This is a genomic window from Pseudomonas sp. UTLPPB19802 (assembly GCF_059730225.1).
In genome coordinates this window covers 342,680-397,373 of sequence record NZ_AP048545.1, presented here as the reverse complement: position 1 = coordinate 397,373, position 54,694 = coordinate 342,680, and the positions used below count along the sequence as shown (strand labels likewise).

The 54,694-nt window shown below is 62.3% G+C and carries 49 protein-coding genes and 2 tRNA genes (1 of these 51 only partly in view); 23 read left to right on the top strand and 28 right to left on the bottom strand.

Annotation, left to right across the window (positions count from 1 at the left end; genetic code table 11):
* Nucleotides 1-128: 128 nt before the first annotated feature.
* Entirely contained in the window at nt 129-2,819 is a 2,691-nt protein-coding gene (locus tag AC6I6U_RS01750) for a toprim domain-containing protein (RefSeq protein ID WP_497880370.1), read from the bottom strand.
* Between the two features lie 9 nt (nt 2,820-2,828).
* Nucleotides 2,829-3,047, bottom strand: a complete 219-nt coding sequence (locus AC6I6U_RS01745) for a hypothetical protein (protein WP_497880369.1) — start codon at nt 3,045-3,047, stop codon at nt 2,829-2,831.
* 108 nt (nt 3,048-3,155) lie between these two features.
* Between AC6I6U_RS01745 and AC6I6U_RS01740 the strand changes: the two genes are divergently transcribed.
* Genes AC6I6U_RS01740 through AC6I6U_RS01730 form a run of 3 tightly spaced genes read left to right on the top strand, consistent with a single transcriptional unit; the run spans nt 3,156 to nt 4,995 of the window.
* Nucleotides 3,156-3,395: a helix-turn-helix domain-containing protein gene (locus tag AC6I6U_RS01740; protein ID WP_497880368.1), complete on the top strand. Its 240-nt coding sequence runs from the start codon at nt 3,156-3,158 to the stop codon at nt 3,393-3,395.
* A gap of 3 nt (nt 3,396-3,398) precedes the next feature.
* Nucleotides 3,399-4,451 (top strand): phage integrase, encoded by a 1,053-nt coding sequence (locus AC6I6U_RS01735; RefSeq protein WP_497880367.1) that lies wholly within the window; start codon nt 3,399-3,401, stop codon nt 4,449-4,451.
* A complete protein-coding gene (locus tag AC6I6U_RS01730; RefSeq protein WP_497880366.1) occupies nt 4,444-4,995 on the top strand; it encodes a hypothetical protein in 552 nt (183 codons plus the stop codon). The genes AC6I6U_RS01735 and AC6I6U_RS01730 overlap by 8 nt, the downstream gene beginning before the upstream one ends.
* A 103-nt stretch (nt 4,996-5,098) precedes the next feature.
* On the opposite strand, the gene AC6I6U_RS01725 is transcribed toward AC6I6U_RS01730, so the two are convergent.
* Nucleotides 5,099-5,174: transfer RNA gene (locus tag AC6I6U_RS01725), tRNA-Thr, on the bottom strand.
* Between the two features lie 95 nt (nt 5,175-5,269).
* The gene (gene pdxR, locus AC6I6U_RS01720) at nt 5,270-6,673 is read right to left on the bottom strand and encodes a MocR-like pyridoxine biosynthesis transcription factor PdxR (protein WP_497880365.1); all 1,404 of its coding nucleotides are present in this window, start codon (nt 6,671-6,673) and stop codon (nt 5,270-5,272) included.
* A 158-nt stretch (nt 6,674-6,831) separates the two neighbouring features.
* Here pdxR and AC6I6U_RS01715 point away from each other — a divergent pair, with 158 nt between their 5' ends.
* Genes AC6I6U_RS01715 through AC6I6U_RS01705 form a run of 3 tightly spaced genes read left to right on the top strand, consistent with a single transcriptional unit; the run spans nt 6,832 to nt 8,343 of the window.
* The gene (locus AC6I6U_RS01715; protein WP_497880364.1) at nt 6,832-7,308 is read left to right on the top strand and encodes a carboxymuconolactone decarboxylase family protein; all 477 of its coding nucleotides are present in this window, start codon (nt 6,832-6,834) and stop codon (nt 7,306-7,308) included.
* Nucleotides 7,298-7,744 (top strand): GNAT family N-acetyltransferase, encoded by a 447-nt coding sequence (locus tag AC6I6U_RS01710; RefSeq protein ID WP_497880363.1) that lies wholly within the window; start codon nt 7,298-7,300, stop codon nt 7,742-7,744. The genes AC6I6U_RS01715 and AC6I6U_RS01710 overlap by 11 nt, the downstream gene beginning before the upstream one ends.
* Complete coding sequence (locus AC6I6U_RS01705) at nt 7,741-8,343, top strand: FMN-dependent NADH-azoreductase (RefSeq protein WP_497880362.1); 603 nt, start codon at nt 7,741-7,743, stop codon at nt 8,341-8,343. Before AC6I6U_RS01710 ends, AC6I6U_RS01705 begins: the two co-directional genes overlap by 4 nt.
* A 313-nt stretch (nt 8,344-8,656) precedes the next feature.
* Here AC6I6U_RS01705 and AC6I6U_RS01700 read toward each other — a convergent pair whose 3' ends face one another.
* From AC6I6U_RS01700 to AC6I6U_RS01680, 5 genes are all read right to left on the bottom strand, one after another.
* Entirely contained in the window at nt 8,657-9,868 is a 1,212-nt protein-coding gene (locus AC6I6U_RS01700) for a methyltransferase (protein ID WP_497880361.1), read from the bottom strand.
* Nucleotides 9,869-9,955: 87 nt separating this feature from the next.
* Nucleotides 9,956-10,645, bottom strand: coding sequence for an ABC transporter permease (locus tag AC6I6U_RS01695; RefSeq protein ID WP_497880360.1), 690 nt, complete (start codon nt 10,643-10,645; stop codon nt 9,956-9,958).
* A complete protein-coding gene (locus AC6I6U_RS01690; protein WP_497880359.1) occupies nt 10,646-11,338 on the bottom strand; it encodes an ABC transporter permease in 693 nt (230 codons plus the stop codon). It abuts the gene before it with no gap.
* 81 nt (nt 11,339-11,419) lie between these two features.
* On the bottom strand, nt 11,420-12,175 hold the full coding sequence (locus AC6I6U_RS01685; protein WP_497880358.1) for an ABC transporter substrate-binding protein: 756 nt from the start codon (nt 12,173-12,175) through the stop codon (nt 11,420-11,422).
* A gap of 13 nt (nt 12,176-12,188) precedes the next feature.
* Nucleotides 12,189-12,962 carry an ABC transporter ATP-binding protein gene (locus AC6I6U_RS01680; protein ID WP_497880357.1) on the bottom strand — a complete coding sequence of 258 codons (774 nt, stop codon included), beginning with the start codon at nt 12,960-12,962 and terminating at the stop codon, nt 12,189-12,191.
* 533 nt (nt 12,963-13,495) lie between these two features.
* On the opposite strand from AC6I6U_RS01680, the gene gabP reads away from it, so the two are divergent.
* Complete coding sequence (gene gabP, locus AC6I6U_RS01675) at nt 13,496-14,887, top strand: GABA permease (protein ID WP_497880356.1); 1,392 nt, start codon at nt 13,496-13,498, stop codon at nt 14,885-14,887.
* Nucleotides 14,888-14,976: 89 nt separating this feature from the next.
* On the opposite strand, the gene AC6I6U_RS01670 is transcribed toward gabP, so the two are convergent.
* The 7 genes from AC6I6U_RS01670 to AC6I6U_RS01640 form a co-directional block, all read right to left on the bottom strand.
* A complete protein-coding gene (locus AC6I6U_RS01670; protein ID WP_497880355.1) occupies nt 14,977-15,384 on the bottom strand; it encodes a hypothetical protein in 408 nt (135 codons plus the stop codon).
* A gap of 89 nt (nt 15,385-15,473) precedes the next feature.
* Complete coding sequence (locus tag AC6I6U_RS01665) at nt 15,474-16,532, bottom strand: PDDEXK nuclease domain-containing protein (RefSeq protein ID WP_497880354.1); 1,059 nt, start codon at nt 16,530-16,532, stop codon at nt 15,474-15,476.
* Between the two features lie 104 nt (nt 16,533-16,636).
* On the bottom strand, nt 16,637-17,596 hold the full coding sequence (locus AC6I6U_RS01660) for an alpha/beta hydrolase family protein (protein WP_497880353.1): 960 nt from the start codon (nt 17,594-17,596) through the stop codon (nt 16,637-16,639).
* Nucleotides 17,597-17,749: 153 nt separating this feature from the next.
* A tRNA-Phe gene (locus AC6I6U_RS01655) sits at nt 17,750-17,825 on the bottom strand.
* A gap of 103 nt (nt 17,826-17,928) precedes the next feature.
* On the bottom strand, nt 17,929-18,201 hold the full coding sequence (locus AC6I6U_RS01650) for an oxidative damage protection protein (protein ID WP_497880352.1): 273 nt from the start codon (nt 18,199-18,201) through the stop codon (nt 17,929-17,931).
* Nucleotides 18,198-19,265 (bottom strand): A/G-specific adenine glycosylase, encoded by a 1,068-nt coding sequence (gene mutY / locus AC6I6U_RS01645; RefSeq protein WP_497880351.1) that lies wholly within the window; start codon nt 19,263-19,265, stop codon nt 18,198-18,200. The genes AC6I6U_RS01650 and mutY overlap by 4 nt, the downstream gene beginning before the upstream one ends.
* Entirely contained in the window at nt 19,262-21,484 is a 2,223-nt protein-coding gene (locus AC6I6U_RS01640; RefSeq protein WP_497880350.1) for an AsmA family protein, read from the bottom strand. The genes mutY and AC6I6U_RS01640 overlap by 4 nt, the downstream gene beginning before the upstream one ends.
* Nucleotides 21,485-21,867: 383 nt before the next feature.
* On the opposite strand from AC6I6U_RS01640, the gene AC6I6U_RS01635 reads away from it, so the two are divergent.
* The 7 genes from AC6I6U_RS01635 (at nt 21,868) to AC6I6U_RS01605 (ending at nt 27,561) form a co-directional block, all read left to right on the top strand.
* Nucleotides 21,868-23,529 carry an OFA family MFS transporter gene (locus tag AC6I6U_RS01635; protein WP_497880349.1) on the top strand — a complete coding sequence of 554 codons (1,662 nt, stop codon included), beginning with the start codon at nt 21,868-21,870 and terminating at the stop codon, nt 23,527-23,529.
* 154 nt (nt 23,530-23,683) lie between these two features.
* A complete protein-coding gene (gene hisB / locus AC6I6U_RS01630) occupies nt 23,684-24,277 on the top strand; it encodes an imidazoleglycerol-phosphate dehydratase HisB (RefSeq protein WP_010453482.1) in 594 nt (197 codons plus the stop codon).
* Complete coding sequence (gene hisH, locus AC6I6U_RS01625) at nt 24,277-24,915, top strand: imidazole glycerol phosphate synthase subunit HisH (protein WP_497880348.1); 639 nt, start codon at nt 24,277-24,279, stop codon at nt 24,913-24,915. Before hisB ends, hisH begins: the two co-directional genes overlap by 1 nt.
* Nucleotides 24,915-25,175 (top strand): DUF2164 domain-containing protein, encoded by a 261-nt coding sequence (locus AC6I6U_RS01620; RefSeq protein WP_497880347.1) that lies wholly within the window; start codon nt 24,915-24,917, stop codon nt 25,173-25,175. The genes hisH and AC6I6U_RS01620 overlap by 1 nt, the downstream gene beginning before the upstream one ends.
* 41 nt (nt 25,176-25,216) lie before the next feature.
* Complete coding sequence (hisA, locus tag AC6I6U_RS01615; protein ID WP_497880346.1) at nt 25,217-25,954, top strand: 1-(5-phosphoribosyl)-5-[(5-phosphoribosylamino)methylideneamino]imidazole-4-carboxamide isomerase; 738 nt, start codon at nt 25,217-25,219, stop codon at nt 25,952-25,954.
* 9 nt (nt 25,955-25,963) lie between these two features.
* Nucleotides 25,964-26,734, top strand: a complete 771-nt coding sequence (hisF, locus tag AC6I6U_RS01610; protein ID WP_497880345.1) for an imidazole glycerol phosphate synthase subunit HisF — start codon at nt 25,964-25,966, stop codon at nt 26,732-26,734.
* 71 nt (nt 26,735-26,805) lie between these two features.
* The gene (locus AC6I6U_RS01605; protein ID WP_497880344.1) at nt 26,806-27,561 is read left to right on the top strand and encodes a substrate-binding periplasmic protein; all 756 of its coding nucleotides are present in this window, start codon (nt 26,806-26,808) and stop codon (nt 27,559-27,561) included.
* 300 nt (nt 27,562-27,861) lie between these two features.
* On the opposite strand, the gene AC6I6U_RS01600 is transcribed toward AC6I6U_RS01605, so the two are convergent.
* From AC6I6U_RS01600 to gpmI, 4 genes are all read right to left on the bottom strand, one after another.
* Nucleotides 27,862-28,641: a divergent polysaccharide deacetylase family protein gene (locus tag AC6I6U_RS01600; RefSeq protein ID WP_497880343.1), complete on the bottom strand. Its 780-nt coding sequence runs from the start codon at nt 28,639-28,641 to the stop codon at nt 27,862-27,864.
* Between the two features lies 1 nt (nt 28,642).
* Nucleotides 28,643-29,965 carry a S41 family peptidase gene (locus AC6I6U_RS01595; protein ID WP_497880342.1) on the bottom strand — a complete coding sequence of 441 codons (1,323 nt, stop codon included), beginning with the start codon at nt 29,963-29,965 and terminating at the stop codon, nt 28,643-28,645.
* A gap of 31 nt (nt 29,966-29,996) precedes the next feature.
* Nucleotides 29,997-31,292, bottom strand: a complete 1,296-nt coding sequence (locus AC6I6U_RS01590) for a murein hydrolase activator EnvC family protein (protein ID WP_497880341.1) — start codon at nt 31,290-31,292, stop codon at nt 29,997-29,999.
* Nucleotides 31,293-31,431: 139 nt separating this feature from the next.
* The gene (gpmI, locus tag AC6I6U_RS01585) at nt 31,432-32,967 is read right to left on the bottom strand and encodes a 2,3-bisphosphoglycerate-independent phosphoglycerate mutase (protein ID WP_497880340.1); all 1,536 of its coding nucleotides are present in this window, start codon (nt 32,965-32,967) and stop codon (nt 31,432-31,434) included.
* Between the two features lie 148 nt (nt 32,968-33,115).
* On the opposite strand from gpmI, the gene AC6I6U_RS01580 reads away from it, so the two are divergent.
* From AC6I6U_RS01580 to secB, 3 genes are read left to right on the top strand one after another with little or no spacing between them, the layout of a single operon-like run.
* The gene (locus AC6I6U_RS01580) at nt 33,116-33,529 is read left to right on the top strand and encodes a rhodanese-like domain-containing protein (protein ID WP_497880339.1); all 414 of its coding nucleotides are present in this window, start codon (nt 33,116-33,118) and stop codon (nt 33,527-33,529) included.
* Nucleotide 33,530: 1 nt separating this feature from the next.
* On the top strand, nt 33,531-33,785 hold the full coding sequence (gene grxC, locus AC6I6U_RS01575; protein WP_497880338.1) for a glutaredoxin 3: 255 nt from the start codon (nt 33,531-33,533) through the stop codon (nt 33,783-33,785).
* Between the two features lie 41 nt (nt 33,786-33,826).
* Nucleotides 33,827-34,306 (top strand): protein-export chaperone SecB, encoded by a 480-nt coding sequence (secB, locus tag AC6I6U_RS01570; protein WP_497880337.1) that lies wholly within the window; start codon nt 33,827-33,829, stop codon nt 34,304-34,306.
* 71 nt (nt 34,307-34,377) lie between these two features.
* Here the strand turns inward: secB and AC6I6U_RS01565 are convergent, their stop codons facing one another.
* Nucleotides 34,378-34,842 carry a tRNA (cytidine(34)-2'-O)-methyltransferase gene (locus AC6I6U_RS01565; protein ID WP_497880336.1) on the bottom strand — a complete coding sequence of 155 codons (465 nt, stop codon included), beginning with the start codon at nt 34,840-34,842 and terminating at the stop codon, nt 34,378-34,380.
* Here AC6I6U_RS01565 and AC6I6U_RS01560 point away from each other — a divergent pair.
* Nucleotides 34,841-35,281 carry a hypothetical protein gene (locus AC6I6U_RS01560; RefSeq protein WP_497880335.1) on the top strand — a complete coding sequence of 147 codons (441 nt, stop codon included), beginning with the start codon at nt 34,841-34,843 and terminating at the stop codon, nt 35,279-35,281. The two genes, AC6I6U_RS01565 and AC6I6U_RS01560, sit on opposite strands and share 2 nt — an antisense overlap.
* A 645-nt stretch (nt 35,282-35,926) precedes the next feature.
* On the opposite strand, the gene ntrC is transcribed toward AC6I6U_RS01560, so the two are convergent.
* The 6 genes from ntrC to glnA form a co-directional block, all read right to left on the bottom strand.
* Nucleotides 35,927-37,363, bottom strand: coding sequence for a nitrogen regulation protein NR(I) (gene ntrC, locus AC6I6U_RS01555; protein WP_054057998.1), 1,437 nt, complete (start codon nt 37,361-37,363; stop codon nt 35,927-35,929).
* Entirely contained in the window at nt 37,360-38,445 is a 1,086-nt protein-coding gene (gene glnL, locus AC6I6U_RS01550) for a nitrogen regulation protein NR(II) (protein ID WP_497880334.1), read from the bottom strand. Before glnL ends, ntrC begins: the two co-directional genes overlap by 4 nt.
* 247 nt (nt 38,446-38,692) lie before the next feature.
* Nucleotides 38,693-39,331, bottom strand: coding sequence for a DUF4124 domain-containing protein (locus AC6I6U_RS01545; RefSeq protein WP_497880333.1), 639 nt, complete (start codon nt 39,329-39,331; stop codon nt 38,693-38,695).
* Nucleotides 39,332-39,338: 7 nt separating this feature from the next.
* Entirely contained in the window at nt 39,339-39,866 is a 528-nt protein-coding gene (locus AC6I6U_RS01540) for a DUF4124 domain-containing protein (RefSeq protein ID WP_497880332.1), read from the bottom strand.
* Nucleotides 39,867-39,931: 65 nt separating this feature from the next.
* Nucleotides 39,932-40,492, bottom strand: a complete 561-nt coding sequence (locus tag AC6I6U_RS01535; protein WP_497880331.1) for a chorismate mutase — start codon at nt 40,490-40,492, stop codon at nt 39,932-39,934.
* 186 nt (nt 40,493-40,678) lie between these two features.
* Nucleotides 40,679-42,085, bottom strand: coding sequence for a type I glutamate--ammonia ligase (gene glnA / locus AC6I6U_RS01530; protein WP_497880330.1), 1,407 nt, complete (start codon nt 42,083-42,085; stop codon nt 40,679-40,681).
* Nucleotides 42,086-42,416: 331 nt separating this feature from the next.
* Here glnA and thiI point away from each other — a divergent pair, with 331 nt between their 5' ends.
* Together thiI and typA are read left to right on the top strand one after the other, a co-directional pair.
* Nucleotides 42,417-43,871 carry a tRNA uracil 4-sulfurtransferase ThiI gene (gene thiI / locus AC6I6U_RS01525; RefSeq protein ID WP_497880329.1) on the top strand — a complete coding sequence of 485 codons (1,455 nt, stop codon included), beginning with the start codon at nt 42,417-42,419 and terminating at the stop codon, nt 43,869-43,871.
* 139 nt (nt 43,872-44,010) lie between these two features.
* Entirely contained in the window at nt 44,011-45,831 is a 1,821-nt protein-coding gene (gene typA, locus AC6I6U_RS01520; protein WP_497880328.1) for a translational GTPase TypA, read from the top strand.
* 678 nt (nt 45,832-46,509) lie between these two features.
* On the opposite strand, the gene AC6I6U_RS01515 is transcribed toward typA, so the two are convergent.
* A complete protein-coding gene (locus AC6I6U_RS01515; RefSeq protein ID WP_497880327.1) occupies nt 46,510-46,944 on the bottom strand; it encodes a YkgJ family cysteine cluster protein in 435 nt (144 codons plus the stop codon).
* A 263-nt stretch (nt 46,945-47,207) separates the two neighbouring features.
* Here AC6I6U_RS01515 and AC6I6U_RS01510 point away from each other — a divergent pair, with 263 nt between their 5' ends.
* From AC6I6U_RS01510 to AC6I6U_RS01500, 3 genes are all read left to right on the top strand, one after another.
* Nucleotides 47,208-49,658: a glycogen/starch/alpha-glucan phosphorylase gene (locus AC6I6U_RS01510; protein WP_497880326.1), complete on the top strand. Its 2,451-nt coding sequence runs from the start codon at nt 47,208-47,210 to the stop codon at nt 49,656-49,658.
* Nucleotides 49,659-49,893: 235 nt separating this feature from the next.
* Entirely contained in the window at nt 49,894-53,505 is a 3,612-nt protein-coding gene (locus AC6I6U_RS01505) for a DUF2339 domain-containing protein (RefSeq protein WP_497880325.1), read from the top strand.
* Nucleotides 53,502-54,694, top strand: partial view of a DUF3999 domain-containing protein gene (locus AC6I6U_RS01500; RefSeq protein ID WP_497880324.1) — the 5' portion only. It continues 172 nt past the right edge of the window; only the first 1,193 of its 1,365 coding nucleotides appear in the window; it begins with the start codon at nt 53,502-53,504; its stop codon lies off the right edge, out of view. The genes AC6I6U_RS01505 and AC6I6U_RS01500 overlap by 4 nt, the downstream gene beginning before the upstream one ends.

Sequence of the window (54,694 nt, the reverse complement as noted above, 5' to 3'; positions counted from 1 at the left end):
AACTGCCTGTATTCATTGACCTATTCCTATTCCTTCCAGATATTCCAGATGCTTTAGGGGACTACTCAGAAAACGCAGGTCCCTCCGCCTAGTGCCGCTCCCGATCGCTCATCCCCGTGCTGACGGGCTTATCCATGCTTTTTGAATATCCAGCAGTTCAACGATCGCTGCTCGATGCGGGAGTGGTACTTACGTGTCTCCAGGAAGGTGTGGGTCTTGCTGGTTTTCAGCGCTTTCTGCAGGAGGATCGTCGGCAGCAATTCAAGGCCTGCAGCACGACTAGCGGTCTGGAAGTGCTGGATGTTGATCGCGATCAGGCCTTTGTCCGAGCTGTGGTTGAGGGTTTCCCGGGTTTCCAGGCGTGGGCCGGAACCTTCGTCGATCGTCACCACTTGTTCGTTCAGGTAGTGATAGGCCTGCCAGAACAGAGCAGCGGTCTTGCTTTCGGCAGAGAGTGTTTGCTGTCGATCGAGTGCGCGGGCTTCCAGGTGCTTGGCCAGGCTTTCAATGTCTCGGTCCGACCAGTCCGGGAACAGTGACTGGGTGGCCATGGCAGCAGCTAGGATCTGTGCATGTACCTGGACGATACGTGCATGGCTTACGCCGCCGAGGGCCAAGAACCGGCGCTCGCAGTCGCGGTACACATCGAAGTACTTCTGCAGCCAGGTGCTTTCCTGGCATAGCACTGTTGCCAGGTAACCGGACAGTTGCTCGACGGGCATAGCCTTGAGGCGGTCGGCAACCTCCTTCAATTCTGCGGTGTGGTGGTCGCATGTCATGTGGAAGTACCCGATACGGGTAATGATCGCCTCCGATCCCTCCACCATGGTGTTCTGTGAAATGCAGATCGATCCGCGAAAGATCAGCGCGTCAGTGTCGCTGTTGCCCGTTTTCACACCGGTCACGCGAAGCTTGGCATTGATGTCGAACAGGGACTTAATCTCGTCCCAGTTGTACTGGATGATCACCGTTCGCCCCATGGCGTCTGTGGTTTCCTTATCGGATTCCATCAGGACTACCGGCAGGTTGCTTACTGCAGAGAGCGAGCGCAGCAGGCCGATTGCTGACGCGCCAGATCCGCTGGGTTTGATCCCTTCTTCATTCTTTCGGCCAACCAAACGCCACAGAAAGCGAATCAGCGTCGACTTGCCCGCGCCAGCGGCACCGGTCAGTTCGAGGAATGCCCACCCTTGTTGTACGGCGCGGATCTGCTCTGCGAACAGGGAGCCCGTCCACCACGCCAGGCTGGCCAGGCCGTTGAGGCCAAACACGGACTTGAAGTCATTGAACCAGGACGGGTCGAATGATTGGCCGCGGTGCATCGGGTAGCTGCGGGCAGACGTCTTCAGACCTTGCCCCTTGATGTCGAGGAAGCCGTGGTCGTTTACTTGCATGGCCTTGCCTTTGTAGAAGCCAAAGCCGGGGTAGCAGTAGGCACCGGTCACCTCGTCGTACCCGACAAAGGGCAGCGTGCGAACTACGTTGGGGTCACGCAGCCATTCGCTCTTGAGCATGCCTAGGACCTTCTCCCCGCCTTCGAACATGCCGCCAGGTGTCCTCTCCAAGAGGGCCTTGGCGAAGCCTCGGGGCTCAGTGATAGCGCTCGGTGGCAATGGCTCTCTGCAGTTCAAGCGGCGATTCGGAAAGTCGAACTTGAAGAAGTAGCGCTGTTCGCCACTGATCGCATCGCGCTCCAGGTACTCGAAACGGGGCACACAGTTGGCCACCTGGCTGATGGTCGTGTGCTTCGTGAATTCGGTGCGGTATCCGGTGGGTTCTTCCCCTGGTTTACGTGGCATGTCATCTAGGTCCTTCTGCAGCTCGGACGTGTTCACCCGGGCCGAAAAAAGGCATTGACCAAACTCCACCAGGAAGAAGGGGCGCGGGCGGCGGGTATAGAGCAAGTAGGCTTTATGGATGGCCGAACGGGCGCAAAACAGTTGGCCCTGGTACAGCGCGTCCTGGATGAACACGTCATCCAGTTGGCCATCGCGGTAGACGTCATCCCAATCGCGGCTGCCGGAGAGCGCCACCTGGCAGCTTTCCTTCATCGTCGTCAGCCGATCTCGGTACTTCGGGATCACGTCATGGCCAGCGCGATCATCATCAAGGGCGATAACCCAACGGACGCCTTTACCCTGTTCGGCCTCGATGATCTGCCAGGGGAAGTTGTTGCAGCTGATCGCGGCGATCGCCTTGTAGCCGGCGAGCCAGAGTGCAATCGCGTGGAAGATCCCTTCGACAACGAACACCAGGTCGTCTTTCTGGTAGGCCTGGCCCTTTGGTTCCCAGCCGTGGCCCTTGTATTTCATTCCTTTGCGGATGCCGGCCTTGTCACCGTCGTTTGCGGCCACGGCAGTTGCATCAATGATTCGTTCCCAATAGCCGTCACACAGCGGGAAGCGCACGGTTGCTGCGTAGGAGCCATCAGCCATCTGTCGACGGGCCTGATCGTACCAGCCGGCGATTCGTTTGATTTCGAACCCACGGGTGCGCTGCAGATATGCATCGGCTGTCGCGTTGGGGTTGTCCACGGTCGACGGGAAGCGGTCGCTCAGGTTTTCGAATAGGTAGCGATACCGCTCCCGAGTCTTTTCCTCGTAGCCGCACTGGTTGAGGCGGTTGCACTTGATCTGGAACGGTTTGAGCTTGCTGACGTAGATCGTCCGCTCACCGCAACCAGGGCAAATCCCTTTGTTGAAGTACTCCTGAGACTCGTCCTTGGATTGGAACCCCAGTTCCTTGTCGTGCTGCAGCTCGGGAACCACGTCATCCAGATAGATGCGGTCGAACTGCTCCGGGGTGAATCGTGCGTTCATGCGAGCCCCTTACCGCTTGCCATCCAGACGGATGCGTTCCGCTTGGTCGGCAGCCTCCATAGTCATGTGAACCATGTTGATCAGTACGGCTGCCTTCGATCCCTCACGCTTCGGGCGGATGATGTAATTGCCTGATTTGATCTCGTTTTCCACAGCGCTTGCTGACTGACCAGAACGGCGTGTGAACTCCGCGATGGTCATGTATGGCGTGTCGATCGCAATCTGCATTCTGTTAACCTCTGCATCGGATATTTGGGGATATTTGGGCCAAAAGTACCCATATGGAACCTAGATTAAGTACCCATATGGAACCATGTCAAGAGGGAGATGCAGTTAATGGAGCTTGCGGAGAAGCTGAAGGCGATCAGGATCAAGGAAGGCCTGACACAGTCTGAGCTGTGTGAAGCCACGGGCATCAGCCTGAGCAGCTACAAGAAATACGAGCTGGCATTGCGTATCGAGGTCAGTTCGGTCGCGCTCCTGAAAATCACCAATCACGAGCGATTCAAGAAATACACGCTGTGGTTGATGACCGGCGAGGAAGCCCCAGCTTGCGGTCAAGTGAGCCCGGTGTGACCTATGTCGATCAAGAAACTGCCCACCGGTGAATGGCTACTGGATTGTCGGCCTGAAGGGCGCGATGGACCTCGTGTTCGTCGCAAGCTGAAGTCCAAGAACGAAGCGATGCATGCAGAGCGTCTGCTGATGGGGGACGGTGCTCGAGGCGAGTTCGAGAAAAAGCCCAAGCGTGACGATCGGCGCCTGAGCGAATTGATTGATATCTGGTTCAAACTGCATGGGCAGACCCTCAAACGAGGGGAGGAGCGTCAGCGCGCCCTGCAGGCCATGGCTGAGAGAATGGGCGATCCGCGCGCCACTGATTTCACTGCTGCCAACTTTACCCAGTACCGCGCCGAGCGCCTGGCCGGCGATCATGGTCGGAGCACACCGGGCAACGGTATGAAGAAGGGGCAGAAGGCCAAGCCTGTCAGTGCGAACACGTTGAACCATGAACTGGCCTACCTGAGCGCCGTGTTCAACGAGCTGGATCGCCTGGGCGAATGGAAGTGGGAGAACCCGTTGGCCAAGGTCCGGCGCCTGAAGTTCGATGAGCCGGAAATGGCGTACCTGGAGAAGGACCAGATTCAGCCGTTGCTCAATGCTCTGGACAAGATCTCCGCGAGCGCTGGCGTTGTTGCTCGCGTGTGCCTGGCCACAGGTGCGCGCTGGTCCGAGGCTGAGGGTCTTACAGCGCGCCAGGTGAAAGATCGCCGGATCCACTACCACCGCACGAAGAACTCCAAGAGTCGTGCCGTGCCGATCAGCAAAGAGCTGCAGGAACTGGTGAAAACCAGCCTGCCTTTCGGCGACTGCTACAAGAAGTTTGGGGAAGCGGTCGAGGCCGTTAGCCTGGATTTGCCAGATGGGCAGATGACCCATGTACTGAGGCACACCTTTGCCAGCCACTACATGGCCAATGGTGGGGACATCCTGACATTGCAGCGGGTTCTGGGGCATTCATCGCTTGCTATGACGATGCGCTATGCCCATTTCAGCCCTGGCCATCTTGCAGAGGTCGTAGCACTTAACCCTCTGACAAGTCTCGGCGTGAAGGATGTCGAAGATGCATGAGGCTCTTGAGTGGTGTGTAGTCGTTTGGGATTTTGCTGCTGCACCTTCTGCAAATCAGTCCGTCAACTGGACCACCGTAGCCGTAGCACTGATATCAGGTGCGATTGGTATCAGCGGCTCATGGCTCGCTCTTGGTTGGCAGGCTCAGAGGGAAAGTCGTAGCGTTCGTGCTGCGATTTTGGCAGAAGTGGAATCATTGATTGAGATCGCTGACAGGCAGAAATATTGCCGTAAGTTTTCTGAAGCTCGGGATCACTTGGCAGTTAGCGCTAGCTTTGGAACAGCAAGCTTCATCTCTGTCAGGTTGAGCATCCCAGAACACTACAACCGGGTTTACTTGGCGAATGCGCCTAAGCTTGGCGCCCTCAGTGAGAAAGATGCTGGGAATGTCGTTCGGTTTTACCAACTGATGGACAGTCTGCGTACTGATACTTCAGAAGGTGGAATCTTGTTCGAGGGGACCACGAATGATCAGCTGCTGAGAGACACTCTAATCCTCCTTAACGAGGCGCTGGACCTGGGCGAGTCGTTGGCTGTTCGTTGAGGTTGGGGTGGGTGTGGACGATTTGTGGACACTTTCAGATTTTTGAAAGCGCCAAAATAAAGCCCCAGAAACGGCAAAGCCCCGCATTGCGGGGCTTTGAACATGGTGCCGGCACCAGGAATCGAACCCGGGACCTACTGATTACAAGTCAGTTGCTCTACCATCTGAGCTATACCGGCGTGTTAGGCCGACGATTATAGCGATTGGCGGGGTTCTGTAAACCCCTGATATTTGACTATTTTTATGGGGCCTGCTGGCGATGGGCCGTGAGCGATCAACCGCCCGACCGCACCTCGAGTATCACCGCCAACAACCTGCCGGCCACCTCGCTCGCCTGTGCAGCCGAGGCTACGTTAGTAAAACTCATCAACAGCCCACCTTCCGCTCCAGCCTTCAGTTGCCAGCGCGACAAGGGTTCGATGGCCAATCCCGCCGCCCGCGCCTGCTCTGCCACGCGGGTGTCCGAAACATCGATCAGCAAACGCACCAGCAGGTTGATGCCACCGGCCTGTGGGTCCACCTTGAGAATGTCCCCACATACCTCTTCCAGCGCCTCCACCAGCAACGCTCGGCGCGCGCTGTATAGCTGGCGCATTTTCTTCAGGTGGCGGGTGAAGTGGCCCTGGCTGAGGAAGTCGCTGACCGTTGCCTGCAACAGTTCCGGGCAGCGGTTGCGTAGTAGCCGCGCGCGCTGTTCGAAGCCTTCGACCTGATCCTGCGGTACCACCAGGTACGCCAGGCGCAGGCCGGGGAACAGCATCTTGCTGAAGGTGCCGGCGTGCAGCACACGGTCGTGTCGGTCCTGGCTCTTCAGGGCGGGCAGCGGGCGGCCGTGGTAGCGGAATTCACTGTCGTAGTCGTCCTCCAGTACCCAGCTCGACTGTTGCACTGCCCAGGCGAGCAGTGCCTCTCGGCGGGTGGGGCTCAGGGCGACGCCCAGTGGGCTCTGGTGGGCCGGGGTGACTATCGCCAGCCGGGCGGTCGGTGCCTGTTGGAGGCCTTGCTGCACATTCAGACCGTCGCTATCGACTGCCAGCGGCACCAGTCTCACGCCGCGGTTGAGCAGGATCTGCCGTGCATGCAGGTAGCCGGGGTCTTCGAACCAGCAGTCCTGGCCGGTCATTTCCAGGCTCTCGCAGACCAGTTCGAGAACGGCGTTGTAGCCAGTGCAGATAAACACCTGGTCCGCTGCGCAATGCACGCCGCGATACAGTCCCAGGTACTGGGCGATGGCTGCGCGCAGCGGCGCGTAGCCGCGTGGGTCGCTGAAGCCGAGGCTGGCGATGTCGGTCTGGCGGGCGCGTTGGGTGACCAGCCGAGCCCAGAGCTTGCGCGGGAAGGCGTCCAGCGCCGGCATGCCCAGTTGCAGCGGCAGCGGGTGGTCTTGTTCGGTCGGGGTGTTGTTGGTCGGTGGCTTTGTCGGAGCCGCCGGCAGGTCCAGGGCGATGAGGGTGCCGGCCTGGCCACGGGCAGTCAGGTAGCCCTCGCTGACCAGCAGCGCATAGGCAGTTTCGACGGTGCCCCGTGCCAGGCTGAGTTCGGCGGCCAGGGCCCGTACCGACGGCACGCGGTCGCCGGGTCGCAACTGGCCATCGTCGATGGCGCCGCGAATGCGTCGATAGACCACCAGGTATTTTGGAACACCCGGTTCGGCAGCAGCGGGTCGGGCTGGGGGCATGGGATTTTCCCTGGAAGGCAGAGCGGTCCAGTCTAACCAAACCGGTTGCGGTGGTGGGACATGTCCCAAGCGGCTTGCCCGATCTTGGCCCTGTTGGCGTGGGACTGTGATCAGCAGACTAAGAGTCAGTTCTTTATTTCCTCAGAAGGAAACCGACCATGACGCAACGTCTCGATTATTTCGCCGCCGCACCCCAGGGCTACAAGGCGCTGGGTGGTGTGAAAAGTTATCTACAGGGCTGCGGGCTGGCGCCGCAGCTGGTCGATCTGGTGTACCTGCGGGTTTCCCAGATCAATGGCTGTGCCTACTGTATCAACCAGCATTCGCGGGATCTGCTCAAGCTGGGCGTCAGCTCCGACAAGGTGCAACTGGTGCCGGTGTGGCGCGAGGCCGAGTCGCTGTTCGATGCCCGTGAGCGTGCTGCGCTGGCCTGGGCCGAGACGGTGACCCTGGTGCACCAGACGGCGATTCCGGATGCGGATTACCAGGCCGTTGCGGCGGTGTTTGGCGAGAAGGAACTGGCCGACCTGACCCTGGCGATCGGACTGATGAATGCGCTCAACCGCGTCGGTGTGGGTTTCCGTCTGGTGCCGCCTGGTGTCCGTGAGCATGAGGAGGCGTCCCGTGGGCAGTGAGCTGGAGTATGGGCTGATCGAAAGCGAAGCCCGGTGTCGCGAGTGTTTTGCGGTGATGCGCGAGCTGCGTCCGCAGTTGGATAACGAGCAGTCTTTCGTCGAGCAGGTGTTCCGCCAGGGCGAGCAGGGTTATCGCTTGCTGGCGTTGCGCGAGCAGGGGCAGGTGATTGGGCTGGCTGGCTTTCGGGTGACGGAGAATTTTCTCTATGGGCGCTTCGTCTATGTCGACGATCTGGTGGTGACCGCCTCGCAGCAGCGGCGCGAGCTGGGGGCCGGGTTGCTGGATGAGGTGCGGCGGCACACGCGGGCCCTGGGTTATCGTTACCTGGTGCTCGATACCGGGCTGCATATGCCGTTGGCGCAGCGCTTCTATTTCCGGCAGGGGATGTTGGCCAAGGGCATGCACTTCTTTCAGGACCTGGAGCAGGTGGTATGAGCCGAGCGTTGTTGCTGAATTTCAGTCCTCATGGCCAGGCGGCTCGCGGCTACCAATTGGCCGCCGAGGTGCTGCAGGGTTTGCCGGGTATCACGGCGGTAATCGAGCGGCAGTTGGGGAGTGAGCCATTGCCGGCTGTGACCCGTGATTACGCGACGGCCGTGACTTCGCTCGATGGACAGGCTACGGCCGTCGAAGTGTCCGAGCAGCAGATCGTCGAGTTGGAGAACAGCGACCTGCTGGTGCTGTGTACGCCGCTGCATAACTTCACGCTGCCAGCGGCGCTGAAGTTGTGGGTCGACCATGTGGTGCGGATTCAGCGCAGTTTCGGCGGCAATGGCGCGGGGCGGAAGGTGGGGCTGCTCAGGGATCGGCCGACTTTTGTGCTGGTCAGTTCCGGTGGTTTCATCCAGGGAGAAAATGCCAACCAGCCGGATTTTCTGACGCCTTGCCTGGCGGCGCAGCTTGATTGCGTTGGTATCCGGCAGGTGAGGTTCATCTACCTGCAGGGTTCTGTGCGAGGGGATGAGGCGGTGCGGCAGGAGTTGGTCGGGGCCAGGAGGTTGTTGCTGGAGGGCCTTTTGGAGGTGGCTGGTTGAGGATGCGGGTTGGGGAAGGCCGCCTGCGGCGGATCACCAGCAGGGCCGCTCCTACGAGGGCGTGGATGCTTTCAGGGGCGGGTTATTGCCATTGGCTCGCGCGCTTATGCACAAGTGGTTGGTCGGCAGCGCGATCGATGGAAGGATTTGTGACCGCGTTCGCAGCATGTTGCAACTGTCTGTTTTTTCGTCGATTTATTTTATGAACAAAAAATGACCAGCCGCTTGTCGACGCCACAGGCGTTGTTTTCCGTGGTTGGGCGCTAAAAGAATCAACAGAGTTATCCACAGGCTGCGCATGGCAATGTGACAGTTAGTCGCGCTCAGCCAGCAGCAGGAGGTTGCGCGGGGTCAGGGGGCTTTCGCAGAACTGGCCGAGACGCACGCGGTAGCCCTGTTCTGCCAGGTACAGCGCGCGGTCGAGCACCAGCCACAGCTCCAACGGCCGGCGGAACAGGCCGCGCAGCAGTTCCAGGTTGCGCACTGCGGCCAGCCGTTGCCAGCCGGCAGCCTCCAGTTGCGCCCAATCCTGCTCGCCGACTGTGGATAACTCTTTGAGCGCCGCCAGGTCGCGACAGTAGTCGGCGAAGGGTTTGTCCAGCCAGGCGCTGGGCAGCGAGGGGGTTGGCAGGTAATCGTCATTCTGGCGCAGTTGGCGTTGCAGCAGGTCGAACGCCAGGCGGCGGGCCATGGAGCGGTCGCGCTGACGACGCACCCTGTTACCGGCCGTGACGGTTTCGCTCAGGGGCAGGGCGAGATCATCCAGGGAAAGCTGCAGGTCGGAGGCTTGGGCGGCGCTGGACAGCGGTTGATAGTGCGCGCTGCCGATACGGTTGTAGCAGCACGGGGCGATTGCCAGTTGTCCACAGCCTGCGCGGCTGGCGAGTTGCATGAGGCGCACGTGCAGATCGCCGCAGGCATGCAGGGCTACCGGCGTGTGTTCGGCGCTCAGGTGCCGGGCGGCTTCGACGGCCATGACGTCCTGCTGGACATGACGGACGGGCAGGTGGTGATGCTGGCTCAGTTGGGCGCCGCTGGCGACCAGTGCCGGGTCGTACTCCAGGCAGGTCAGTTGCTGGCCGGGTTGCAGCAGTCGACGGCCGAGGTGGCCCTTGCCGGAGCACCAATCGAGCCAATGGCCGGGCTTGTGGGCGAAATCCAGGCGGGCGGCGAAGGCTTCGATCTGCTGCCACTTGCGGCCGGGTACGTCGACGTTGAGGCGCGGGCTGGCGGCTGGCAGCGATTTGTCCGGGAGGTTGCCGACGCTGGCCAGGGCGGCGGATTCGGCGGCCAGGGCCGGGAACGGCTCGGGGGCGCCAAGCTGTTCCGGACGGTTGTGGCTGCTTTCGGCTTCTTCGAGGCTGCGCTGGCGGAGCCAGGTGGCAAGTTCCGGGTGTGCGGCTTCCCACGGCAGTTGCAGGTGAGTGAAGGGGCGTGGGCGCCAGAGGTGCTGGTGGGCTGACAGGAAGCTGTCCAGGGCCTGGAAGCGGGTCTTGAGGGCGTGGCCTTGGAGGATGGGAGGCATGCTGGGGTTCCGGGTTGTCAGGTCTCTCAGATCGACAAGGCTTTTTGTGGAGCAGGGGATTTTAAGTCCCCTGCGCCCCAAATCGCATCAGCGCCCCTGGCAGGCGTCGACCCGCATCCAGCGTTCCAGCAGCTTGAACGCCTGCACCAGCAGGAACGAGATCACCAGATAGAACACCCCGGCAGTGAAGAACATGTCCACTGTCAGGTAGTTGCGCGCGATGATGGTCCGGGTCATGCCGGTCAGTTCCAGCAGGGTCACGGTACTCGCCAGCGAGCTGGCCTTGAGCATCAGGATCACTTCGTTGCTGTAGGCCGGCAGGCCGATGCGCGCCGCCCGCGGCAGGATGATGTAGAACAGCGCCTTGGGTCGCGACATGCCCAGTGCCCGCGCGGCTTCGATTTCACCCGGCGGGATGGCCTGGATGGCGCCCCGCAGGATTTCGGCGATGTAGGCGGTGGTGTGCAGGGTCATGGTGGCCGCCGCGCACCAGAACGGATCGCGCAGGTAGGGCCACATGAAGCTGTCACGGATGGATTCGAACTGTGCCAGGCCGTAATACACCAGGAACAGCTGCACCAGCAGCGGTGTTCCGCGGAAAAAGAAGATGTAGCCATAGGGCAGCGACCGTACGTACCAGAGCTTGGAGGCGCGGGCGATACCCAGCGGCACGGCAAGGGCCAGCCCCAGCACCACGGCGATGCCCAGCAGTTCGAGGGTCAGTGCCGCGCCCTGGAAGAACTTCGGCAGCCATTTGATGATGACTTCCCATTCCATTTATGTGGTCCTCACAAAACCGCGAGCGGCACGTTTTTCCAGCAAGTGCATGCCGATCATCGAGAGGATGGTCAGGCCCAGGTACATGAAGGCCGCCACCAGGTAGAAGGTGAAGGGCAGCTTGGTGAACTGCACGGCGTTCTGTGCCTGGCGCATGATTTCTTCCAGGCTGATGACCGAGACCAGCGCGGTGTCTTTCATCAGGATCATGAACAGGTTGCCCAGCCCCGGCAGGGCGATACGCCACATCTGCGGCAGGATCAGCCGGCTGAAGATCCGCAGCTTGGACATGCCCAGTGCGACACCGGCTTCACGATGGCCCTTGGGAATCGCCAGGATCGCCCCGCGGAACACTTCCGTGGCATAGGCGCCGAAGCACAGGCCCAGGGCGATGACGCCGGCGGCGAACGGGCTGAGGGCCAGGTCGGGGTTGCCGAAGGATTCGCCCAGGGCACTCATCAGGTTGACGGTGCCATAGTAGATCAGCAGCACCCAGAGCAATTCCGGGACGCCACGGACCAGGGTCGAATAGGTGCCGCCCAGCCATCGCAGTGGCTTGTACGGGGAAGTCTTGGCCAATGCACCGAGCAGCCCGAGCACCAGTCCCAGGCACAGGGCACAGAGCGCGAGCTTGACGGTCATCAGCGCGCCGGCGGCGAGCGCCGGGCCGAATCCGAAGAGATCAATATTCATGGGCAAGGCAGGCTTTGCTTGAGGACGGCCGGCACCCGCGGGGCTCTACAGGCCCGTCGGGGTGCCGGCCATCGGGGCAGGTCAGAGGATGCTGAACGGGAAGTACTTGTCGTTGATCTTCTTGTAGGTACCGTCGGCGATGATTTCCTTCAGCGCGGCGTTCAGGCGCTCACGCAGGGCGTCGTCCTTCTTGCGCACGGCGATGCCGATCTTGTCGCTTTCTTCCACCGGGTCGCCCTTGAACTCGTAGGCCTTGCCGGCGTCGCTTTTCAGCCACTCGTAGTTGACGTACTTGTCCGCCAGGATGGCGTCCAGGCGACCGGCCTGCAGGTCGAGGTAGGCGTTTTCCTGGGTGTCATACAGCTTGATGGTGATGTCGCTGCCCAGGTGGTCTTCCAGCCAGCTGCCGGCCAGGGTCGAACGCTGTGCGCCGATGATCTTGCCCTTGAGCGAGGCCTTGTCGGTCTTGAATCCGGCGTCTTTCTTGGCGGCGATGAACTGCAGCTTGTTGGAGTAGTACGGATCGGTGAAGTTGACGGCCTGCTTGCGCTCGTCGGTGATCGACATGGAGGAGATCAGGAAGTCGAACTTCTTGGTCTGCAGGGCCGGGATGATGCCGTCCCAGTCGGACGTGACGACGCTGCACTCGACTTTCATCTTCGCGCACAGGGCGTCGCCGATGTCCTTGTCGAAGCCTACGACCTGACCACTGGCGTCCTTGTTGTTGAACGGCGGGTAGGCGGCCTCGATGCCCATTTTCAGGGTTTCGGCCAGGGCGCTGGCGCTGAAGGCCATGGAGACGGCAGCGGCCAGGAGGATTTTCTTGTAGGTCTGCATTCGTGTTGCTCCGTTAGCGGTTGCTGGACATGAATTGTTTGCAGCGCGCCGACAGCGGGTTCTCGAAGACCTGCTGTGGCGTGCCCTGTTCCTCTACCAGGCCCTGGTGGAGGAATACCACTTCACTGGATACCTGGCGGGCGAAGCCCATTTCATGGGTGACCAGCAGCATGGTACGGCCTTCTTCGGCCAGGGCGCGAATCACGTTGAGGACTTCCTGGACCATCTCGGGGTCGAGGGCCGAGGTCGGCTCGTCGAACAGGATGACCTTGGGTTGCATGGCCAGCGTGCGGGCGATGGCCGCGCGTTGTTGCTGGCCGCCGGAAAGCTGGGCAGGGTAGGCATGGCGCTTGTCGGCGATACCGACCTTGGCCAGCAGCGCTTCGGCGATCTCGATCGCTTCGGCCTTGCTCTGGCCGAGCACGCGGCGCGGGGCCTCGATGATGTTGTCGAGGATGGTCATGTGGGGCCAGAGGTTGAAGTTCTGGAATACGAAACCGATTTCGCTGCGCAGGCGGTTGATCTGCCTGCCGTCGGCGGCCACCAGCTCGCCGTTCTTCGCGGCCTTGAGCTTGAGTTCCTCGCCGTTGACCAGGATCTGGCCCTGGTGCGGGTTCTCCAGCAGGTTGATGCAGCGCAGGAACGTGGACTTGCCGGAACCGGATGAACCGAGGATCGAGATCACATCACCGTCACGGGCGGTCAGCGAGATACCCTTGAGTACCTCCAGCTGACCATAGCGTTTGTGCAAGTTGCGGATTTCAAGCGCGGGCGTGGCCTCAGCCATGTGCGTTCCTCATTGTTCGTTGCGGCTCCTGCTGTTGGCTGCCTTCCTGGCGAGCGCCAAGCTAGCATAGGGTTCGAACGGGGTAGGTGGGTGCCGTGGCAGGTTGTCGCATCGGCACAGCAGACTGTCGCCCCATCAACAACCGAACACCCGTTCGATCCGTCTTCACCTTGACCGTCGCGTCAAAAAGGGCGCGATGTTGCCACCTTTGGCCCAGGGTTGGAAGCGTAAACCGGCTCAACGGGCATTGCCTCGCCCTTAAATGGGGCGTGCGGATTGTTTTTGCCTGTTTCCGGTGCGACCGGCGGGTCTGAATCTGGGTGGCTCGGTAACGTTCTGGCTAATAGCCATGAATCTCAATGACTTGCGATTGTCCTTCGGTCGGGTGGCCAGCCCCCGGCAGCCGGAGACTTGTAATATTTTGGCGCAAAATTTGCGTAAAAAATAAAACACGCCCCGTTGGGTTCCTTTTACAAGGTTTCCGGTAACGCGAGGCGCAGAGAATAGCTCTTCATTGCACAGGTAATCTTCCAATGAGCAGTACGCATAATTCCAACAATCTGGAGCAAGGGCTCAAGCCCCGGCATGTGACGATGTTGTCGATCGCCGGTGTGATCGGTGCCGGGCTGTTCGTCGGTTCCGGGCATGCGATTGCCGCAGCGGGTCCGGCAGTACTGCTGGCTTATGCCGCGGCGGGTACGCTGGTGGTGCTGGTGATGCGCATGCTGGCCGAGATGGCCGTGGCCTCTCCGGATACCGGCTCCTTTTCGACGTACGCCGACCGTGCCATTGGGCACTGGGCCGGTTTCACCATCGGCTGGTTGTACTGGTGGTTCTGGGTGCTGGTGATTCCGCTGGAGGCCAACGCCGCGGCGACGATCCTGCATGCCTGGTTCCCCAACGTGGCGATCTGGGCCTTTACCCTGGTCATTACCTTGCTGTTGACCGCGACCAACCTGTTCAGTGTGAAGAACTACGGTGAGTTCGAGTTCTGGTTCGCGCTGATCAAGGTGGTGGCGATCATCGGCTTTGTCGTGCTGGGTCTGCTGGCGATCTTCGGTCTGCTGCCGACCAGCCAGGTCAGCGGTGTGTCGCACCTGGTCGATACCGTCGGCTTCATGCCGAACGGTCTGGGGGCGGTGTTGGCAGCCATTCTGACCACGATGTTCTCGTTCATGGGGACTGAGATCGTGACCATTGCTGCCGCCGAGTCGAAAGATCCGGGCAAGCAGATCACCAAGGCCACCAACTCGGTGATCTGGCGTATCGGCCTGTTCTACCTGGTGTCGATCTTCATCGTGGTGTCGCTGGTGCCATGGAATGACCCGAGCCTGGCGGCTGTCGGTTCCTACCAGACCGTGCTGGATCGCATGGGTATCCCGAATGCCAAGCTGATCGTCGACCTGGTGGTGCTGGTTGCCGTGACCAGTTGCCTGAACTCGGCGTTGTATACCGCGTCGCGGATGCTGTTCTCGTTGGGCAAGCGCGGTGATGCGCCGGCCATGTCCAAGCGCACCAACGCCAGCGGCACGCCTTACTGGGCGGTGATGCTGTCGACCGGGGCGGCGTTCCTGGCGGTGTTCGCCAACTACGTTGCACCGGCTGCGGTGTTCGAGTTCCTGCTGGCCAGTTCGGGCGCGATCGCGCTGCTGGTGTACCTGGTGATCGCCGTGTCGCAACTGCGCATGCGTCGTCAGCGCGTGGCCAAGGGCGAAAAGATCGACTTCAAGATGTGGCTGTTCCCTGGCCTGACCTGGGCGGTGATCGTGTTCATCGTTGCGGTGTTGAGCGTGATGCTGTTCCAGGAAGCCCATCGCGTGGAAGTGTTGGCTACCGGCCTGTTGAGCATACTGGTGGTGGCGGCGGGGCTGCTGGTTTCGCGTCGGCGCCGGCTGCAGAAGGCCGGCCGTGTGGTGCTGAACTAAGCGCTCTTGTTTGCATGGGGTCCTCGCCGTGAGCAAGGGCCCTATCGCTAGCAGGCTGGCTGCTGGCGCTGTCTCGAGCGCCCCCAGGTTTACTCTGCAGTGTTTTGCAGGGCCTGTGATGCCGCCATATAGTCGGCCTGGAAGGCCGGGCTCTCGATCCAGGCCAGTGCGGCCTCTTCGGTGCCTTCAGTGGACCACTGGCGATACTCGATCAGCGCGGACAGGATGAAGTCCGTTGCATCCTCCTCACCCTCCTGCTCCACCACCAACTCCAGTAGCGGGTCTTGCAGGAAGACGCTGCACATGGCCTGCTGGCTGGTGGCTTCTGCGTCGCGCATCCGGATGAACAGGTCGGTCAGATCGACCGATTCCAGATCGATCCGATCGTCGTCCACCGGCAGCGGCTCGACCGGCTCGCTGGCGCGACGGACGCGGTTCTGCTTGGCCTTGGTTTTCGCCCGTTGTGCGCGTTTGTGTTGCTTGTTCTGGGATGCCATGGGCTACGGTGCTTTGAAAAAGGGGACAAGCGCGAATTATCCCTGCGAACCGGGGGAATGCCAAAGAGCATTTTGTCGAGAGGGCAAGATTACTGGCGCTTCTGGCGCAGCAGCTTTTGAGTCGCCACCGCTCGTTCGCGATCCAGTTCCGCACGCAGTTCTTCTTCTGTTGGCAGCAGCAGCTTGTATTTGCTGGCGAATAGTTGCTCATGGCCATGGAGCACCGAATAGCGTACCAGTGACTCGTCTTTTTTCGAGCACAGGATGATGCCGACCGTAGGGCCGTCATTCGAGCCACGCTTGAGGTCGTCATACATGCGCACATACATATCCATCTGGCCGATGTCCTGATGGCTCAGTTCGCCACGCTTGAGGTCAAAGATCACGAAGCACTTGAGCAGGTAGTTGTAGAACACCAGGTCGACATAGAAGTCCTTGCTGTCAGTACTCAAGCGTTGTTGGCGGGCAACGAAGGCAAAGCCCTTGCCCAGTTCCAGGAAGAAATCCTGCAGTTGGTCGATCAGGGCCTGCTCCAGATCGCTTTCCAGCAGGATGCCGCTGTTCGGCAAGCCAAGGAACTCGAGCAGGACCGGATCGCGTACGAACTCCCTTGGATTTGTTTGATGGGTGTCGACGTGGGAGGCGGCTTCGTGTTGTATGGGCTCCCTGTCGCGGCTGGCGAGCAGGCGCTCGTAGTATAGGGTGCCGATCTGTCGCTCCAGGGCGCGGGTAGCCCAGTTCTGATTGGCCGCTTCGTGCATGTACCAATGACGAGCGGTTTCCTCCTCCACGCGCAGAAGGTGGCGGTAGTGGGTCCAGCTCAATTCGTGGCGCAGCGCGTCACACTTTGGGAAGGCCTTGTAGAAGAGTCGCATGTAGCGCAGGTTTGATGCGTCAAAGCCTTTGCCGAATTGCGCAGTCAAGCGCTTGCCAAGTGCAGGTAGTAGGCGTTTTCCATAAGCGGCGCGTTGCGCTCCGGCCTGCTCGAACTCAACGATATGTCGGCCAATCTGCCAACAGGTCTGTACCTGGATCGTATCCACGGCACGCAAGGTGCGTTGCCTGGCCTGGCGAATCAGATCACCCAGGTTCTCGAGTAGCGGGGCAAGTCGGGTGTCCTGATCGCGGGTGGTGATGCTCGGGGTCATGATGGTCTCTTGTGTGAGTGGCATGCACGCAAGAGGATGGCAGTAATCGGCTCATCGGGTTTTGCGGTGGAAAAGCCGGATTCTCCAGGTTTTGTAGGGGGGATCTACTTTTCCTGAAGGCCATCTTGGGGCTGATTAAGTTGTCCGGATACTCCATCGGCCAGCTCCGCCTTTCTGAGCCATTCCAGTGCAATCGGCCAAAGCTTCTCCTGGTATCGGCTATGGAAGAATGCGAAATGCCCTACTTCTGTTTCGCCGATGTCTTCAGGCTTTATGCGCAGATGATGCCGCTCGCTGCTGCTGAAATAGCTCAGTAGGCGCTCTATGGCCGCAATGGTGCCGAAGGGGTCGTCTGTGAGGCTTATGGCGAGGATTTTCGCCTTGACCCTGGGGAAGGGCAGGGAATCGTGCCTGCGTGCGCTGGGGCGCCTCTCGTAGCGTCCGGTCGGGGTGCTCCAGTCCGCCACCACGCCAGCGGGCGTGTCTTCCAGCCAGCCGAGGCGTTTGCCGGGGAAGTAGCCGTACAGGCCGGTCAGGAGCGGCATCAGCAGGTGCCACTTGGCGAACATCTTCCAGCGCGCTGCGGGGGCATAGTCGCGCCAGTAGGCGAACTGCGCGCCGACCGTCACCAGGTGGCGGATCAGTTGTCCTGAGCTGGCCAGTCCTGCGGCACAGCCGCCAAAGCTGTGGGCGATCACGTCGATTGGTTGGCCGGGGAACTCGCGACGGGCCCGTTGCAACATGGCTTCGAAGTCCAGCATGCCCCAGTCGGTCCAGGAAGCCTTGAGTCCGCGCATCGAAGTCGGACGCGATTCGCCGATGCCGCGGTAGTCGTAGGTGATCACGTCGAAACCATTGGCGAACAGGTAGTCGGCAAAGCGCGAGTAATAGCGGCAGCGCAGTGAGGTGGCGGTATTGATGATTACCATCGGGCGAGCGGTCTGGAATTCGCCGTGGCGCCATTGGTAGCCGCCTAGGGCGTAGCCGTCGGCTGCACGTTCGATGAAGGGGCTGGCGATGCTGTCGGCGGTCAGAAGGGTCGCGGGACATTCGGGGGTTGTCATCAGGCAGTTTCCTGGCGTTGGCCGGGAAACCCGTGGACAGGTTTCGTCAGCGCTTTTGTCAGAAGCCGACGCTAGCAAATTCCAGGCAATAAAAAACCCGCACTAGGCGGGTTTTTATTTTCAGTTGGCTTTGACACCACCTGAATCAATTAGTGGTGCCCAGAGACGGAATCGAACCGCCGACACGGGGATTTTCAATCCCCTGCTCTACCGACTGAGCTATCTGGGCAACGGGGCGCATTAAAAGCGTTTTTCGAGGATGCGTCAAGCAAGATTTCAAAAAAATTTTAATTATTACCGGCGCTTACGACTCAAGCCTCGAAAACACGGGATCATTCGGCCGGTGGAACGTAGCCTTCGGCCTTGGCGTATTCCTCGCCGGAAAAGAACTTGTCCATCTCGCCCTGGATGTATTTGCGGTCTTCGCCATTCATCATGTTCAGGCGCTTCTCGTTGATCAGCAGGGTCTGGTGCTTCAGCCAGTCACCCCAGGCTTGCTGGGAAACGTGGTCGAAGATGTCCTGGCCCTTGGCGCCCGGATACGGTGGGCGATCCAGGCCTGGCAGTTCTTTTTGGTACTTGCGGCACATTACGGTGCGGGTCATGACGACTCTCCTGCATTCAAAACGTCGGCGGCGCGCTTGAGCAGCTTTTTCACCGGGGCGGCAAGCCCCAGGCGCGGCGGGGTGGCGAGGTTATACCAGAGCCAGTCGGCCTCGGCCACGTGATGGGCGGACTCCTCGACCCGTACCAGCCAGGGCTCGATAGCCAACTGGAAGTGGCTGAAGGTGTGGACCAGGCTCGGCAGTTCCTGCTGCTGGCGCAGCTCCAGCGAGTGCTGCAGGGCCAGGTGCGGCAGATCATCGAGGTCATCCAGCTCCGGCAGGCTCCACAAGCCGCCCCAGAGGCCGCTGGACGGCCTGCGGTAAAGCAGGATGGCGCCTTCGCGGTTGGCCAGCAGCGGCATCAGCGTGCGCTTCTGGGGCACGCTCTTGCGCGGCTTGGGAATCGGGTAGCGGGTTTCCAGGCCGTACTTGTGGGCTTCGCAGCCGCTTTCCAGCGGGCACAACAGGCAACTGGGCCTGCTGCGGGTGCACAGGGTCGCACCAAGGTCCATCATCGCCTGGGTGTAGTGGTTGACCCGCGTCTTGGGTGTGAACAGCTCGGCGTTGGCCCACAGTTGTTTCGCCACCTTGGGTTCGCCCGGATAACCTTCCTGGGCGGTGTAGCGGGCCAGCACGCGCTTGACGTTGCCGTCGAGGATCGGCGCGCGGATGCCCATGCTGATGCTGGCGATGGCGCCGGCGGTGGAGCGGCCGATGCCCGGCAGCTCGGTAAGCTTTTCGACATCCCGCGGGAATTCGCCGCCATGCTCGGCAACGACGATCTTCGCGGTCTTCTGCAGGTTGCGTGCCCGGGTGTAGTAGCCCAGGCCGGTCCACAGGTGCAGCACTTCGTCTTCCGGGGCGGCAGCCAGGGCCTCGACGGTCGGCAGCGAGGCCATGAACCGGTCGAAGTAGTTCAGCACCGTGCTGACCTGGGTCTGCTGCAGCATGATTTCCGAAACCCATACCCGATACGGGTTGATGCCCTGTTGCCAGGGCAGGTCGTGACGGCCGTGGCGGTCGTACCAGTCCAGCACCGCCGTTGAAAACTGCTCGGCTCTCATCGTTTGAACAGCCCCTTGAGTGCGTTCTTCAGTTCCGGGCTGACCTTGTCGCCGAGCTTCTCATCGATCTTTTCGCTCAGTTTGTTGCCAGCCGCACGTGCGGCCACCTGGCCGAGGCCATCCTTGTCGATACGGCAGGCCTTGGCGCCCAGTTCCAGCGGACCACGGCAGCGCAGCGGCCATTCGATATCGGCGAAGTGTTCACCAACCTGGCAGGCCGGGTCCGGCATGTCGCTCTTGTCGCCCTCGACGATGATGCCGACGCGGTAGTCCATGCCCAGCACGCGCAGGTCGATATCGCCGTTGCCGTTGACGCTCAGGCCGGGAATGCGCACCTTCAGGTCGGGGTTGCTAGCGACGCCGTTGCGGATGACCAGGCTGCCCTTGAGTTCCTGGAAAGGCGTGTCCTTGCCGCGTTGCTCGCTGCTCAGGGTCTTGCGGTTGAGCAGGGCGATCCCGGTGCAAAGCTGCTGTTCCAGGTTGGCGTTGAGCAGCACGCCGTTGTTGAGGACGAAGCTGGCGGTGCCGTTGAGGCTGTCGATCAGCGCCTTTTCGCTGTTGCCGGTACCGCTCAGGTTGCTGTCGAGGGTGACTGCGCCCTTCACCGGCGGCTTCTGGCCCTGGGCCTGCAACACGCGCTCGACCGGCACCTTGTTCAGTCGGGTTTGCAGGCTCAGGCGTGGCTGCTCGTTGCGCACATCAAGGCTGCCCTTGCTCTCGAAACTGCCGTTGTAGAGCTCGCCGCGCAGGCTGCCGAGGGTCAGCAGGCCGCCTTGGCCGGTGGCCTTGAGGGCTGCGTTGTCGATCGGCAGTTTCTTCAGGATCAACTGGTCGAAGTTCAGGTCGGCGTCCACGTCGAGGCTGCGCAGACGCTCAATCGGCAGCAGCCGGTCGTTGCTCCAGGCGCCCTTGGTCGGTGCGTCCGGCAGCGGCGTGGTGCCGGCGACGGCGTTGGCCTCGCTGCTCATGACCTCGGCCTGGCGCACTTTCGAGGCGCTGTCGGCATCGGCCGATTTCGGTGGCAGGTAGCGATCAGCGTCGAACTTGTCGCCCTTGAGCTGTACACGCAGTGACTGTTTGGCGAAGTCCTCGATGGCGATACGGCCGCTGAAGTTGCTGTCGTCGAGTTTCAGGTTGATGTTGTCCAGCGCCAGGCTGGTTGGCGTGCCGCTCAGGCGGGTGACCAGTTCGACCTTGCTCAGGCTGCCATCGGCTACCGGCGGCAGCGGCTGGCCAATGCTGTCGAGGAACTTCATCAGGTCGAACTGGGCGATCGACAGGCCGCCGGTGAGCTGCGCGGTCTTGTCGAGATCACGCGCCTTGAGTTCGCCAATGGCCCGCAGTTGGTTGGCCGACAGCTTGAGGCTGGTCCATTCGGCAATGTTGGCCGCCATGTCCACCAGCAACTGTCCCTGCATCGAAAACGTCAGGCTCTTGCCCTGCAACGGGTCGCCCGATGCTTCGCCGCTCAGGCGCATGTCCTCGAACTGGTAGCGCTTGAGGGCGCGATCGAAACGCAGGTTGCCGGCCAGTTCGGTCCTGGCCCGCAATACTGGCTGGTTGGTGCCGAAGAAGGCGGTCAGCTTGACCGCGATTTCCTTGCCTTCGTGAACCGGGCCGGTACTCAGCTGGATGCTTTCCGAGGTGATCTGGCGGCCGGTCTTTTCATCGTTGAATTCGACCCTGGCGTTGTTCACCGTCAGGCTGTCGATGTCCAGGCGCAGGGGCTGCGAGGGTTTTTCCGTCTCGGCAGTACCGCTGCCCTGTGGTGTACCGGCAGGCTGCTCCGGGGTTCCCGCTGTCGTGGCTGTGGTCAGTGGCCGGCCGATGTCTTCCCAGTTGCCGTGGCCGTCCTTGTCGCGGTTGAGCATCAGGTTCAGGCCTTCGACGCGCACATCGCTCATCTGTACCTGGCGGCGCAGCAGCGGCAGGACACGTACCGAGAGACCGAGCATCTGCAGGTCGGCAAACGGCTTGGTCGGGTTGCTCAGGGTCGCCACGCTGGCGTCATGCAGCTCCAGGCCCAGCCACGGGAACAGGCTCCAGCCGATGTCGCCATTGAGGGTCAGCTCGATGTGGGCCTTGTCGCGGGCAATCTGGCGAATCTCGTCCTTGTAGTCGTTGGGATCGAACCAGTGGGTGAGCGCAAAGCCCAACGCCACGATGATCAGCAACAGTCCGAGAAGTACCAGGCCCAGGATTTTGCCGAACGCTTTCATGGGCGAATCCTTGTGTTGAATCGAATTTGAAGTCAGCTCGCGAGTATAACGCTACGAGGACGGTCGGTTGGCGCTTGGTTGTTGGCGATTGTGAATCGGCCTGCCGGGGAGTGCGCAATCGCCAGCAAGCCGTCTCCGGCGGGGGCGGTGCCCAGCTTGCGCCGGCAGTTAAATGGGGCTGCGGTGCAGTTTGATTACAAAAGACGATATCAGTTTGCTTTATCTGTAACGAGCAAGTGGTAATCTCTCGCCGTTCGCCTGTCTTTCTGCGGCCTATTGTCGCGTTTCGGAGCTTCATTTCAATAAAACGACCCTGCCTGCGTGCACGAAGGTTGGGAGTGAGGTGTGTCCGGCGAATCACAATTCCAATGGGGGAAACACCAATGAGCACTAGCACCACGGCGGGCAGCGTTGCCGCCGAGCCAGCGTTCCTGTCCAAGGAGCGCATCATCGCCAAGCCCGGTTTCAACCGCTGGCTGGTTCCACCGGCCGCCCTGGCCATCCACCTGTGCATCGGCATGGCCTACGGCTTCTCGGTGTTCTGGCTGCCACTGTCCAAGGCACTGGGTATCACCGCACCGGTTGCCTGTGCGCCGGATATCGGCTTTTTCGAACAGGTGTTCTCGTCGCAATGCGACTGGCCGATCTCGATGCTCGGCTGGATCTACACCCTGTTCTTCATCTTCCTGGGCTGCTCGGCAGCGATCTGGGGTGGCTGGCTGGAACACGCCGGTCCGCGCAAGGCCGGTGTGGTTTCGGCACTGTGCTGGTGCGGCGGCCTGCTGATTTCCGCGCTGGGCATTCATACCCACCAGATCTGGCTGATGTGGCTCGGTTCGGGCGTGATCGGCGGTATCGGCCTGGGCCTGGGCTACATCTCGCCGGTGTCGACCCTGATCAAGTGGTTCCCGGACAAGCGTGGCATGGCTACCGGCATGGCGATCATGGGCTTCGGCGGCGGCGCGATGGTGGGTGCACCGCTGGCGACCGCGCTGATGGGTCATTTCGCTTCGCCGACCAGCGTCGGCGTGTGGCAGAGCTTCGTCGCCATGGCGGTGATCTACTTCATCTTCATGATCGGCGGCGCATTGTCCTACCGCGTGCCGCCAACCGGCTGGAAGCCTGAAGGCTGGACCGCGCCGGTGAAAAAAACCACCAACGCGATGATCACCAACCGTCACGTGCACGTGAACGTGGCCTGGAAAACCCCGCAATTCCGCCTGGTCTGGCTGGTGCTGTGCCTGAACGTTTCCGCCGGTATCGGCATCCTCGGCATGGCTTCGCCACTGCTGCAGGAAGTGTTCGGCGGCAAGCTGCTGGGCAACGACCTGACCTTCAGTCAGTTGGACGCCGCGCAACTGGCGCAGATCGCCGCGATCGCCGCCGGTTTCACTGGCCTGCTGAGCCTGTTCAACATCGGTGGCCGGTTCTTCTGGGCCTCGTTCTCGGACTACATCGGCCGCAAGGCGACCTACTTCGTGTTCTTCGCCCTGGGCTTCGCGCTCTATGCGTCGGTACCGAGCCTCGGCCACCTGGGCAGCGTCGCGCTGTTCGTGGCGGCGTTCTGCGTCGTGCTGTCGATGTACGGCGGTGGTTTCGCTACGGTCCCTGCCTACCTGGCGGACCTGTTCGGCACCCAGATGGTCGGTGCGATCCACGGTCGCCTGCTGACCGCCTGGGCCGCCGCCGGCGTACTCGGTCCGGTGCTGGTGAACTACCTGCGCGAGTACCAGTTGAGCATCGGCGTGCCGCGCGCGGCTGCCTATGACATCACCCTGTACATCCTCGCCGGCCTGCTGGTGCTGGGCTTCATCTGCAACCTGCTGGTACGTCCGGTGGCCGACAAGTACTTCATGACCGATGCCGAGTTGGCCGCCGAACAGGCGCTGGGTCATGACAAGGGTGCCGATGGCAGCACCGTGCTGGAATGGAAAGCCGCGCCGGGCAGCAAGCCGCTGGCGATCGCCGCCTGGCTGGTGGTGGGCATTCCGCTGGCCTGGGGTGTCTGGGTCACCCTGCAAAAGACCGCCGTGCTGTTCCACTAGTGGCCACACAGGCCACTAAGCGGTTGTCCTGACAGGTATAGCCCTGACGGCGCTGGTTCCAGCCCGTCAGGGAACTCACCTTCCGTGTTTCTGTTTGCCGTCCGCCCGCCTATAATGGTTGCCTTTTTCGCCCAATGATTTTGCGGAGCTGGTGATGGCCGAACGTAAGGCGTCCGTCGAGCGCGACACTCTGGAAACCCAGATCAAAGCCTCGATCAACCTGGATGGCACCGGAAAGGCCCGATTTGATATCGGTGTGCCTTTTCTTGAACACATGCTCGACCAGATCGCCCGTCACGGGTTGATCGACCTGGATATCGAAAGCAAGGGCGACCTGCATATCGACGACCACCACACCGTGGAAGACGTCGGCATCACCCTCGGCCAGGCTTTCAGCAAGGCCATCGGCGACAAGAAGGGCATCCGCCGCTATGGCCATGCCTACGTGCCGCTGGACGAAGCGCTGTCGCGCGTGGTCATCGATTTCTCCGGCCGTCCCGGCCTGCAGATGCACGTGCCGTTCACCCGCGCCACCGTGGGCGGTTTCGACGTCGACCTGTTCCAGGAATTCTTCCAGGGCTTCGTCAACCACGCCAACGTCACCCTGCATATCGACACCCTGCGCGGGCACAACACCCATCACCAGATCGAGACGGTCTTCAAGGCCTTCGGCCGCGCGCTGCGCATGGCCGTCGAGCTGGATGAGCGCATGGCTGGCCAGATGCCTTCCACCAAGGGCGTGCTCTGATGCAGACAGTTGCGGTTATCGACTATGGCATGGGCAACCTGCACTCGGTGGGCAAGGCCCTCGAGCACGTGGGCGCCGGCAAGGTAATGATCACCAGCGATGCCGCCGTGATCCGCGAGGCGGACCGGGTGGTGTTCCCCGGCGTGGGCGCGATTCGCGACTGCATGGCGGAGATTCGTCGCCTGGGCTTCGATTCGCTGGTGCGTGAGGTCAGCCAGGATCGTCCGTTCCTCGGCATCTGCGTGGGCATGCAAGCCTTGCTCGAGCGCAGTGAAGAGAACGACGGCGTCGACTGCATCGGCCTGTTCCCCGGTCAGGTGAAGTTCTTCGGCAAGGACCTGCAGGAAGACGGCGCGCACCTGAAGGTCCCGCACATGGGCTGGAACGAGGTGAGGCAGGCGGTGGACCACCCCCTGTGGCACAACATTCCGGACCTGGCGCGGTTCTATTTCGTGCACAGCTACTACATCGCCGCCGGTAATCCACGGCAGGTGGTCGGCAGCGGCCGCTATGGCGTCGACTTCGCCGCAGCGCTGGCCGAGGGTTCGCGTTTCGCCGTGCAGTTCCACCCGGAGAAGAGCCATACCCATGGCCTGCAGTTGCTGCAGAACTTCGCCGCCTGGGACGGCCGCTGGTAATGGCCGCGAAGAAGGGCAAGCCGCCGCTCATGACGCTGACTCCAGAGCAGGAGAGCGAGGCTTGCCACAAGATCAAGCGGTTCATGGAAGACCGTTTCGAACTGGACCTGGGTTCGTTCGAAGCGGCTGAAATCCTTGAGCTGTTTACCCGCGAAATTGCTCCGCATTATTACAACAGGGCGATTTTCGATGTGCAGACGCACCTTAAGGAAAGGTTCGAGAGCATCGAAAGCGACTTGTGGGCGCTCGAGAAAAACTGATTTTCGAGTGAAGCTGAAAAAACGACTTTAAGGTTTTCCAGATGCTGATTATCCCCGCTATCGATCTCAAAGACGGTGCCTGCGTACGTCTGCGCCAGGGCCGCATGGAAGATTCCACGGTGTTCTCCGATGACCCGGTGAGCATGGCTGCCAAGTGGGTGGAGGGCGGCTGCCGCCGTCTGCATCTGGTCGACCTGAACGGCGCCTTCGAAGGCCAGCCGGTCAATGGCGAGGTGGTCACCGCCATCGCCAAGCGCTATCCGCACCTGCCGATCCAGATCGGTGGTGGCATCCGCTCGCTGGAAACCATCGAGCACTACGTGAAGGCCGGCGTGAGCTACGTGATCATCGGCACCAAGGCCGTCAAGCAGCCCGAGTTCGTGGCCGAAGCCTGCCGTGCATTCCCAGGCAAGGTGATCGTTGGCCTGGACGCCAAGGATGGCTTCGTTGCCACCGACGGCTGGGCTGAAGTCAGCTCGGTACAGGTGATCGACCTGGCCAAGCGTTTCGAGGCCGATGGCGTGTCCGCGATCGTCTACACCGACATCGCCAAGGACGGCATGATGCAGGGTTGCAACGTACCGTTCACCGCTGCCCTGGCTGCTGCGACGAAGATCCCGGTGATCGCCTCCGGCGGTATCCACAACCTGGGTGACATCAAGACCCTGCTGGACGCCAAGGCGCCGGGTATCATCGGTGCGATCACCGGCCGGGCGATCTACGAAGGCACCCTGGATGTCGCCGAGGCGCAAGCCTTCTGCGATTCCTACACTGGCTGAGGACTGACCATGGCGCTGGCCAAACGCATCATCCCTTGCCTGGACGTCGACAACGGTCGCGTGGTCAAGGGCGTCAAGTTCGAGAACATCCGCGATGCCGGTGACCCGGTGGAAATCGCCCGTCGCTACGACGAGCAGGGCGCGGACGAGATTACTTTCCTCGACATCACCGCCAGCGTCGATGGCCGTGACACCACTCTGCATACCGTCGAGCGCATGGCCAGCCAGGTGTTCATCCCGCTGACCGTTGGCGGTGGCGTGCGCACCGTTCAGGATATCCGCAACCTGCTCAACGCCGGGGCCGACAAGGTCTCGATCAACACGGCGGCGGTGTTCAACCCCGAGTTCGTCGGTGAAGCAGCTGATCGTTTCGGCTCGCAGTGCATCGTTGTCGCCATCGACGCCAAGAAGGTTTCGCAGCCGGGCGAAACCCCGCGCTGGGAAATCTTTACCCATGGCGGGCGCAAGCCTACCGGGCTGGACGCGGTGGAGTGGGCGAGGAAGATGGAGGGCCTGGGCGCCGGTGAAATCCTGCTCACCAGCATGGATCAGGACGGCATGAAAAACGGCTTCGACCTCGGCGTGACCCGCGCCATCAGCGATGCCCTGGGCATTCCGGTGATCGCCTCTGGCGGCGTCGGCAATCTCCAGCACCTGGCCGACGGTATCCTCGAAGGCCATGCCAGTGCCGTGCTGGCCGCCAGCATCTTCCACTTCGGCGAGTACACCGTGCCCGAAGCCAAGGCCTACATGGCGCAACGCGGTATCGTGGTCCGCTGAACACGGGATCACTGGACAGCATGGCAGGCCCAAGCCACTCTTGGGCATGCCATGGACTTCGGTAGTACAGCATGCTCAAACGTCTTCTACTGGCCGTCGCCAGCACTTCGCTGTTGCTGACAGGGGCCGTCAACGCGCAGGACAGCGCCGATACTTCGCTGGTCCTGCTGACCGAGAACTTCCCGCCGTACAACATGGCGAAGAACGGCAAGAACTTCGCCCAGGACGAGAACATCGAAGGCATCGCCGTGGATATCGTCCGCGAGACCTTCAAGCGTGCCGATGTCCGCTACAGCCTGACACTGCGCTTTCCTTGGGAGCGGATCTACAAGCTCGCCCTGGAACAGCCCGGTTATGGGGTATTCGTGATGGCGCGCCTGCCGGAGCGCGAAACCCTGTTCAAATGGGTCGGCCCCATCGGCCCGGATGACTGGGTGATGCTTGCCAGGGCCGACAGCAAGCTCGCGCTGACGGCCCTGGTGCAGGCGCGCAAGTACAAGGTTGGCGCCTACAAGGGCGACGCCATCGCGCAGACTCTGGCCCGCCAGGGACTGGAGCCGGTGCTGGTGCTGCGTGACCAGGATAATGCCCGCAAGCTGATGGATGGGCAGATCGACCTGTGGGCCACCGGCGATCCGGCGGGACGCTTCCTGGCGCGCCAGGAGGGCATCAGCGGGCTCAAGACCGTGCTGCGTTTCAACAGCGCCGAGTTGTACCTGGCGCTGAACAGGGAGGTACCGGACGCGGTAGTTGCCCGGTTGCAGGCGGCGTTGGATCAGTTGCGCAAGGAAGGCAAGGTCGACGAGATCATGGCGCGTTACCTGTAGACCCCAGCGGGTATACCGCCGTAGCGAGCGGGTTCATGTGGCGAGCACGTTTGTGTTGTTAGCAGATTTCTGTGGTGAGCGGGCTTTTGTGGTGAGCGGGCTTGCCCGCGCTGGGCCGTGAAGCGGCCCCAATACCAGGCGACTCCACACATCAGGCAAGTCTGATTGCCTGGATTTGCGGCTGCTTTGCAGCCGAGCGCGGGCAAGCCCGCTCGCCACAAAAACCTGCTCACCACACAAGCCCGCTTACCCTGCAGGTTCACTCACTCCGCAACCCGACTCGGCACAGCAAGGCGCTTCTCAGCGATAGATCCCGTTCCTGCCATGCCCCACAGTGGCCTGGTTGCCGCGCAGGGCAATCATCGAACGGATATCGATCCACTCGATGCCCTGCTCCTTGAGCCTGGGCAGCTCGCGCTCCAGCACCGCCAGCGTCTGCGGGTACGGATGGCCGATCACCACGGCGGTGCCCTGCTTGTGCGCCAGCCTTATCGCGGTCTGCAATTGCGCGGTAATCGCCGGCTCCGTGCGTTCGTTGTCCAGGAACACATCCCGCGACACGCTGGCCAGGCCGATCTTCTGTGCCTCCGAGGCGGCGACCGTCTTGGCGCTGGTGCGGCTGTCGACGAAGAACTTGTTGCGCCGTTGCAGTTCGCCCATCAGCCAGGCCATGGCCACCGGTTCCGCAGTCATGCGGCTGCCTTCATGGTTGTTGATGCCGCTGGTGAAGGGCACGGCCAGGAAGGCTGCCGCCAGGCGTTTCTGCAACTCTTCCAGGGGCAGGTCAGGATGCCAGGCGAACGGCCCGGTAGCCGGGTCCATGGGCATGTGCAGCATGACGATCTTGCCGGCCTGGTGCGCCTCGCGGGCCACTTCGGCGGCGTGGGGGGTGTCGGGCATGATCGACGGGGTGATCGGGCCGGGCAGGGCCAGCACGCGACGATCCCGGGGCAGGTTCTGCCCCAGGTCATCGATGATCAGTGTCAGGTAGGCTTTGGCGGGGGCCGGTGTTTCGCTCGGCGTTGCCTGGGCAACGCCGATCAGGCAGCCGAACAGGGCCAGCAGGGTCCAACGCAGCATCTCAGTTGCCGCGCGTGACGCTCAGGCCCTTGAGCAGGCTCAGCGCCTGGCCCAACTGGTAGTCGTCGTCCTGCAGGCGCGCCTTGCCCTTGGTCGCCTTGACGCTCGGCTTGTCCGCGCCGCCATTGCCGTTGCCCAGGTGACCCTGCAGGTCGGCTTCCTTGAAGGTTTCGTCGTCCTGGGCGCCGGTGACCTTGGCCTGGCGGACCTCGATGTCCGGGATGATGCCCTGGGCCTGGATCGAGCGCCCGTCCGGGGTGAAGTACAGCGCCGTGGTGAGCTTCAGCGCGCGGTCGTTGCTCAGCGGCAGCACAGTCTGCACCGAGCCCTTGCCGAAGCTGGTGGTGCCCATCAGTACCCCGCGCTTCTGGTCCTGCAGGGCGCCGGCGACGATTTCCGAAGCCGAGGCGCTGCCACCGTTGATCAGCACCACCAGCGGCGAGGCGTCGCTTTCGTCGTGGCCGGTGGCCGAGAAGCGCAGTTCCGAGTTGGCGATCCGGCCCTTGGTGTAGACGATCAGGCCCTTGGTGATGAAGTGGTCGACCACTTCCACCGCCGCCTGCAGCACGCCGCCTGGGTTGTTGCGCAGGTCGAGGACGATGCCGTTGAGCTTCTTGTTGCCGTTTTCCTTGCGCAGCGCGGCCAGGGCCTTGGAGACTTCTTCGCCGGTCTTGACCTGGAACTGGGTGATGCGGATGTAGCCGTAGCCGTTTTCCAGCATCTGGCTGCGCACGCTCTTGGTGCGGATGATCGCCCGGGTCAGGGTCACGTCGAACGGCGTGCCGCCGTTGCGCACCAGGGTCAGGGTGATCTTCTGGCCGACCTTGCCGCGCATCTTGTCGACGGCTTCGGTCATGGTCTGGCCACGGGTCGGCTGGCCGTTGATCTTGACGATCAGGTCACCCGCCTCGATGCCGGCCTTGGACGCCGGGGTGTCGTCGATCGGCGACACTACCTTGACGAAGTTGTCTTCCATGCCGACTTCGATGCCCAGGCCACCGAACTCGCCGCTGGTGTCTTCCTGCAACTGGGCGAAATCTTCCGGACCCAGGTAGGCGGAGTGCGGGTCAAGGTTGCTGAGCATGCCCTTGATGGCGTTCTCCAGCAGGGTCTTGTCATCCACCGGCTCGACATAGGCGGCCTTGATCCGGTCCATGACCTCGGCGAAGGTGCGCAGCTCGTCGAGCGGCAGCGGAGCCTTGGCAGTCACGGCAGGAGCGGCTGCCGGGGCGGGCTGGGCAGGTTGCGCAGCGAACGCGTGGGGCGCGCCGATCACGAGGGCGATCGTCAGGGCCAGCGAGGTGAGGCGGGACAAATGCAGCATGTCGAACGAACTCCTAAATAAGGTACGGCGCCTATCCTTGCGCGCGACACCATTGTGCCGGATCACTCGGGTGACCCTGCTGACGTATAGCGAAATACAACGCTGGGGCGTCCTGACCGCCACTGTTGCCTACAGTAGAGATCGACTCACCGGCTTTTACCACATCCCCCGCCGATTTAAGCAGGGTCTGGTTGTGGCCATACAAGCTCAGGTAGCCGTTGCCGTGATCGAGGATCACCAGCAGACCGGCACCGCGCAGCCAGTCGGCGAATACCACGCGGCCACCATGCACGGCATGCACCTGGCTGCCGGCGGCGGCGCCAATCATCACGCCGTCCCACTTGCTGCGCACATCGTCACCACGGGTTTCTCCGAAGCGCGCCAGCAATCGACCATCAACTGGCCATGGAAGTTTTCCGCGCGCTGCGGCAAAAGGGCCGCCGAATGATTCCCCTGCGCTGGAAACCAGTGGGCCGGGAGTGGAGCGAGGCGGCTTTCGCGGGCTGTCGTCACCGCGGTCGGCCAGCTCCTGGGCCTCACGCTGGCGCTTTTTTTCGGCTTCCTGCTGGGCGAGCAGCGCTTTCTGACGCGCCTCCTCTGCCTCGCGGGCCTGGCGAGCCAGGGTTTCCTCGATGGTTTTCAGGACTTTCGACAGGTCGGCCTGATCCTGTTCGCGGGCGGCGAGCTTCTGGTCGCGGTCCTTCACGTCCTGGTTAAGCTTGGCCAGGGCGGCCTGGCGCTCCTTGCGAACCTTGTCGAGTTCGTCGCGCTGGCTGTCGAGATCGCTTTTCTGCACCAGCAACTGGGCCTGCTGCAGGTTGATGTCCTTCTCGACATTGGCCAGTTGGCGCAGGGTTTCGTTGAAGTTCTTCAACTGTTCCAGGCGGGCCTTGCTCAGGTAGTCGTAATAGGTGAGGGTGCGGGCGAATTTTTCCGGATTCTGCTGGTTGAGCAGCAGCTTGAGGTATTCCTGGCGGCCGCTCTGGTAGGCGGCGCGGGCCTGGATGGCGATCAGTCGTTGCTGTTCAGTGCGCGCGCTCTGGAGTTTTTTTTTCTCTCCATCGAGCCGCTGCAGCTCGCTCTCGCTCTTTTTCAGCTCTTTTTGCAGGGCGTCGACCTGCTTCTCCAGCTTGCCCATTTCGGTTTCGGTGCCGCGCAGGTCTTTCTGCACGCCGGATTTTTCCTCCTGCAGCTTGCCCAGGAGCTTCTTCAGTTCGGCGATGTCCTGGCGCGTGGACTCCAACTGTTGCTGGGTTTGCGCGCGCTCGTCGGCGAAGGCCGGTTGGAGCAGGCAGGTCAGGGCTAGAGCGATAAGGGCGCGAAGCATGGGGCGGGCAGCACCTGAATACGAGACGGCCTAGTATGCCCGCCATACGTTGTAAAAAAAACGTCCAAAAGCGGTTGCTTTCAGGCGTTTCCGATAAAGAGGTAGGCCGACAGCACGCTGCCGGCCCGATTTTCAGCTTTTAACGGTCAGTCAGGATCGAAGTACCGGTCATCTCTTCGGGCTGTTTCAGGCCCAGCAGCTTGAGCATGGTCGGCGCCACGTCCGCCAGCACGCCGCCTTCACGGACTTTCAGGTCGCGCTTGCCGTAGTAGATGAACGGCACCGGCTCAGTGGTGTGGGCGGTGTGGGCCTGGCCGGTGCACTCGTCTTCCATCTGTTCGACGTTGCCGTGGTCGGCGGTGATCAGCGCCTCGCCGCCGACCTTTTCCAGGGCATCGACGATTCGTCCTACGCACAAATCCAGGCATTCCACGGCCTTGACGGCCGCATCGAACACGCCGCTGTGGCCGACCATATCGCCGTTTGCGTAGTTGACCACGATCACGTCATAGCGCTGGTTTTCGATGGCATCGACTATCCGGTCGGTGACCTCCGGTGCGCTCATCTCCGGTTGCAGGTCGTAGGTGGCGACTTTCGGCGACGGGATCAGGATGCGCTCCTCGCCCGGGAACGGTTCTTCGCGTCCGCCGGAGAAGAAGAAGGTCACGTGGGCGTACTTTTCGGTCTCGGCGATCCGCAACTGGGTCTTGCCGTTTTTCGCCAGGTAGTCGCCCAGCACGTTTTCCAGGCTGCCCGGCGCGAAGGCCGATGGCGCGGGAATGCTGGCGGCATACTGGGTCAGCATGACGAAACCGGCCAGCTTGGGCTGGCGGGCACGTTCGAATTCCTTGAAGCCGTCTTCGACGAACACCCGGCTCAGTTCGCGGGCACGGTCGGCACGGAAGTTCATGAACACCACGGCGTCGCCATCTTCGACCTTGACCTGCTCGCCAATGCTTGTGGCCTTGACGAATTCGTCGCTTTCACCGCGCCCGTACGCGGCCTGCAGGCCCTCCTGGGCAGTGGCGGCCTGGAATTCGGCCTGGCCGTCGACGATCAGGTTGTAGGCCTGGGCCACACGGTCCCAGCGGTTGTCGCGGTCCATGGCGAAGTAACGGCCGATCAGGCTGGCGATACGGCCCTTGCCCAGGGTGCGGAAGGTTTCATCCAGCAGCTCGATCGATGACTCGGCGCTCTTGGGCGGGGTGTCGCGGCCGTCGAGGAAGGCGTGCAGGTAGATTTTCTGTGCGCCGCGCTTGAACGCCAGTTCGGCCATGGCCACCAGGTGATCCTGGTGGCTGTGCACGCCGCCGTCAGACAGCAGGCCGAGGATATGCACCGCCTTGTCGGCGGCCACGGCCTGGTCCACAGCCTTGCAGATGGTCGGGTTCTCGAAGAACTCGCCGTCGCGGATCGCCTTGGTGACGCGGGTGAAATCCTGGTACACCACGCGACCGGCGCCGAGGTTCATGTGGCCAACTTCCGAGTTGCCCATCTGACCGTCCGGCAGGCCCACATCCATGCCGGAGCCCGAGATCAGGCCGTTGGGCATGCTTGCGGTGAGGCGGTCGAGCACCGGTTTCTTCGCCGAATAGACGGCGTTGTAGTCCTGGCTCTCGCTGTGACCGAAGCCATCCAGGATGATCAGGACCAAAGGTTTAGGCGTGGCAGTCATAGATCCCACTCGCGGCTGGATTGAAAGAACATGGAAAAAAGAGTCGCAGTTTAATGGCAAGTTCAAACGCAGTCACCGCCGGGCGGGGTTTGGCCGACCTTGACGGCTGTGTATACTGGCCGACATTTTAACGCCCTGGAACCTCCTGATGGTCGATCACCTGATTGCATTTGCCACTAACCACTACCTGTTGACCGGCGCCTTCGTCCTGCTGCTGGCCCTGCTGATCGCCCACGAGGCGAGCCGTGGTGGCGCGAGCCTGAGCACCGCGCAACTGACTGCGCTGGTCAACAAGGACCAGGCCGTGGTGATCGACCTGCGCCCGAGCAAGGACTTTGCCGCCGGCCATATCGTCGGTTCCCTGAACATTCCCCAGGACAAGCTGATGGCGCGCGTCGGCGAACTGGAAAAGCACAAGGCCAAGACCCTGATTCTGGTCGACGCCCAGGGCCAGCACTCCGGGACTCATGCCCGCGAACTGCTCAAGTCCGGCTTCACTGCGGCCAAGCTGTCCGGCGGTATTTCCAGTTGGAAAGCCGACAACCTGCCATTGGTGAAGTGATATGACCCAGGTTGTCGTCTATTCCAGTGACTATTGCCCCTATTGCTCGCGCGCCAAGCATCTGCTGGCGAGCAAGCAGGTCGCCTTCCAGGAGATCAAGGTCGATGGCAAGCCCCAGGTGCGCGCCGAGATGGCGCACAAGGCGGGGCGCACGTCCGTGCCGCAGATCTGGATCGGCAGCCAGCACATCGGTGGTTGCGACGACCTGTACGCTCTTGAGCGCGCCGGTAAACTCGACGCGTTGCTCAACGTCTGACTCTGAAACCCTAAAGACCCGAAGATCAAGAAGGATCTGCCATGACTGACCAACAGAACACCGCTGCCGACGAAGAAAGCCAACCGCAATTCTCCCTGCAGCGCATCTACGTGCGTGACCTGTCCTTCGAAGCTCCGAAAAGCCCGGCGATCTTCCGCCAGCAGTGGGAGCCGAGCGTCGGCCTGGACCTGAACACCCGCCAGAAAGCCCTGGAAGGCGACTTCCACGAAGTGGTGCTGACCCTGTCGGTGACCGTCAAGAATGGTGAAGAAGTTGCCTTCATCGCCGAAGTTCAGCAGGCAGGTATCTTCCTGATCAAGAACCTCGACGAGGCTTCGATGAGCCACACCCTGGGCGCGTTCTGCCCGAACATCCTGTTCCCGTACGCTCGTGAAGCGCTGGACAGCCTGGTGACCCGTGGTTCGTTCCCGGCACTGATGCTGGCTCCGGTGAACTTCGACGCGCTGTATGCGCAGGAAGTGCAGCGCCTGCAGCAGGAAGGTTCGGCGACTGTCCAGTAAGGACATCGCTGTGTGCATCGCACACAAATGAAAAAAGCGCCTTTGCGGCGCTTTTTTTATGCGGTGCAGCTTTAGACGGCTCCGCCGAATCCCAACTGGCGCCAGCCCTCGTAGACCGCCACCGCGACGGTGTTGGACAGGTTCAGGCTGCGGCAGCCTTCGCGCATTGGCAGGCGCAGGCGGTGTTCGCCCGGCAGGCTGTCGAGCACCTCGGCCGGTAGCCCGCGGCTTTCCGGGCCGAAGATAAAGGCATCGCCCTCGGCGAACCGGGTATCGTGGAACGGCCGCGAGCCCTTGGTGGTGAAGGCGAACAGGCGTGGATGCCCCAGGCTTTCCAGGCAGCTGGCCAGGTCCGGGTGGACCTTGAGCGTGGCATATTCGTGGTAGTCCAGGCCGGCGCGACGCAGGCGCTTGTCATCCAGTTCGAATCCGATGGGTTCGATCAAATGCAGATGGCAGCCGCTATTGGCGCACAGCCTGATAACGTTGCCGGTATTCGGCGGAATTTCTGGTTGAAAAAGGATGACGTGAAACATGCACGGCTCCGAAGATGAAGATGAGCAGCATTCTACTCCCGAAGAGGGCTCGCGACCGAAGCTAATGCTGCGGGTGATGGGCTCCCTGGCGATTTTCGGGTTGATGGTGGGGTTGATGATCGGTCGCCTGACCAATCCCGAGCCGGCACAGTTGCAGCAGGTCGATGCGGCGGACGACGCGCTGGTGGTGTGGTTTTCCAGCGAGCCGAAGGTCCATGGCGAGCGGGTGGACGGTACCGTGGCGCTGTTGTTCGATGCCGAGGGCAAGGCCCAGGGCGGCCGCCTGAAGATCGCCGGCAAGGACGCCAACTGGCGTGTGCGCCTGACCGACCAGGGGGTGCTGCTGACGTTGGTGGCCGCCCGGCCGTTGCGTGGCGAGTGGGCTGGGGCCAAGGTCGATGGGCGCTGGAGATTGGCGATCAATCTCCGTGAAGAATAAAAGAGGGAATCTCCGGCCTGCCTGTACCAAAGCTCCCTGAACGGTTCGGGGCTCGTCGCTATCAGCGGTATGAGCCCGGCTGTTAAAGAGGGGATTCTCGGCCTGCCTGTACCGAGGTCCCCGAAACGGCTGGGAATGGTCACTCTGGGTGGAGTGCCTTCCGGGTCAAAGATGGGGATTCCCGGCCTGCCTGTACCGGGGTCCCCAAAACCTGTGGGACTCGTCGCTCTGAGCGGTATGAGTCCCGGATGTAAAGAAGGGGATTCCCTGGCCTGCCTGTACCAGGGCCCCCAAAACTGGGTGATGCAGGGGTTATTGCAGAGGGCGTGCCAGTTTTGGAAAAAGTGCTTCAGGTTGTGTGGGGAATTTTCCTGAAGCGGCTGTAGGCCCCGGAATCCGGGGCGCTTCCCGGTAAGGTGCTTGGTGTGCTGGAAGGCAGGCGGCTCTGAAGGCTGCCCGATGACGGGTCAGGGTGCATTCTCGTGGTGCGTAGGTGGATGGCCGCCTGCGGCGGATCGTCGGAACGCCGCCCGCAGCAAGCCGGCTCCCACAAGGTTACGGAGCAAGCCGTGTTCCTCTTTGCTCCCACCAATAAAAAGCCCTCGGCAGCCAGGCTGTCGAGGGCTTTGTCCGATGCGGCGGGGCTCAGGCTTCTTCGCTGTCCTCGTCGTCACCGCCGTCGACCTTCATGCCCAGCTCCTTGATCTTGCGGGTCAAGGTATTGCGGCCCCAGCCCAGCAGCACGGCGGCGTCGCGGCGGCGGCCGGCGGTGTGCTTGAGCGCCGTCTCGATCATGATCCGCTCGAAGCTCGGTACGGCGCTGTCGAGCAGGCTCGACTGGCCGCGGGCCAGCGCCTGGTCGGCCCATTGGCGCAGGGCCTGCTCCCAGTTGGTGACTGGCGCCGAATCCTGGGGCAGGTTCAGCAGCTCTGGCGGCAGGTCGCTGATGTGCACCTCGCGGCCGGAAGCCATGACCGTGATCCAGCGGCAGGTGTTCTCCAACTGGCGTACGTTGCCCGGCCAGGGCAGGTTCTTCAGGTATTCCTCGGTTTCCGGCTTCAGCAGTTTGGGCTCCACCGACAGCTCCTGTGCCGCCCGGCCGAGGAAGTGCTTGGCCAGGGTCGGAATATCCTCGCGCCGGTCCGACAGCCGCGGGATATGGATGCGAATCACGTTCAGGCGGTGGAACAGGTCTTCGCGGAACTTACCGGCGTGCACCAGGGTTTCCAGGTTCTGGTGGGTCGCGGCGATGATCCGCACGTCGACCTTGACCGGCGTATGCCCGCCGACCCGGTAGAACTCGCCGTCCGCCAGCACTCGCAGCAGACGGGTCTGGGTATCCGCTGGCATATCGCCGATCTCGTCGAGAAACAGCGTGCCGCCGTCGGCCTGTTCGAAGCGTCCGCGGCGCAGGTTGGCCGCGCCGGTGAAGGCGCCCTTCTCGTGGCCGAACAGCTCCGACTCCATCAGGTCCTTGGGAATCGCCGCCATGTTCAATGCGATGAACGGCGATGCGGCCCGTGGGCTGTGGCGGTGCAGGGCGTGGGCGACCAGCTCCTTGCCGGTACCGGATTCGCCGTTGATCAGCACGGTGATGTTCGAGTGGCTCAGGCGACCGATCGCCCGAAACACTTCCTGCATCGCCGGTGCTTCACCGATGATCTCCGGGGTGCGAGTCAGTGTCGGCGGTGCATCCAGGCCCTGTTGCTCCTGGGCGTGCTGGTTGGCGCGCTTGACCAGCGAGACCGCCTCGTCGACATCGAACGGCTTGGGCAGGTATTCGAAGGCTCCGCCCTGGTAGGACGCGACAGCGCTGTCCAGGTCGGAATGAGCGGTCATGATGATCACCGGCAGGCGCGGGTGCTGCTCGCGAATCCGCGCCAGCAGGTCCAGGCCACTGGCGCCGGGCATGCGGATGTCGGAGATGATCACGTCCGGCTGCTGGCGGGCCAGGCGGCTCATCACGCCATCGGCACTGTCGAAGCTCTGGGTGGTCATGCCTTCCTGTTGCAGGGCTTTTTCCAGGACCCAACGGATAGAACGGTCGTCATCGACGATCCACACGGTTTCACTACGGCTCATGTCGATGTGGCTCCTTGTTCCAGGGGCAGGAAGATCGAGAATGTGGTGTGGCCGGGATGGCTATCGCACTCGATCAGGCCCTGATGCTGGCTGATGATGTTCTGGGTAATGGCCAGGCCCAGCCCGGTACCGTCGGGGCGACCGCTGACCATTGGATAGAAGATGGTTTCCTGAAGTTCGGCAGGAATGCCCGGACCGTTGTCGATGATCTCGATCTTGGTCACCAGGCGATGGCGCACGTGGCCGATGGTGAACTGGCGGATGGCCCGGGTGCGCAGGCTGATGCGGCCCAGGCGCAGCTCGTTCTGGCTGCTGATGGCCTGCATGGCGTTGCGCACGATATTGAGCACGGCCTGGATCATCTGCTCGCGGTCGATCAGCAGGTCGGGGATGCTCGGATCGTAGTCGCGCACCAGGGTGATGCAGCCCTGGCTCTCGGCCTCCACCAGGCTGCAGACTCGCTCCAGCACTTCGTGGACGTTGGTCATGGCCAGTGATGGCAGCTTGTTCGAGCCGAGCATGCGATCCACCAGATTCCGCAGGCGGTCGGCTTCCTCGATGATGACGTTGGTGTAGTCCTTGAGGCTTTCTTCCGGCAGCTCGCGGGACAGCAACTGGGCGGCGCCGCGAATCCCGCCGAGGGGGTTCTTGATCTCGTGGGCGAGGCCGCGCACCAGCATCTTGGTGGTTTCCTGCTTGGACAGCTGGGCCTCCTCCTTGGTGATGCGCAGCAGCCGGTCGCGGGGGTGGACCTCCAGTAGCAGCAGGGTTTCGCCCTGGCTGAGGATGGGTGTCACGGCATAGTCGACGGTCAGGGTCTGGCCGGTCAGGGCGGTCAGCATGGCTTCGCGCTTGGTGAACGGATGCGCTTGCTCGACTGCCTGGCGCAGGGAGTTCAGCGCTTCGGTCGACTCTGTGAACAGCTCGCTGATGAATTGACCATGGCTGCGCTGGCCGCTGATGGCGAGCAACATTTCGGCCGCGGGGTTCATGTACTCGAGGCGCAAGTCGGCATTGAGCAGGATGGTCGCGGTGGTCAGGTTGTCCAGTAACAGTCTGTGCAGGGCGTCGCTGATGGTCATGGGGACCTCTTTTGGAGCATGTCAAACGGGGGTGGTCCCGTTTGCGCGCGAACAAGGCGCCGATATCGGGAAAATGCAAAAACCAAACCAAGGCTCCGAAAAGAAGCGCAAACGGCCTGAAATGGGCGTTTCAGGCTCGATTGAGTGGCGTTCTTCGGGCTATGGCGGGTCATTTCGAACCAAAATGGGCTCGGCGCCGGATAGAAGGGTAGTTTAGTGCACTGATTTGGTGCTTTTGTGTTCCGAGCTACAGAAACGGCAGGATGCTGCTTTTTTCTTCCTCGGGTTTGTCCGCCAGCGGGCATTCTGGCCGCTGGCCGTACTCGGCCAGTTGGCAGGGTTGGGCCTGGCGTTTCTGGTTGAGGGACATGCGCACCATGTGGAATGGCTGGTTGGCGGTGCGCTCGGCAATGCGGCCCTGGTCGTCGAGGATTTCCACGGCAAGCTGGTGGGTGCCGCGGTCGATATTCTCCAGGGCGAACACCGGGCTGGTGCCGGCCTCCCCGGTGGGCTTGCCATCCAGCAGCAGGCGGTAGCCGTGACCGGCCTGCAAGCCGGGCTCGCTGGTGACGCTGACGATCAGGTTACCCTCGGCACTGCGAACCGTGGCGTCCGGGTCGGGTACCAGGACGCGGACCATCTGGTAGTGGAAGATCGGGCCGGGGCCGGGGTTGGCCTTGCTGGCGGTAGGTCTCGTCGGTTGGCTGCGGGGATTGGCCGGCATGCGGTTGCTCGGCGCCAGCGGCACGCGTGTCGCCCCCTTGTGGGGCTGGTCGGTGAAGACCCGGTTACCCTGGCTGTCTATGTAGGTGTAGACCTCGGCCGCTGCTGGCAGGGCAACGAGCGGCAATGCCAGGCCCAGGGCTCGAATGAACGGTCGAGTCATGAACGGCTCAAGGCTTGTGTACCCGTTGCACGGTGAACGGCACGACAGGGCTCTGCTGCACCACCTTCTCGCCTTCCAGGGCCTGCACGCCGAGGGTGTGCTCGCCACGGTCGACGTTCACCAGTTGCAGGCGCGGGACATTGCTCGGCTGGCCATAGGGCGTGCCGTCGAGTACCAGTCGCAACAGGTGCTGGCGTTGCAGGCGCGGCTCGATCTTCACGCCGACGGTGAAGGTGCCGTTGTTGGCGCGCAGGGCTTCCTCGGTCGGGATGTCCGTCAGTTCGAACACGTTGTAGGGTGCTGCGGTTTCCTGTGTGCCCGTGGTTGGGGCGATGGCAGGCCGGATCGGCGTCGGGGTGCCCGGCTTCTGCGTCTCGACGCTGTTGAGCGGTGGCAACTCCACGGTCTGGGCGGCCGTGCCGTCGGGCGGCTGGCTGCTGTAGGCGGTGTTGCCATTGGCATCGGTGTACTTGTAGATCTGCGCCGACACCGGCAGGGTGAAGGCCAGCAGCAGATAGAGCAGGGGTCGACCCATGACGGCTCCCGGTGAACGTGCTGATCGTGATAAGCTGTCAGCATAGAGCAGAACCGTCGCTCCTTTCACTGTGTGCGCAGGCACAATTCGCCCACGGCGCGTACCAGGGCCAGGTCGTGGATGCTGTCGGAGGCCAGGTCACGGCGTGCCTGGGTCAGCCACGCCGGGCAGTGCGGATCCTGCCGATAGGGGGCGAACGCGGCGTAATGCTGCAGCAGCTTGATCTGCAACTGGTCCATCACGGGGCGGATCTGCGTGACCAGGTCGGGTCTGGCGATCACCGGCGCCTTGCCGGCGCTCCGCCATTTGGCCAGCAGGGCGTATTGCACCAGCTTGTTGGCTTCGATCTGGGCCGCAACGAACGGGCCGATCTCATCCGGCTTGAGCTGATAGGTTTGCGCCTGTTGCTGGGCGTTGGCGATCACCTGCTGTTCGCGCGTGATGTCCTCGACCGGCTTGCCGCTGTCCCATTTGGTCAGGGCCACCTGGTTGGCGATGGTCAGGCGTTCGCTGATGGTCTGCAGCAGCGGGCCCAGGCTATCCGGGGCGGGTGGATTGGCGGCCAGCGCGCTGGTACTCAGGCAGGTGGCTAGCAGCAGGCTGGCGATGCGGTTTTTCGGCGACATGGCGGGCTTCGACTTTCCGGTGGCGGGGCAGGGGCCAGAGTTAACGTCACAAGGCCATGCCAGCGCCAGCGCATTTTCATGAAAAACCGCGGGTGTCCGGTTTTTGTAGCGCACATGAAAACGCCCCGTCTCTTTCGAGACGGGGCGCTTGCTCAAGCTACGCCTGCGCGGGCAGACGCGACCGGATCAGCAGCTGTAGTACAGCTCGTACTCCAGTGGGTGTACGAAGGTACGTACCTTGATTTCTTCTTCGCTCTTCAGCTCGATATAGGCATCGATGAAGTCGTCGCTGAACACGCCGCCCTTGGTCAGGAACGCACGGCCCTTGTCCAGTTCTTCCAGGGCTTCTTTCAGGCTACCGCAAACCTGTGGGATTTCCTTGGCCTCTTCAGGCGGCAGGTCGTACAGGTTCTTGTCGGCAGCGTCGCCTGGGTGGATCTTGTTCTGGATACCGTCCAGGCCCGCCATCATCAGGGCAGCGAAGGCCAGGTATGGGTTGGCAGCCGGGTCCGGGAAACGAGCTTCGATACGACGAGCCTTGGGGCTGTTGACGTAAGGAATGCGGATCGAGGCGGAACGGTTGCGAGCCGAGTAGGCCAGCATTACTGGAGCTTCGAAGCCTGGGACCAGACGCTTGTAGGAGTTGGTCGAAGGGTTGGTGAAGCCGTTCAGGGCCTTGCCGTGCTTGATGATACCGCCGATGAAGTACAGGGCGGTGTCGGACAGGCCGGCATAACCTTCGCCAGAGAAGGTGTTCTTGCCTTCCTTGGAGATGGAAACGTGAACGTGCATGCCCGAGCCGTTGTCGCCGTACAGTGGCTTCGGCATGAAGGTAGCGGTGCGGCCGTAGGCGTCAGCCACGTTGTGCACGACATACTTCAGGGTCTGGACTTCGTCAGCCTTGGCAACCAGGGTGTTGAACTTCACACCGATTTCGTTCTGGCCGGCAGTCGCCACTTCGTGGTGGTGAACTTCGACGGTCTGGCCCATTTCTTCCAGCGCGTTGCACATGGAAGTACGGATTTCGTGGTCGTGGTCGAACGGTGGAACCGGGAAGTAGCCGCCTTTCACGCCTGGACGGTGGCCCTTGTTGCCGCCTTCCACGTCCTGGTCGGACATCCACGAACCCTGTTCGGAGAAGATCTTGAACATCGAACCGGAAATGTCGGACTTGAATTTCACCGAGTCGAAGATGAAGAACTCAGGCTCAGGACCGAAGAAGGCGGTGTCGCCGATACCGGTGGACTTCAGGTATTCCTCGGCGCGACGGGCGATTGCACGTGGGTCGCGGTCGTAGCCCTGCATGGTCGAAGGTTCGATCACGTCGCAGACCAGGATCAGGGTCGGCTCTTCGGTGAACGGGTCGAGCACGGCGGTGCTGTCGTCCGGCATCAGGATCATGTCGGAGGCTTCGATGCCTTTCCAGCCAGCGATGGAGGAGCCATCGAACATCTTGCCGATTTCGAAGAAATCGTCGTCCAGCGCATCGCGAGCCGGCATGGTCACGTGGTGCTGAGTACCTTTGGTGTCCGTGAAGCGCAGATCAATCCATTTAACGTCATGATCTTTGATGAGTTGAACCGACTTCGACATGGTGTCCTCCGGGTGGCTTCGGGCTGGGTGTTGGAGTAGCCCTGAAATAGTAGTGATGCCGGCGCGAATACTCGGCCAAGGCAACCTGCCTCACAAGGGAGCAAATTGCATGCCAGTGCCCCGTCATGGGTTTTTTGCCCCAATCTCAAGCGTTCCAGCCAGCATAGGAGAATTTCAGGGCGCATATCGCACCTTTGTGGTGCCAAAAAATGTCAATACGACCCTTTTTGGTGCGATGAAAACCGTCTGTACAATAACTGGTCAAACCTTGAGCAATTTCCGCTATAATCCGCGCCCCACTTTTTCGGCCGGCCCGTCGCGCGCTGTTTTCATGAAACTAATCGTAAAAGTCTTCCCCGAAATCACCATCAAGAGCCGTCCGGTGCGGACGCGCTTCATTCGTCAGTTGGCGAAGAACATCCGTGCCGTGCTCAAGGACCTGGACCCGGCCGTGGTGGTGAATGGCGTGTGGGACAACCTCGAGCTGGAAACCGCGCTGACCGATCCGAAGGCGTTGCACGAGTTCAAGGAGCGCCTGTGCTGCACGCCGGGTATCGCGCACCTGCTGCAGGTCGACGAATACCCGCTGGGCGACTTCGACGACATCACCGCCAAATGCCTGCAGCACTACGCTGATGTGCTGCCGGGCAAGATCTTCTCGGTGCGTTGCAAGCGCGGTGGCAAGCACAGCTTCAGTTCGATGGATGTCGAAAAGCACGTTGGCAGTCGCCTGCGGCGTGAATGCGGCGCGGCGGGGATTTCCCTGAAGGATCCGGAAATCGAGGTGCGGATCGAGATTCGCGACCAGCGGTTGTTCGTCATCCACGGCCAGCACGAAGGCCTCGGCGGTTTCCCGCTGGGCTCGGTGGAGCAGACCGTGACGCTGATGTCCGGTGGCTTCGACTCCACCGTGGCCGCCTACCAGATGATGCGTCGCGGCCTGATGACCCACTTCTGCTTCTTCAACCTGGGTGGCCGCGCCCACGAGCTGGGGGTGATGGAAGTCGCCCACTACCTGTGGAAGAAGTACGGCAGCTCCCATCGCGTGCTGTTCATCAGCGTGCCGTTCGAGGAAGTGCTGGGAGAAATTCTCGGTAAAGTCGATAACGGTCATATGGGCGTAGTATTGAAGCGTATGATGTTGCGGGCGGCTTCGGCGATGGCTGAGCGGCTGCACATCGACGCGCTGGTCACCGGCGAGGCGATTTCCCAGGTGTCCAGCCAGACGCTGCCGAACCTGTCGGTGATCGACTGCGTGACCGACAAGCTGGTGATCCGCCCGCTGATCGCCAGCCACAAGCAGGACATCATCGACCTGGCCGACCAGATCGGTACCGGCAACTTCGCCCGGCACATGCCTGAGTACTGCGGGGTGATTTCGGTCAATCCCAAGACCAACGCCAAGCGCTACCGCGTGGAGCACGAAGAGAAAGAATTCGACATGGCGATCCTCGAGCGTGCGCTCGAGCGCGCCAAGCTGGTCTCGATCGATCATGTGATCGACGAACTGGGCCAGGATCTGCAGATCGAAGAAGTCAGCGAGGCGCTGGCGGGCCATATCGTCATCGACATCCGTCACCCGGATGCCCAGGACGATGAGCCGCTGGAACTGGCTGGCATCGAGGTACAAACGATGCCGTTCTATGCACTGAATGCTCGTTTCAAGGAACTGGACCCTACTCGCCAGTACCTGTTGTATTGCGACAAAGGCGTGATGAGTCGCCTGCATGCCCACCATTTGCTCAGTGAGGGGCATGCCAATGTGCGCGTTTATCGACCGAGCTAAGTGCCCGGGGCTGTTTGCCTGTGGCCTGCGTCACCGGCCCCCCGACGCCGCCGTCAAGCTGTAACGGCCACGCCGGACACTACCGTCAATCGCTGCCAAGACTTGTCAGCACACCGAATCCTCTGATCGAGATACACAAGTGATCGAAAATCTACGCAACATCGCCATCATCGCCCACGTTGACCATGGCAAGACCACCCTGGTTGACAAACTGCTGCGTCAATCCGGCACCCTGGAGCGCAACGAGCTCAACGACGAGCGCGTGATGGACTCCAACGACCAGGAAAAAGAGCGCGGCATTACCATTCTGGCGAAAAACACCGCCATCAACTGGAACGGCTACCACATCAACATCGTCGACACCCCCGGCCACGCCGACTTCGGTGGCGAGGTTGAGCGCGTAATGTCGATGGTCGACTCCGTGCTGCTGCTGGTCGACGCCCAGGACGGCCCTATGCCGCAAACCCGCTTCGTGACCAAGAAGGCGTTCGAAGCCGGTCTGAAGCCGATCGTTGTGATCAACAAGGTCGACCGTCCGGGCGCGCGTCCTGACTGGGTTCTGGACCAGATCTTCGACCTGTTCGACAACCTGGGTGCCACCGACGAACAGCTGGACTTCAAGGTCGTCTACGCCTCGGCCCTGAACGGCATCGCCGGCCTGGACCACACCGACATGGCCGAAGACATGACTCCGCTGTACCAGTCGATCGTCGACAACGTACCTGCGCCGTCGGTTGACCGTGACGGTCCGTTCCAGATGCAGATCTCCGCCCTGGACTACAACAGCTTCCTCGGCGTGATCGGTGTTGGCCGTATCGCTCGCGGTCGCGTCAAGCCAAACACCCCGGTGGTGGCGATCGACGTCGACGGCAAGAAGCGCAACGGTCGTATCCTGAAGCTGATGGGTCACCACGGCCTGCACCGTGTCGACGTTGAAGAAGCTGCTGCCGGTGACATCGTCTGCATCAGCGGTTTCGACGAGCTGTTCATCTCCGACACCCTGTGCGACATGAACAACGTTGAAGCGATGAAGCCGCTGACCGTTGACGAGCCAACCGTTTCCATGACCTTCCAGGTCAACGACTCGCCATTCTGCGGCAAGGAAGGCAAGTTCGTGACCTCCCGTAACATCAAGGAGCGTCTGGACAAGGAGCTGCTGTACAACGTGGCACTGCGCGTTGAAGAAGGCGACTCGGCTGACAAGTTCAAGGTTTCCGGCCGTGGTGAGCTGCACCTGTCGGTTCTGATCGAAACCATGCGTCGCGAAGGCTTCGAGATGGCCGTGGGCCGTCCTGAAGTGATCATCCGCGAAGTGAACGGCACCAAACAGGAACCGTTCGAAAACGTCACCATCGACATCCCTGAAGAATCCCAGGGCAAGGTCATGGAAGAGATGGGCCTGCGTAAGGGCGACCTGACCAACATGGCGCCGGATGGCAAGGGCCGTGTCCGTCTGGAATACAACATTCCAGCACGTGGTCTGATCGGTTTCCGTAACCAGTTCCTGACCCTGACCAACGGTGCGGGCATCCTGACCTCGATCTTCGATCGCTACGACACCATGAAGTCCGGCCACATGTCCGGCCGCCTGAACGGTGTTCTGGTATCGGTAGAAACCGGCAAGGCCCTGACCTACTCCCTGGAAACCCTGCAGGCGCGCGGCAAGCTGTTCGTCGAGCACGGCCAGGAGATCTACAACGGTCAGATCATCGGTCTGAACAGCCGTGACAACGACCTGGGCGTCAACCCGACCAAGGGCAAGAAGCTCGACAACATGCGTGCTTCGGGTAAAGACGAAACCATCGCCCTGGTTCCGCCGGTTCGCCACACTCTGGAACAGGCCCTGGAATTCATCCAGGACGACGAGCTGTGCGAAGTCACGCCGAAGTCGATCCGCCTGCGCAAGAAGATCCTGGACGAAGGCGAGCGTACCCGCGCTGCCAAGAAAGCCAAGGCTTGATCTTCTAGCCCCGGCTGAATGAAAAACGCCCCCGGTCGCAAGGCCGGGGGCGTTTTTTTATGCCTGTGTTAAGGGGATGTGCAGGCAGGCTGGGTTCTGTCAGTGAGTCGGGCTCTGCAAGTAGGCTGGAGCTTCATAGCTGAGCCGTACTCTGTGGCGAGCAGGCTTGCCTGAGCTCGGCTGCAAGGCAGCCGTGAACCCGGTGGGCACGTTGTGCCTGATGCAACCGTGGTGGCAGGTTTCAGGGCCGCTGCGCAGCCCAGCGCGGGCAAGCCCGCTCGCCACCATGATGGCGGGGAGGCCGGGGGCGTTTTCATGCTCGAACGGGGCTGTGTGGCTAGCAGGCTTGCCTGCGCTCGGCTGCAAGGCAGCCGTAAACCCGGTGGGCACGTTGTGCCTGATGCAACCGTGGTGGCAGGTTTCAGGGCCGCTGCGCAGCCCAGCGCGGGCAAGCCCGCTCGCCACCATGATGGCGGGGAGGCCGGGGGCGTTTTCATGCTCGAGCGGGGCTGTGTGGCGAGCAGGCTTGCCTGCGCTCGGCTGCAAGGCAGCCGTGAACCCGGTGGGCACGTTGTGTCTGATGCAACCGTGGTGGCAGGTCCCAGGGCCGCTGCGCAGCCCAGCGCGGGCAAGCCCGCTCGCCACAAGGGATGGGGTGCTACATGCCAGGTCTCTGGGTCAGAAACGTTCCAGGTTCCGACTCGGCGCCTGGCGCTCCTGGGGCTTGGGCTTGTAGGCGCAATAGCCGGGACGCGGGCCGACCTTGGGATGGTTGCGGCAGGTGTCCGGGCGCTTGTCGTAGATGGTGCACAGCCGGGTCTTGCGGTCCAGGTACAGGCAGTCGTTGTTGCTCATGCGCTGCAGGGTGAAGATCTCCGACTTCTGGTTGTAGCGCTCGACGATCCCTTCCTTCTGCAGGCGCTTGGCGATGTTCTTCGCCGGCTCGCCGCGTTCGAATTCATCGACGATGCCGATGCGGATCAGGTCCTTGATCTTCACTTCCACGGGTAGGGTGCAGCAGCTGGACATGCAGCCCCCGCACATATGGCTGGAGTACTTCTGCCAGGTTTCGAGGCGGTCGAGCTCTGCGGCTGCGATCAGGGTCGGTTTCATCAGGTGGCATCCGGGGGCGTATCGGGCGCGCGATCATACCGGGGCTGGTGGATTTGTGAACAACCTTTTGACGGTTTTTCGCACAATCGTCGATTTGTCGCGGCATTTGTCTACACATTCGACTGTTGGCGGTGTCACCTATTTATCGAGCTTTCCCCTGCCGCATGGAAAAAACCACGAACCAGAGCCATCGCCTTGTGTCGAACCGACTAGGCTCAGACAACTCGCCTTTTAAATCGTCCATCTCGCTAGAGGTCGTATCGATGTCTCAGGAAACGCCTGTTCGTGAAGCCGAGGTGGCTGCCTTTCGTGCTGCCGTCCTTGCCAAACTTACCTACGCCGTGGGTAAAGACCCCGATCATGCCTTCGACCATGACTGGTTCGAGGCCATTGCCCTGGCCGCCCGCGACCATATGGTCGAGCACTGGATGGACCACACGCGACAGATCTATCGCAAGGGCCAGAAGCGGGTCTACTACCTTTCCCTGGAGTTCCTCATCGGTCGCCTGCTGTACGACAGCCTGAGCAACCTCGGCCTGCTGGACATCGCCCGTGAGGCATTGGTGGACCTCGGCGTCGACCTGGAGCGCATTCGCCTGCTGGAGCCCGACGCGGCGCTGGGCAACGGTGGCCTGGGGCGCCTGGCGGCCTGTTTCATGGAGAGCATGTCGACCCTGGGCATTGCCGGCCATGGCTATGGTATCCGCTACGAGCACGGCTTGTTCCGCCAGGCGGTCGTCGACGGTTGGCAGCAGGAGCAGACCGAGAACTGGCTGGATTTCGGCAACCCCTGGGAGTTCGAGCGGGCCGAGGTGATCTACCCGGTGGGCTTTGGCGGCAGCGTCGAGACCGTGCATGACGAGACCGGCCAGGCCCGGCAGGTCTGGTGGCCGGGAGAAACCGTGCGGGCGGTTGCCTACGATACGCCGGTGGTCGGTTGGCGTGGCGCCAGCGTGAACACCCTGCGCCTGTGGCGGGCCCGTGCTACGGAAGAGCTGCACCTGGAACGTTTCAACGCCGGTGACCACCTCGGCGCAGTGGCCGAAGTCGCCCGGGCCGAAAGCATCTCCCGCGTGCTCTACCCGGCGGACAGTACCGAGGCCGGCCAGGAGCTGCGGCTGCGCCAGGAGTATTTCTTCGTGTCGGCCTCGCTGCAGGACCTGTTGCGGCGGCACAAGAACATGCACGATTCGGTGCTCAGCCTCGGCGAACATGCGGCCATCCAGCTGAACGATACCCACCCTTCGATCGCCGTCGCCGAACTGATGCGGCAACTGGTCGACCTGCACGGCGTCACTTGGGATGCGGCTTGGCAGGTCACCGTGGAAACGCTGTCCTATACCAACCACACCCTGTTGCCGGAAGCCCTGGAAACCTGGCCGGTGGGCCTGATGGAGCGCATGCTGCCGCGGCACATGCAGATCATCTACCTGATCAACGCCCAGCATATCGATGCACTGCGGGCCAAGGGCATCCACGATTTCGACGTGCTGCGCTCGGTGTCGCTGATCGAAGAGGATAACGGTCGCCGGGTGCGCATGGGCAACCTGGCATTCCTCGGTTCCCATAGCGTCAACGGCGTGTCCGGACTGCATACGCAGTTGATGCGCAGCACGGTGTTCTCCGAGTTGCACAAGCTCTACCCGGACCGGATCAACAACAAGACCAACGGCGTGACCTTCCGCCGCTGGTTGTACCAGGCCAACCCGCGCCTGACCGAGATGATGGTCGGTGCGCTCGGCCCGGAACTGCTCGATCGTCCCGAGGACCTGCTGCTGGGGCTGGAACCGTTCGCCGAGAAGGCCGGGTTTCGCAAGCAGTTCGCCGAGCAGCGGCTGCACAGCAAGCGTGCCCTGGCGGCGTTGATCCAGGAGCGCCTGGGTATCGCGGTCAACCCGGCGGCGATGTTCGACGTGCAGGTCAAGCGTATCCACGAGTACAAGCGCCAGTTGCTCAACCTGCTGCACACCGTGGCGCTGTACCAGGCGATCCGCGCTGAGCCGGAGACCGACTGGGTACCGCGGGTGAAGATCTTCGCCGGCAAGGCCGCGGCGAGTTACCACCAGGCCAAGCTGATCATCAAGCTGACCAATGACATCGCCCGCACGGTCAACAACGATCCGACGGTGCGTGGCCTGCTCAAGGTGGTGTTCCTGCCCAACTACAACGTCAGCCTGGCCGAAAGCATCATTCCGGCGGCAGACCTGTCGGAGCAGATTTCAACTGCCGGTTTCGAGGCTTCCGGCACCAGCAACATGAAGTTCGGCCTCAATGGTGCACTGACGATCGGCACGATGGACGGCGCCAACGTCGAAATGTGCGAGCGGGTTGGTCAGGAACACATGTTCATCTTCGGCCTCAGTGCCCAGCAGGTCGAATCGCGCAAGCGCAACGGCGAGTTCAGCGCGGCCCAGGACGTGGCGGCTTCCCATCGGCTCAACGACGTGCTGCAAGCCATTCGTGGCGGGGTGTTTTCCCCGGACGATCCGGCGCGGTATGTCGGCCTGGTCGATTCGTTGATCGACCATGACCGCTTCCTGGTCTGTGCCGATTTCGACACCTACTGGGCCGCCCAGGGCAAGGTCGAGGCGCACTGGCACGACAGCAAGGAATGGTGGCGTTCTGCCGTGCTGAACAGTGCGCGAATGGGCTGGTTCTCCTCGGACCGGACCATTCGTGAATACGCGACCGAGATCTGGAAAGCACTTGAGTAATCTTTTGCAATAACTTGTGAGGCCGGCCCCACTCTGGTGGGGCCGGATCGATATACTACGCGGCAGTCTGGCCGGGGCCTTGCCCCAAGACACGCTGCTCCGCTGTGGGAGCCGGCTTGCTGGCGATAGCGATCCGACAGTCGACATCTTCGTCGCCTGACACGCCGCTATCGCCAGTAAGCCGGCTCCCGCAGGCGGGGGCGTGTTGCCGTTACGCCGTGTAGGGATATCGTGCATGCAATGGATTCTGATGCTGGTCGGGTTGGCCCTAGGCTGGATGATCGATGAGCTCATCCTCGACGCCCTGATGGGCGCCCTGCTCGGATTGGTGATTGGCCAGGCGTTCCGCCTGCGGGGGCTGGGTCGCCTGGTTTCCAGTCAAGAGGCTCGCTTGCAGCAGAACCAGCAGGCCCAGGCCATGATCGAGCAGCGGGTGCGTGAGCTGGAGGTTTTCGCTGCCACCAAGGCTGAGCCGCCTGCCGCCGCCGTCGAGCGAACACCTTCCGTTGCGCCGGCCGAGGCCGCCGAGCCGATTGTGGAGCCGGCTCCCCGCGCGCTGCGCGCCGAACCCGAACTGATCTGGGAACTCCCACAGGATCTGCTGGAACCCTCGCCGCGCAACGAGCCCAAGGCCGAGCGACCCGAAGTCGATGCCTGGGCACCGGAGGCGGTGGTTGCCCGCGAAGCGGTCGAGCCATCGGCTCCGCCAACCCCCCGCGAACCGAACCTGATCGAACGTGCTGTGGCCGGCGCGCGCAACTGGCTGTTCGGTGGCAATACCGTGCTGCGGGTCGGTGTGCTGCTGCTGTTCCTCGGCCTGGCCTTCCTGCTGCGTTATGCCACCGAAGGCATGGTGGTACCGATCGAACTGCGTTACGCCGGGGTCGCCGGCTGTGCCCTTGGCCTGCTCGGCCTGGGCTGGTGGCTGCGCCTGCGCAACAGCAACTATGGCCTGATGCTGCAGGGTACGGGGATCGCGGTGCTGTACCTGACGGTCTTTGCCGCGATGCGCCTGCATCCGTTGCTCGACCCTTCCGCAGCCCTCGGCCTGCTGGTGGCGGTCACGGTGTTCTCGGCGATTCTCGCGGTGACCCAGGACGCCCTCGGCCTGGCCGCGGCGGCGGCGCTGGGCGGTTTTGCCGCGCCGATCCTGACCTCCACCGGCTCCGGCAACCATGTCGCCCTGTTCAGCTACTTCATCCTGTTGAACAGCGGCATCCTGGCGATCGCCTGGTTCAAGGCCTGGCGCCTGCTCAACCTGATCGGGTTCGTCGGCACCTTCGGCATCGGCTTCGCCTGGGGCCTGCGTTCCTATCAGCCGGAACTGCTGTGGAGCACCGAGCCGTTCCTGGTGCTGTTCTTCCTGATGTACCTGGCCATCGGCCTGTTGTTTGCCCGGCGCAAGCTGCGCGAGATGGCCGATGGGCCGGAAGACGACAGCCGCGAAGGGCTGCTGCGCTGGTCGGCGCGCCAGGGTGACCATGTCGACGGCACGATGCTGTTCGGCCCGCCGCTGGTGGGCTTCGGGTTGCAGTTCGCGCTGGTCCAGCACCTGGAATTCGCGGCCGCGTTCAGCGCGCTGGCGCTGGGGATCATCTACATGGGCCTGGCCCGTCTGCTGATGGGGGGGCGGGCACTGCTGCTGGCGGAAACCTGCCTGGCGCTGGGGGTGATTTTCGCCAGCCTGGCAATCCCGCTGGGCCTCGACGCTCGCTGGACGGCCGCGGCCTGGGCGGTGGAAGGCGCGGGTGTGTTCTGGCTGGGCCTGCGCCAGCAGCGCCCGTTTGCGCGGGTCTTCGCGCTGTTGCTGCAACTGGGCTCGGCACTGTCGTTCCTCGGTACCTTGCAGGTTGGCGACCACAGCCTGCTCGATGCCGCGCCGCTGGGCGCGCTGCTGCTGGGCCTGGCCCTGCTGTTCAGCTTCTGGCAACTGCGCCAGGCCGCCCCAGGGCAGGCGGCGGAGTGGGAGCGGCGCGGCATTCCTGTACTGGCCTGCCTGGGCCTGGCGTTCCTCTACCTGTTGGCTCCGCTGTTTTTCCTGAGCCAGGGCACGGCGATCAGTTGGGCGCTGGCGGGGCTGGCGACGCTGTTTGCCGGCCTGCGCCTGCAATCGCGGGCGTTCCTGTTCAGCGCCTTTGCCGTGCAGTTGCTCGGCGGCGCGTTGTTCCTGGCGCGGTTGCAGGGTGCTGAGGGCGAGTCCTCGGCGGTGTTCAGTGCCGGTTGGAGCGGCTTGATGAGTGCCTCGCTGATCGGCCTGTCGCTGATCGGCGGGATGTTGCTGGCAGCGCGCGACGAGATGGTGCGCAACGACGCCCGGCTGTTGCGCGGGCTGTCGGTGGTGCTGCTGGTCGGGTTGATGCTGATCAATCTGGCGGTGCTGTTCGTGTTGCCGTGGGCGACGGCCAGTGGTGTCTGGGCCGCCAGCGGCCTGCTGATCATCTGGCTGAGCCTATACCTGCGCCAGCGCCTGAGCTTTCTCTTTGGTCTGCTGCTGCAACTGATCGGTGGTGGCGCGTTCCTGCTCGAAGGGCTGGGCCAATTCGGCTCGTTCGACACTGACGGCGTGCGTCTGCTCGCCCACAGCGGTTTCTGGACGCCGATGGTGCTTGGTCTGGCCGCTTTCGTCGGCGCCTGGCGGCTGCAGCGGGACAGCCAGCCGGCGGTGTTCGATGCCGTGAGCCTGCGGCGCCTGTCCCAGGTGTTGCTGGTATGGGGCACGGGCTGGTGGGTATTGGCCTGGGCTGGTGAAATCATGCTGTTTGCCGCGCCGGCGACCTGGGCAACCTGGATGCTGGCTATCGCTGCTGCCAGCGTGGCGCTGTGGGCATTGCTGGCCCTGCGCCTGCGCTGGTCGGACCTCGCGCTGCTGTGCACTCTGCTGGTGCCGGTGGCCGGGCTGATACTGCTGCTGGACTGGACGCGACTCTACAACCCGGCGGCGCACTTCGGCTGGCTGGTATGGCCGGCACTGTTTGCCGTGCACCTGCTGTCGTTGCGCAAGCTGGCGCCGCTGTTGCCGGCGCGGGTGTTGAGTGTCGCCCACGTGCTGGGTTGCTGGCTGATCCTCGGCGTGCTGGCGCTGGAGCTGCGCTATGGCCTGCTGTTGCTGTCGGAACACTACAATGCCTGGCGCTGGCTGGGTTACGCGATCCTGCCGAGCCTGTACCTGGTGCTGATGGCCGCGCCGCGCGAATGGCCATGGCCGATCGCGGCCTATGCGCGCGAGTACCGCCTGTACGCCGCCGCGCCGCTGGCGCTGCTGATGCTCGGCTGGTTCTGGCTGGCCAACAGCTTCAGCGACGGCCACGCCGAGCCGCTGCCGTATGTGCCGTTGCTCAACCCGCTGGAATTGGGGCTGTTGTTCGCCCTGGGCAGCCTCTATATCTGGTCGCGCACTGCGGTGCCCCGGTTGGGTGTTCGCACTGCCCATGCCGAGTTGGCCGCGCAGGCGGTCTCGGGCCTGTCGTTGTTCGCCTTCGTCACGGCGTTGGTGATGCGGGCCGCGCACCATTGGGGCGGCGTGGATTTCGAACTCGATGCGCTGCTGGCATCGATGCTGGTGCAGGCCGGCCTGTCGATCGCCTGGAGCCTGATCGCCCTGGGCCTGATGATCGGCGGCCACCTGCGCCATCGTCGCGAGGTCTGGCTGATTGGTGCCGGGCTGATCGCACTGGTGGTTGCCAAGCTGTTTTTCGTCGAACTGAGCAACCGTGGCGGGCTGGCGCGGATCGTCTCATTCATCGGCGTCGGTGTGCTGATGCTGGTGGTGGGCTATTTCGCACCGCTGCCGCCCAAGCGCGCGGAGGCTGAGCCGGCCGACAAGCAAACTGAAGGAGTGTCGTCTTGATTCGCAAGTTGAGCCCAGGCTGCCTGGGCGTGGTGCTGCTGTGCCTGAGCGCGTCGTTGCTGGCCCAGGAAAAGCCGGCTGACTTCAGCACCCAGGTCCCCCTGACACTGAGCGGCGAAGGTCCCTGGTACCGGCTGGAATTGCCATTGGTCTTGCAGGCACAGACCCGTCAGGCCGAGTTGAACGACGTCCGGGTGTTCAACTCGGCGGGCGAACCGCAGGCCTACGCCTTGCTCCAGGAGCAGGCGCAATCGACCCAGCAGCGCAGCCAGACCGACGTGAAATGGTTCCCGCTGTTCAGCTCGGCCGATGCCCCCCAGGCGACGCCGAGCGTGCGGGTGCAGTCGACCACCTCCGGTACCCTGGTCGAGGTGACACCGTCCAGCCAACTGGAGGCCGGCGAGGAAGTCCTGCGTGGCTGGCTGCTCGACGCCAGTGCGATCAAGGCGCCGTTGCAGCAACTGCTGCTCGATTGGACCAGCGAGCGCGACGGCTTCCAGCGTTTCAGCATCGAGGCCAGTGACGATTTGCAGCATTGGCAGTCGTGGGGCGATGGCCAGGTGGCGCGGCTGTCCTTTGCCGATGAGCGTATCGAGCAGCGTGAGGTCAATTTGCCGGGGCAGTCGGCGCGCTACCTGCGGCTGTTGTGGCAGTCGCCGCAATCGGCGCCGGTGCTAAATGCGGCGCAACTGGTAAGCAGTACCAGCAGCCAGTCGGCGTCGCCGCTGGCGTGGTCGCAACCACTGGCGGGCAGCACCGCCAAGTCCGGCGAGTACACCTGGGCCCTGCCGACCGGCCTGAACCTGGAGCAGGTGCACATCGACATGGCCCAGCCCAACAGCCTGGCGCCGGTGCGTCTGTATGGCCGGCGCACGAGCAATGAGGCCTGGCAGGAGTTGGGCAGTGGCCTGCTGTATCGGCTGACCCAGGGTGGCCAGGACGTACTGCAGAACACGCTGGAGCTGTCCGGCTACACCGTTGCGCAATTGAAGCTGGTGGTGGATGAGCGCGGCGGCGGGCTCGGGGCAACGGCTCCGGCACTGACTTATGCCGTGCGGCCGACGCAGTTGGTGTTCCTGGCTCGTGGCAATGCGCCGTTCTCCCTGGCGTTGGGCAATGCGACGGTTGGCGCGGCGAACCTGCCGCTGTCGACGCTGATTCCCGACTACAGCCCGCAGCGCCTGGCCTC

Excerpts from the sequence above, each read along its gene's own strand:
- AC6I6U_RS01750 (WP_497880370.1), bottom strand. The coding sequence starts at position 2,819 with ATGAACGCACGATTCACCCCGGAGCAGTTCGACCGCATCTATCTGGAT.
- AC6I6U_RS01745 (WP_497880369.1), bottom strand. The coding sequence starts at position 3,047 with ATGCAGATTGCGATCGACACGCCATACATGACCATCGCGGAGTTCACA.
- AC6I6U_RS01740 (WP_497880368.1), top strand. The coding sequence starts at position 3,156 with ATGGAGCTTGCGGAGAAGCTGAAGGCGATCAGGATCAAGGAAGGCCTG.
- AC6I6U_RS01735 (WP_497880367.1), top strand. The coding sequence starts at position 3,399 with ATGTCGATCAAGAAACTGCCCACCGGTGAATGGCTACTGGATTGTCGG.
- AC6I6U_RS01730 (WP_497880366.1), top strand. The coding sequence starts at position 4,444 with ATGCATGAGGCTCTTGAGTGGTGTGTAGTCGTTTGGGATTTTGCTGCT.
- pdxR (WP_497880365.1), bottom strand. The coding sequence starts at position 6,673 with ATGCCCCCAGCCCGACCCGCTGCTGCCGAACCGGGTGTTCCAAAATAC.
- AC6I6U_RS01715 (WP_497880364.1), top strand. The coding sequence starts at position 6,832 with ATGACGCAACGTCTCGATTATTTCGCCGCCGCACCCCAGGGCTACAAG.
- AC6I6U_RS01705 (WP_497880362.1), top strand. The coding sequence starts at position 7,741 with ATGAGCCGAGCGTTGTTGCTGAATTTCAGTCCTCATGGCCAGGCGGCT.
- AC6I6U_RS01700 (WP_497880361.1), bottom strand. The coding sequence starts at position 9,868 with ATGCCTCCCATCCTCCAAGGCCACGCCCTCAAGACCCGCTTCCAGGCC.
- AC6I6U_RS01695 (WP_497880360.1), bottom strand. The coding sequence starts at position 10,645 with ATGGAATGGGAAGTCATCATCAAATGGCTGCCGAAGTTCTTCCAGGGC.
- AC6I6U_RS01690 (WP_497880359.1), bottom strand. The coding sequence starts at position 11,338 with ATGAATATTGATCTCTTCGGATTCGGCCCGGCGCTCGCCGCCGGCGCG.
- AC6I6U_RS01685 (WP_497880358.1), bottom strand. The coding sequence starts at position 12,175 with ATGCAGACCTACAAGAAAATCCTCCTGGCCGCTGCCGTCTCCATGGCC.
- AC6I6U_RS01680 (WP_497880357.1), bottom strand. The coding sequence starts at position 12,962 with ATGGCTGAGGCCACGCCCGCGCTTGAAATCCGCAACTTGCACAAACGC.
- gabP (WP_497880356.1), top strand. The coding sequence starts at position 13,496 with ATGAGCAGTACGCATAATTCCAACAATCTGGAGCAAGGGCTCAAGCCC.
- AC6I6U_RS01670 (WP_497880355.1), bottom strand. The coding sequence starts at position 15,384 with ATGGCATCCCAGAACAAGCAACACAAACGCGCACAACGGGCGAAAACC.
- AC6I6U_RS01665 (WP_497880354.1), bottom strand. The coding sequence starts at position 16,532 with ATGACCCCGAGCATCACCACCCGCGATCAGGACACCCGACTTGCCCCG.
- AC6I6U_RS01660 (WP_497880353.1), bottom strand. The coding sequence starts at position 17,596 with ATGACAACCCCCGAATGTCCCGCGACCCTTCTGACCGCCGACAGCATC.
- AC6I6U_RS01650 (WP_497880352.1), bottom strand. The coding sequence starts at position 18,201 with ATGACCCGCACCGTAATGTGCCGCAAGTACCAAAAAGAACTGCCAGGC.
- mutY (WP_497880351.1), bottom strand. The coding sequence starts at position 19,265 with ATGAGAGCCGAGCAGTTTTCAACGGCGGTGCTGGACTGGTACGACCGC.
- AC6I6U_RS01640 (WP_497880350.1), bottom strand. The coding sequence starts at position 21,484 with ATGAAAGCGTTCGGCAAAATCCTGGGCCTGGTACTTCTCGGACTGTTG.
- AC6I6U_RS01635 (WP_497880349.1), top strand. The coding sequence starts at position 21,868 with ATGAGCACTAGCACCACGGCGGGCAGCGTTGCCGCCGAGCCAGCGTTC.
- hisB (WP_010453482.1), top strand. The coding sequence starts at position 23,684 with ATGGCCGAACGTAAGGCGTCCGTCGAGCGCGACACTCTGGAAACCCAG.
- hisH (WP_497880348.1), top strand. The coding sequence starts at position 24,277 with ATGCAGACAGTTGCGGTTATCGACTATGGCATGGGCAACCTGCACTCG.
- AC6I6U_RS01620 (WP_497880347.1), top strand. The coding sequence starts at position 24,915 with ATGGCCGCGAAGAAGGGCAAGCCGCCGCTCATGACGCTGACTCCAGAG.
- hisA (WP_497880346.1), top strand. The coding sequence starts at position 25,217 with ATGCTGATTATCCCCGCTATCGATCTCAAAGACGGTGCCTGCGTACGT.
- hisF (WP_497880345.1), top strand. The coding sequence starts at position 25,964 with ATGGCGCTGGCCAAACGCATCATCCCTTGCCTGGACGTCGACAACGGT.
- AC6I6U_RS01605 (WP_497880344.1), top strand. The coding sequence starts at position 26,806 with ATGCTCAAACGTCTTCTACTGGCCGTCGCCAGCACTTCGCTGTTGCTG.
- AC6I6U_RS01600 (WP_497880343.1), bottom strand. The coding sequence starts at position 28,641 with ATGCTGCGTTGGACCCTGCTGGCCCTGTTCGGCTGCCTGATCGGCGTT.
- AC6I6U_RS01595 (WP_497880342.1), bottom strand. The coding sequence starts at position 29,965 with ATGCTGCATTTGTCCCGCCTCACCTCGCTGGCCCTGACGATCGCCCTC.
- AC6I6U_RS01590 (WP_497880341.1), bottom strand. The coding sequence starts at position 31,292 with ATGCTTCGCGCCCTTATCGCTCTAGCCCTGACCTGCCTGCTCCAACCG.
- gpmI (WP_497880340.1), bottom strand. The coding sequence starts at position 32,967 with ATGACTGCCACGCCTAAACCTTTGGTCCTGATCATCCTGGATGGCTTC.
- AC6I6U_RS01580 (WP_497880339.1), top strand. The coding sequence starts at position 33,116 with ATGGTCGATCACCTGATTGCATTTGCCACTAACCACTACCTGTTGACC.
- grxC (WP_497880338.1), top strand. The coding sequence starts at position 33,531 with ATGACCCAGGTTGTCGTCTATTCCAGTGACTATTGCCCCTATTGCTCG.
- secB (WP_497880337.1), top strand. The coding sequence starts at position 33,827 with ATGACTGACCAACAGAACACCGCTGCCGACGAAGAAAGCCAACCGCAA.
- AC6I6U_RS01560 (WP_497880335.1), top strand. The coding sequence starts at position 34,841 with ATGCACGGCTCCGAAGATGAAGATGAGCAGCATTCTACTCCCGAAGAG.
- AC6I6U_RS01565 (WP_497880336.1), bottom strand. The coding sequence starts at position 34,842 with ATGTTTCACGTCATCCTTTTTCAACCAGAAATTCCGCCGAATACCGGC.
- ntrC (WP_054057998.1), bottom strand. The coding sequence starts at position 37,363 with ATGAGCCGTAGTGAAACCGTGTGGATCGTCGATGACGACCGTTCTATC.
- glnL (WP_497880334.1), bottom strand. The coding sequence starts at position 38,445 with ATGACCATCAGCGACGCCCTGCACAGACTGTTACTGGACAACCTGACC.
- AC6I6U_RS01545 (WP_497880333.1), bottom strand. The coding sequence starts at position 39,331 with ATGACTCGACCGTTCATTCGAGCCCTGGGCCTGGCATTGCCGCTCGTT.
- AC6I6U_RS01540 (WP_497880332.1), bottom strand. The coding sequence starts at position 39,866 with ATGGGTCGACCCCTGCTCTATCTGCTGCTGGCCTTCACCCTGCCGGTG.
- AC6I6U_RS01535 (WP_497880331.1), bottom strand. The coding sequence starts at position 40,492 with ATGTCGCCGAAAAACCGCATCGCCAGCCTGCTGCTAGCCACCTGCCTG.
- glnA (WP_497880330.1), bottom strand. The coding sequence starts at position 42,085 with ATGTCGAAGTCGGTTCAACTCATCAAAGATCATGACGTTAAATGGATT.
- thiI (WP_497880329.1), top strand. The coding sequence starts at position 42,417 with ATGAAACTAATCGTAAAAGTCTTCCCCGAAATCACCATCAAGAGCCGT.
- AC6I6U_RS01515 (WP_497880327.1), bottom strand. The coding sequence starts at position 46,944 with ATGAAACCGACCCTGATCGCAGCCGCAGAGCTCGACCGCCTCGAAACC.
- AC6I6U_RS01510 (WP_497880326.1), top strand. The coding sequence starts at position 47,208 with ATGTCTCAGGAAACGCCTGTTCGTGAAGCCGAGGTGGCTGCCTTTCGT.
- AC6I6U_RS01505 (WP_497880325.1), top strand. The coding sequence starts at position 49,894 with ATGCAATGGATTCTGATGCTGGTCGGGTTGGCCCTAGGCTGGATGATC.